This window comes from Pseudonocardia yunnanensis (genome assembly GCF_039534065.1).
Classification (GTDB): Bacteria; Actinomycetota; Actinomycetes; order Mycobacteriales; family Pseudonocardiaceae; genus Pseudonocardia; species Pseudonocardia yunnanensis.
The window spans coordinates 396541-453406 of sequence record NZ_BAAAUS010000024.1 but is presented as its reverse complement, the minus strand read 5'-3'; the positions used below and the strand labels follow the sequence as shown (position 1 = coordinate 453406).

The 56866-nt window shown below is 72.2% G+C and carries 53 protein-coding genes and 2 riboswitches (1 of these 55 cut by a window edge); of the genes, 32 read left to right on the top strand and 21 right to left on the bottom strand.

Going from position 1 to position 56866, the window contains the following annotated elements:
• A protein-coding gene (locus ABD743_RS23770) for a patatin-like phospholipase family protein (RefSeq protein ID WP_344724360.1) crosses the window boundary here: on the top strand, positions 1-610 show its 3' portion. It extends 389 nt beyond the left edge of the window; 610 of the gene's 999 nt are visible here — the last part of the coding sequence; its start codon lies beyond the left edge, outside the window; its stop codon occupies positions 608-610.
• Positions 611-613: 3 nt separating this feature from the next.
• Here ABD743_RS23770 and ABD743_RS23765 read toward each other — a convergent pair whose 3' ends face one another.
• Positions 614-1870 (bottom strand): FAD-dependent monooxygenase, encoded by a 1257-nt coding sequence (locus tag ABD743_RS23765; protein WP_344724358.1) that lies wholly within the window; start codon positions 1868-1870, stop codon positions 614-616.
• Between the two features lie 135 nt (positions 1871-2005).
• On the opposite strand from ABD743_RS23765, the gene ABD743_RS23760 reads away from it, so the two are divergent.
• The 11 genes from ABD743_RS23760 (at position 2006) to cobT (ending at position 17396) form a co-directional block, all read left to right on the top strand.
• Entirely contained in the window at positions 2006-2542 is a 537-nt protein-coding gene (locus ABD743_RS23760; RefSeq protein ID WP_344724357.1) for a TetR/AcrR family transcriptional regulator, read from the top strand.
• A gap of 115 nt (positions 2543-2657) precedes the next feature.
• Positions 2658-3482 (top strand): precorrin-4 C(11)-methyltransferase, encoded by an 825-nt coding sequence (gene cobM, locus ABD743_RS23755; RefSeq protein ID WP_344724356.1) that lies wholly within the window; start codon positions 2658-2660, stop codon positions 3480-3482.
• A 478-nt stretch (positions 3483-3960) separates the two neighbouring features.
• A complete protein-coding gene (gene cbiE / locus ABD743_RS23750; protein WP_344724355.1) occupies positions 3961-5181 on the top strand; it encodes a precorrin-6y C5,15-methyltransferase (decarboxylating) subunit CbiE in 1221 nt (406 codons plus the stop codon).
• Positions 5178-6932, top strand: a complete 1755-nt coding sequence (cobJ, locus tag ABD743_RS23745; protein WP_344724354.1) for a precorrin-3B C(17)-methyltransferase — start codon at positions 5178-5180, stop codon at positions 6930-6932. The genes cbiE and cobJ overlap by 4 nt, the downstream gene beginning before the upstream one ends.
• Positions 6933-6957: 25 nt before the next feature.
• Positions 6958-7091: riboswitch (cobalamin riboswitch) on the top strand.
• 35 nt (positions 7092-7126) lie between these two features.
• Entirely contained in the window at positions 7127-7729 is a 603-nt protein-coding gene (locus ABD743_RS23740) for a precorrin-8X methylmutase (protein WP_344724353.1), read from the top strand.
• On the top strand, positions 7726-8643 hold the full coding sequence (locus tag ABD743_RS23735) for a sirohydrochlorin chelatase (RefSeq protein ID WP_344724352.1): 918 nt from the start codon (positions 7726-7728) through the stop codon (positions 8641-8643). Before ABD743_RS23740 ends, ABD743_RS23735 begins: the two co-directional genes overlap by 4 nt.
• Before the next feature lie 91 nt (positions 8644-8734).
• Positions 8735-9952 carry a uroporphyrinogen-III C-methyltransferase gene (gene cobA, locus ABD743_RS23730; protein WP_344724351.1) on the top strand — a complete coding sequence of 406 codons (1218 nt, stop codon included), beginning with the start codon at positions 8735-8737 and terminating at the stop codon, positions 9950-9952.
• A 28-nt stretch (positions 9953-9980) separates the two neighbouring features.
• Positions 9981-10547, top strand: a complete 567-nt coding sequence (locus tag ABD743_RS23725) for a cyclodeaminase/cyclohydrolase family protein (RefSeq protein ID WP_344724350.1) — start codon at positions 9981-9983, stop codon at positions 10545-10547.
• Between the two features lie 51 nt (positions 10548-10598).
• A riboswitch (cobalamin riboswitch) is annotated at positions 10599-10771 on the top strand.
• A 31-nt stretch (positions 10772-10802) separates the two neighbouring features.
• Positions 10803-14918: a cobaltochelatase subunit CobN gene (locus ABD743_RS23720; protein ID WP_344724349.1), complete on the top strand. Its 4116-nt coding sequence runs from the start codon at positions 10803-10805 to the stop codon at positions 14916-14918.
• Positions 14918-15658, top strand: a complete 741-nt coding sequence (cobI, locus tag ABD743_RS23715; RefSeq protein ID WP_344724348.1) for a precorrin-2 C(20)-methyltransferase — start codon at positions 14918-14920, stop codon at positions 15656-15658. The genes ABD743_RS23720 and cobI overlap by 1 nt, the downstream gene beginning before the upstream one ends.
• A gap of 7 nt (positions 15659-15665) precedes the next feature.
• Positions 15666-17396, top strand: coding sequence for a nicotinate-nucleotide--dimethylbenzimidazole phosphoribosyltransferase (cobT, locus tag ABD743_RS23710; RefSeq protein ID WP_344724347.1), 1731 nt, complete (start codon positions 15666-15668; stop codon positions 17394-17396).
• A 13-nt stretch (positions 17397-17409) separates the two neighbouring features.
• Here the strand turns inward: cobT and ABD743_RS23705 are convergent, their stop codons facing one another.
• Positions 17410-17904 carry a DsbA family protein gene (locus tag ABD743_RS23705; protein WP_277398816.1) on the bottom strand — a complete coding sequence of 165 codons (495 nt, stop codon included), beginning with the start codon at positions 17902-17904 and terminating at the stop codon, positions 17410-17412.
• 32 nt (positions 17905-17936) lie between these two features.
• Here ABD743_RS23705 and nhaA point away from each other — a divergent pair, with 32 nt between their 5' ends.
• Positions 17937-19316: a Na+/H+ antiporter NhaA gene (nhaA, locus tag ABD743_RS23700; RefSeq protein WP_344724346.1), complete on the top strand. Its 1380-nt coding sequence runs from the start codon at positions 17937-17939 to the stop codon at positions 19314-19316.
• Between the two features lie 28 nt (positions 19317-19344).
• On the opposite strand, the gene ABD743_RS23695 is transcribed toward nhaA, so the two are convergent.
• The 6 genes from ABD743_RS23695 to ABD743_RS23670 all read right to left on the bottom strand — a co-directional run bounded on the left by ABD743_RS23695 (position 19345) and on the right by ABD743_RS23670 (position 24883).
• Positions 19345-20130: an ABC transporter ATP-binding protein gene (locus ABD743_RS23695; protein WP_344724345.1), complete on the bottom strand. Its 786-nt coding sequence runs from the start codon at positions 20128-20130 to the stop codon at positions 19345-19347.
• Complete coding sequence (locus ABD743_RS23690; RefSeq protein ID WP_344724344.1) at positions 20121-21161, bottom strand: FecCD family ABC transporter permease; 1041 nt, start codon at positions 21159-21161, stop codon at positions 20121-20123. Before ABD743_RS23690 ends, ABD743_RS23695 begins: the two co-directional genes overlap by 10 nt.
• Positions 21158-22255, bottom strand: a complete 1098-nt coding sequence (locus ABD743_RS23685) for an ABC transporter substrate-binding protein (RefSeq protein ID WP_344724343.1) — start codon at positions 22253-22255, stop codon at positions 21158-21160. The genes ABD743_RS23690 and ABD743_RS23685 overlap by 4 nt, the downstream gene beginning before the upstream one ends.
• Before the next feature lie 140 nt (positions 22256-22395).
• A complete protein-coding gene (locus ABD743_RS23680; protein ID WP_344724342.1) occupies positions 22396-23724 on the bottom strand; it encodes a DNA polymerase IV in 1329 nt (442 codons plus the stop codon).
• A 48-nt stretch (positions 23725-23772) separates the two neighbouring features.
• Positions 23773-24468: a 4'-phosphopantetheinyl transferase family protein gene (locus tag ABD743_RS23675; RefSeq protein ID WP_344724341.1), complete on the bottom strand. Its 696-nt coding sequence runs from the start codon at positions 24466-24468 to the stop codon at positions 23773-23775.
• A gap of 154 nt (positions 24469-24622) precedes the next feature.
• Complete coding sequence (locus ABD743_RS23670; protein ID WP_344724340.1) at positions 24623-24883, bottom strand: hypothetical protein; 261 nt, start codon at positions 24881-24883, stop codon at positions 24623-24625.
• Positions 24884-25140: 257 nt separating this feature from the next.
• Between ABD743_RS23670 and ABD743_RS23665 the strand changes: the two genes are divergently transcribed.
• The 6 genes from ABD743_RS23665 to ABD743_RS23640 all read left to right on the top strand — a co-directional run bounded on the left by ABD743_RS23665 (position 25141) and on the right by ABD743_RS23640 (position 31939).
• Positions 25141-26271 carry an NAD(P)/FAD-dependent oxidoreductase gene (locus ABD743_RS23665; protein ID WP_344724339.1) on the top strand — a complete coding sequence of 377 codons (1131 nt, stop codon included), beginning with the start codon at positions 25141-25143 and terminating at the stop codon, positions 26269-26271.
• Positions 26272-26310: 39 nt separating this feature from the next.
• Entirely contained in the window at positions 26311-27498 is a 1188-nt protein-coding gene (locus ABD743_RS23660) for a cytochrome P450 family protein (RefSeq protein ID WP_344724338.1), read from the top strand.
• Between the two features lie 100 nt (positions 27499-27598).
• On the top strand, positions 27599-28726 hold the full coding sequence (locus tag ABD743_RS23655) for a lyase family protein (RefSeq protein WP_344724337.1): 1128 nt from the start codon (positions 27599-27601) through the stop codon (positions 28724-28726).
• A 153-nt stretch (positions 28727-28879) separates the two neighbouring features.
• Positions 28880-30010 (top strand): LLM class flavin-dependent oxidoreductase, encoded by a 1131-nt coding sequence (locus ABD743_RS23650; protein WP_344724336.1) that lies wholly within the window; start codon positions 28880-28882, stop codon positions 30008-30010.
• Entirely contained in the window at positions 30007-31377 is a 1371-nt protein-coding gene (locus tag ABD743_RS23645; protein WP_344724335.1) for an NtaA/DmoA family FMN-dependent monooxygenase, read from the top strand. The genes ABD743_RS23650 and ABD743_RS23645 overlap by 4 nt, the downstream gene beginning before the upstream one ends.
• A gap of 382 nt (positions 31378-31759) precedes the next feature.
• Positions 31760-31939, top strand: coding sequence for a hypothetical protein (locus ABD743_RS23640; protein ID WP_344724334.1), 180 nt, complete (start codon positions 31760-31762; stop codon positions 31937-31939).
• Between the two features lie 89 nt (positions 31940-32028).
• Here the strand turns inward: ABD743_RS23640 and ABD743_RS23635 are convergent, their stop codons facing one another.
• On the bottom strand, positions 32029-32271 hold the full coding sequence (locus ABD743_RS23635) for a response regulator transcription factor (protein ID WP_379659206.1): 243 nt from the start codon (positions 32269-32271) through the stop codon (positions 32029-32031).
• On the opposite strand from ABD743_RS23635, the gene ABD743_RS23630 reads away from it, so the two are divergent.
• On the top strand, positions 32270-33325 hold the full coding sequence (locus tag ABD743_RS23630) for a winged helix DNA-binding domain-containing protein (RefSeq protein ID WP_344724333.1): 1056 nt from the start codon (positions 32270-32272) through the stop codon (positions 33323-33325). The genes ABD743_RS23635 and ABD743_RS23630 overlap by 2 nt on opposite strands.
• A 12-nt stretch (positions 33326-33337) precedes the next feature.
• Here the strand turns inward: ABD743_RS23630 and ABD743_RS23625 are convergent, their stop codons facing one another.
• Entirely contained in the window at positions 33338-33508 is a 171-nt protein-coding gene (locus ABD743_RS23625) for a hypothetical protein (protein ID WP_344724332.1), read from the bottom strand.
• 85 nt (positions 33509-33593) lie between these two features.
• Between ABD743_RS23625 and ABD743_RS23620 the strand changes: the two genes are divergently transcribed.
• Complete coding sequence (locus ABD743_RS23620) at positions 33594-34559, top strand: GlxA family transcriptional regulator (protein WP_344724331.1); 966 nt, start codon at positions 33594-33596, stop codon at positions 34557-34559.
• Positions 34560-34568: 9 nt separating this feature from the next.
• Here the strand turns inward: ABD743_RS23620 and ABD743_RS23615 are convergent, their stop codons facing one another.
• On the bottom strand, positions 34569-35666 hold the full coding sequence (locus ABD743_RS23615; protein WP_344724330.1) for a sensor domain-containing diguanylate cyclase: 1098 nt from the start codon (positions 35664-35666) through the stop codon (positions 34569-34571).
• A gap of 285 nt (positions 35667-35951) precedes the next feature.
• Between ABD743_RS23615 and ABD743_RS23610 the strand changes: the two genes are divergently transcribed.
• Positions 35952-37322, top strand: coding sequence for an FAD-dependent oxidoreductase (locus ABD743_RS23610; RefSeq protein WP_344724329.1), 1371 nt, complete (start codon positions 35952-35954; stop codon positions 37320-37322).
• 18 nt (positions 37323-37340) lie between these two features.
• The gene (locus ABD743_RS23605) at positions 37341-39137 is read left to right on the top strand and encodes an acyl-CoA dehydrogenase (protein WP_344724328.1); all 1797 of its coding nucleotides are present in this window, start codon (positions 37341-37343) and stop codon (positions 39135-39137) included.
• Positions 39138-39150: 13 nt separating this feature from the next.
• Here the strand turns inward: ABD743_RS23605 and ABD743_RS23600 are convergent, their stop codons facing one another.
• Complete coding sequence (locus ABD743_RS23600) at positions 39151-39426, bottom strand: hypothetical protein (RefSeq protein ID WP_241039482.1); 276 nt, start codon at positions 39424-39426, stop codon at positions 39151-39153.
• A gap of 286 nt (positions 39427-39712) precedes the next feature.
• On the opposite strand from ABD743_RS23600, the gene ABD743_RS23595 reads away from it, so the two are divergent.
• Positions 39713-40570, top strand: coding sequence for an NAD-dependent epimerase/dehydratase family protein (locus ABD743_RS23595; RefSeq protein WP_344724327.1), 858 nt, complete (start codon positions 39713-39715; stop codon positions 40568-40570).
• A gap of 7 nt (positions 40571-40577) precedes the next feature.
• On the opposite strand, the gene ABD743_RS23590 is transcribed toward ABD743_RS23595, so the two are convergent.
• Together ABD743_RS23590 and ABD743_RS23585 are read right to left on the bottom strand one after the other, a co-directional pair.
• The gene (locus ABD743_RS23590; RefSeq protein WP_344724326.1) at positions 40578-41819 is read right to left on the bottom strand and encodes an MFS transporter; all 1242 of its coding nucleotides are present in this window, start codon (positions 41817-41819) and stop codon (positions 40578-40580) included.
• 143 nt (positions 41820-41962) lie between these two features.
• The gene (locus ABD743_RS23585) at positions 41963-42133 is read right to left on the bottom strand and encodes a hypothetical protein (protein ID WP_344724325.1); all 171 of its coding nucleotides are present in this window, start codon (positions 42131-42133) and stop codon (positions 41963-41965) included.
• Between the two features lie 146 nt (positions 42134-42279).
• Between ABD743_RS23585 and ABD743_RS23580 the strand changes: the two genes are divergently transcribed.
• Together ABD743_RS23580 and ABD743_RS23575 are read left to right on the top strand one after the other, a co-directional pair.
• A complete protein-coding gene (locus ABD743_RS23580) occupies positions 42280-42516 on the top strand; it encodes a type II toxin-antitoxin system Phd/YefM family antitoxin (RefSeq protein ID WP_344724324.1) in 237 nt (78 codons plus the stop codon).
• Positions 42517-42539: 23 nt separating this feature from the next.
• Positions 42540-42935, top strand: coding sequence for a type II toxin-antitoxin system VapC family toxin (locus tag ABD743_RS23575; protein WP_344724323.1), 396 nt, complete (start codon positions 42540-42542; stop codon positions 42933-42935).
• 7 nt (positions 42936-42942) lie between these two features.
• On the opposite strand, the gene ABD743_RS23570 is transcribed toward ABD743_RS23575, so the two are convergent.
• Positions 42943-43968, bottom strand: coding sequence for an LLM class F420-dependent oxidoreductase (locus tag ABD743_RS23570; RefSeq protein ID WP_344724322.1), 1026 nt, complete (start codon positions 43966-43968; stop codon positions 42943-42945).
• A gap of 133 nt (positions 43969-44101) precedes the next feature.
• Between ABD743_RS23570 and ABD743_RS23565 the strand changes: the two genes are divergently transcribed.
• The gene (locus ABD743_RS23565; protein WP_344724321.1) at positions 44102-45343 is read left to right on the top strand and encodes a glycosyltransferase 87 family protein; all 1242 of its coding nucleotides are present in this window, start codon (positions 44102-44104) and stop codon (positions 45341-45343) included.
• Positions 45344-45623: 280 nt separating this feature from the next.
• Here the strand turns inward: ABD743_RS23565 and qcrB are convergent, their stop codons facing one another.
• The 4 genes from qcrB to ctaE are packed head-to-tail and all read right to left on the bottom strand — an operon-like array spanning position 45624 to position 49969.
• On the bottom strand, positions 45624-47348 hold the full coding sequence (gene qcrB / locus ABD743_RS23560; protein WP_344724320.1) for a cytochrome bc1 complex cytochrome b subunit: 1725 nt from the start codon (positions 47346-47348) through the stop codon (positions 45624-45626).
• Positions 47345-48499, bottom strand: a complete 1155-nt coding sequence (gene qcrA, locus ABD743_RS23555; protein WP_344724319.1) for a cytochrome bc1 complex Rieske iron-sulfur subunit — start codon at positions 48497-48499, stop codon at positions 47345-47347. The genes qcrB and qcrA overlap by 4 nt, the downstream gene beginning before the upstream one ends.
• Positions 48496-49338, bottom strand: a complete 843-nt coding sequence (gene qcrC / locus ABD743_RS23550; protein WP_344724318.1) for a cytochrome bc1 complex diheme cytochrome c subunit — start codon at positions 49336-49338, stop codon at positions 48496-48498. Before qcrC ends, qcrA begins: the two co-directional genes overlap by 4 nt.
• Positions 49339-49363: 25 nt before the next feature.
• Positions 49364-49969, bottom strand: a complete 606-nt coding sequence (gene ctaE / locus ABD743_RS23545) for an aa3-type cytochrome oxidase subunit III (RefSeq protein ID WP_344724317.1) — start codon at positions 49967-49969, stop codon at positions 49364-49366.
• A gap of 127 nt (positions 49970-50096) precedes the next feature.
• Here ctaE and ABD743_RS23540 point away from each other — a divergent pair, with 127 nt between their 5' ends.
• Complete coding sequence (locus ABD743_RS23540) at positions 50097-50525, top strand: response regulator (RefSeq protein ID WP_344724316.1); 429 nt, start codon at positions 50097-50099, stop codon at positions 50523-50525.
• Positions 50518-51567 (top strand): anthranilate phosphoribosyltransferase, encoded by a 1050-nt coding sequence (gene trpD, locus ABD743_RS23535; RefSeq protein ID WP_344724315.1) that lies wholly within the window; start codon positions 50518-50520, stop codon positions 51565-51567. Before ABD743_RS23540 ends, trpD begins: the two co-directional genes overlap by 8 nt.
• A gap of 11 nt (positions 51568-51578) precedes the next feature.
• Here trpD and ABD743_RS23530 read toward each other — a convergent pair whose 3' ends face one another.
• Positions 51579-51857 (bottom strand): Lrp/AsnC family transcriptional regulator, encoded by a 279-nt coding sequence (locus ABD743_RS23530; protein ID WP_344724314.1) that lies wholly within the window; start codon positions 51855-51857, stop codon positions 51579-51581.
• A 34-nt stretch (positions 51858-51891) separates the two neighbouring features.
• Positions 51892-53610 (bottom strand): DEDD exonuclease domain-containing protein, encoded by a 1719-nt coding sequence (locus ABD743_RS23525; RefSeq protein ID WP_344724313.1) that lies wholly within the window; start codon positions 53608-53610, stop codon positions 51892-51894.
• Positions 53611-53715: 105 nt separating this feature from the next.
• On the opposite strand from ABD743_RS23525, the gene ABD743_RS23520 reads away from it, so the two are divergent.
• The 3 genes from ABD743_RS23520 to ABD743_RS23510 all read left to right on the top strand — a co-directional run bounded on the left by ABD743_RS23520 (position 53716) and on the right by ABD743_RS23510 (position 56842).
• Positions 53716-55083 carry an NYN domain-containing protein gene (locus tag ABD743_RS23520; protein WP_344724312.1) on the top strand — a complete coding sequence of 456 codons (1368 nt, stop codon included), beginning with the start codon at positions 53716-53718 and terminating at the stop codon, positions 55081-55083.
• 127 nt (positions 55084-55210) lie between these two features.
• On the top strand, positions 55211-55489 hold the full coding sequence (locus tag ABD743_RS23515) for a hypothetical protein (protein ID WP_344724310.1): 279 nt from the start codon (positions 55211-55213) through the stop codon (positions 55487-55489).
• 465 nt (positions 55490-55954) lie between these two features.
• A complete protein-coding gene (locus ABD743_RS23510) occupies positions 55955-56842 on the top strand; it encodes an NlpC/P60 family protein (protein ID WP_344724309.1) in 888 nt (295 codons plus the stop codon).
• Positions 56843-56866: the final 24 nt, after the last annotated feature.

Below are 56866 nucleotides of genomic sequence, written 5' to 3'. Positions count from 1 at the left end.
CCGGGGACGTATGGGATCGCTCGTCCGGATGGTCGAGGTCCTGCAGGCCCGGATCGGCATCACCCCCGACGGCTGGGTGCCCGGAGCGCCGTTGTGGGTGGTCGCCGTCGACTACGACAGCGGCGAGCGGGTCGTCTTCGGCCGGCCCGGTGCGCCCGCGTCGTCGGTGGCCGAGGCGGTGCTGGCGTCCTGTTCGATCCCCGGCTGGTTCGCGCCCCAGATGATCGGCGGGCGCCGGTACGTCGACGGCGGGGTGGCCTCGTCGACGTCGCTGGGCCTGCTGTCCCGACCCGACGCGCCGCGGCTCGACGAGGTGTACGTGCTCGCGCCGCTGGCCAGCCACTCCTACGACCGGTCCCTCGACCCGATCGTCGGTATGGAGCGGGGCGTCCGGCGTCTGATCACCCACTGGCTCGACGCCGAGGTCGAGGCGCTGCGGGCCACCGGCACCCGCGTCACGGTGCTGATGCCGGGCGCGGACGACCTGCTGGCGATGGGCGGCAACCTGATGAACCCGCGGCGGCGCGAGCAGGTGCTGGACACCGCGCTGACCACGGCGGCCGCGACGCTGTCCCACGCGATCGACGACGGGAGGAGAGCGGCGGCCTGATGATCACTGCGAGATCCGGTTCTCGGCCCGGGGGAGGGCGGACCGCCGGATCTCGCGGCGATCATCGCGGGCATAGTCGTGCAGTTCCAGGCTGCGGGTCGCCCGTTCCGCCCCGCCGGTGACAAGCGACTTCGCCGGGCCCAGCCGGGGCAGCGCCGAGATGATCCGGTCGCGCAGCCAGATTCGAGCCCGGGTCCTGGGGATCAGGGCGGCCCCACCGGTCTTGGCGATCCTCTGCCCGCGTTCGACGAACCCGCGCAGCTCCCGCTCGTACGCCGGGAACGCCACGCTGTGGTCGCCCCCGGCGACGGCCAGCTCGCCTGCCAGCACGTACGCGCCGACGAGCGCGAGGCTCGTACCCTGCCCGGACAGCAGCGCCGGGGCGTACCCGGCGTCACCGACCACGGCGGCCCGGCCGGCGGTCCAGCGGGGCATCCGGATCTGGCTGACGGAGTCGAAGAAGAAGTCATCCGCCGTACGCATCGCCGCGACCAGCCGCGGGACCTCCCACCCGCCGCCGGCGAAGGCCTGCGCCACGAGCTCGCGTTGCTGGTCGAGATCGGTGTGGTCATAGCGCAGCTCCGGCGCGGCGAAGGCCAGCATCGCGGTCGGCCGGTCCTGCCCGCCCACCGCGTACCAGCCCGCGAGCCGACCCGGTGTGTTGTGCACCATCACCTCGTGGCTGAGGCCGAGGCCGTCGTCGACGGAGAAGCCGGCGAAGTAGAAGCCGAGGTCGTGGCGGAACTCGCGTTCCGGCCCGAAGACGAGGCGGCGGACATTCGAGTGCAGGCCGTCGGCGCCGACCACCAGGTCGACCGTGCGCGGCCGGCCGCGCCGGAACGTCACGTGCACGCCGTCGTCGCCCTGCTCGATCGTGCTGATGGAGTCGTCGAACACGTACTCGACGTCGTTCCGCGTGTGTTCGTAGAGCACGGACGTGAGCGCACCCCGCGGCACCTCGATGTCGTGACCTGCGGTGGTGCTCATCATGTCGTCCATGTTCATGCCGGCGGTGCGACGGCCGGAGGCATCGACGAAGGTGATGCGCTGCGTGTCGACGTGCGCCGCCCGTAACTGCGACAGCACACCCATCCGGTCGACGACGTCGACAGCGATGCCGCGGATGTCGATGGGGTAGCCGTTGCCCCGCACCGTCGCCGCGCGCTCGACGACCACCGGCCGGAAGCCGTGGCGATGCAGCCAGTACGCCAGGGCGGGGCCGGCGATGCTGGCGCCGGAGATCAGGACGGTGCGGGTCATGTCGGCCTCCCGATACGAGGAATCTACTTGCCGCACGGTAAGTCACGAACTAACCGTGCGGCAAGTAGATAACCGTCCGGCAGGCAAGAAGCTAAGCTTCCGGAGCCGTATCCGGATCCGCCGAGGAGACCTCCCGTGCCGCGACGCAGTGCCGACACCCGTGCTGAGATCCGGGCGGTTGCGCTCGAGCTGTTCGCACAACGGGGGTTCGAGCAGACGAGCCTGCGCGAGATCGCCGAGCGGCTCGACATCACCAAGGCGGCGCTCTACTACCACTTCCCGTCGAAGGACAAGCTGATCTCCGACCTCTTCAGCCCGTTGGTCGTGGACCTCGAGGCGTTCAGCATCGATGCCATGGCCTCCGGTCCGGAGGGGATGCGGGCCACGCTCGACGGCTATCTCGAGCTGTGCCACCGGCACAAGATGCTGTTCCAGGGCTTGCTGCGCGACTTCGGAGCGCTCGCCCGGCTGGACGTGCTCGACGCCCTCGTCCGCAAGCGGGTCGAGCTGGACCGGGCGCTGGTGGGCAGCGACCGCCCCGCCGACCGAGCCCGCGCCGTGATCGCCTTCGGCGGGCTGCAGGACTGCGTGGTCCTGATGGCCGAGGAGCCACTCGAGTCCTACCGGACGGCGGCGGTGGACGCCGCGCTGCGAGCCCTCCTGCCTGACTGATCACCGTGAGATCCGGGTTTCGGCCCTGGGGAGGGCCGAAAGCCGAATGTCGCGACGATCATGACGGCGGCCGCTGGTTGGACTTGGCCGAGTAGCGCGGCACAGACTGTCGGGCGTGGATCGCGGGAGAGTGTCGTTCGTCGGGGCCGGGCCGGGGGCCGCGGATCTGATCACGTTGCGTGGCGCGCGGCGGATCGCCGAGGCCGACGTGGTGATCTGGGCTGCGAGCCTCGTCATGCAGGAATGCATCACCGAGCACGCCCGTGCCGAGGCCGAGCTCGTCGACTCCTCGACGATCGCGCACGAGGACGTGCTGGCGCTCTACCGCCGGGCGGCCGCTGAGCGGCTCAAGGTCGCTCGCGTGCACTCCGGGGATCCATCGCTGTGGGGAGCCGTGCAGGAGCAGTACGACGCGGCGCAGGACTTCGGCCTCGACGTCGAGATCGTGCCCGGCGTCTCCGCATTCGGGGCCGCCGCCGCCGTCGCGGGCCGGGAGCTGACAATTCCCGAGGTGGCTCAGTCGGTGGTGCTCACGCGGCTCGAGGGCGGCAAGACGCCGATGCCCGAGCGGGAGAAGCTGCGCGAGTTCGCCCGCCACGGCACCACGATGGCGATCTTCCTGTCCGCGGCCAGAACGGCCCAGATGGTCGACGAGCTGCGCGCAGGCGGCTACCCGGACGACACCCCCGTCGTGGTCGCCTACCGCACCAGCTGGCCCGACGAGCTGACACTGCGCTGCCGGCTCGACGAGGTCGAGGCCGTGTGCAAGGAGCGCAAGCTGTGGCGGCAGACGTTGTTCCTGGTCGGCCCCGCGCTCGGGTCAGCGGGCACCCGCAGCCACCTCTACCACCCCGGGCACTTCCACACGTTCCGCAAGCCCGACGCGGCCGCCCGCCGGGAACTGCGGGCCGCCCGCGCCGCAGGACGCCCGGCCCCGTGAGAAAACGAGCGGCCCTTCCGCACGAACCTATGGGCCGAGAGTCCCGTTCGTGCGGGATGTGGCGGGCGGGCCCACCGGGTGCGGGGCCGGTGCGCCCGCCAGTAGCTGGACGAGCGGACCGTCCGGGCGGACCTAGTGGGCGAGAGTGCCGTTCGTGCGGGAGCGGGCGGGCGTTCCGTTCGTTCGGGAGATGCTGGGCCGGCCTGCTGGATGCGGGCCTCGGCGGGCCACCGCTTGCTGGACGAGCGGTCCGTCCGGGCGGACCTAGTGGTCGAGAGTGCCGTTGGTGCGGGAGGTGGCGGGCGGGCCCGCTGGGTGCGGGGCGTGTGGGCCCGCCGGTTGCTGGACGAGCGGACCGTCCGCGCGGACCTATTGGTCGAGAGTGTCGTTCGTTCCGGAGATCCGTGGCGCCCCCGGTCGGGGCGGGGTCCGTGGGCAATGGGCGAGCGGTCCGTTCGGGCGGATCTAGCGCGCGGGTGTGCCGTTCGTTCGGGTCGGGGGCGGCGTGACGCTCACCGTCATCGGAGTTGACGGGGGGCCGCTGCCCCCGGGTGCCGAGTCGGCGCTTGCTGCGGCGGAGGTCGTGGTCGGGGCTAGGCGGCATTTGCAGCGGCTGCCGGTGCCTGCTGCGGCTGAGCAGTTCGTGCTCGGGCCCGTCGAACCCGCGCTCGAGAAGCTTGCCGGGCGCCGGGCCGTGGTGCTGGCCAGCGGGGATCCCGGCTTCTTCGGGATCGTGCGCCTGCTGCGCGAGCACGGTCACGAGCCCGTCGTGCTGCCCGCGCTGTCGAGCGTGCAGCTGCTGGTCGCCCGGGCCGGCCGATCGTGGGACGACGTGGCGGTGGTCAGCGCGCACGGGCGTGACCTGGGTCCCGCGGTGAACGTCTGCCGTGCGCGGGCGGCCACGGCCGTGCTCACCGGGCCGGGTGCCGGGCCCGCCGAGATCGGTGCCGCGCTCGACGGGTGGCCGCGCACCCTCGTCGTGGCCGAGGACCTCGGCGGTCCGGACGAGCGGGTGACGACGGTGCCGGCCGCAGAGGCCGCTGCCCGTTCGTGGCACCCGCTGAGCGTGCTGCTGTGCTTGCGTCCCGATGACGAAGCGGCGGGCCGGGGTTGGTACGCCGGTGGCGAGCCGGTGCCGCCGGCCGGCGGGTGGGCGTTGCCGGACGAGGCGTTCGCGCACCGCGCGGGGATGGTGACGAAGGCCGAGGTGCGGGCCGTCGCGCTGCCCCGGCTCGCACCTCGTCCGGGCACGCTGGTCTGGGACGTCGGTGCGGGGTCGGGCTCGGTCGCGGTCGAGTGCGCCCGGCTCGGCGCGGCGGTACTCGCGGTCGAGCGACGGGACGACGACGTCGCCCGGGTGCGGGCCAACGCGAGCACCCACGGCGTCGAGGTCAGGGTGGTGCCGGGCGTGGCGCCTGCCGTGTTCGCCGGGCTCCCGCACCCGGACGCCGTGTTCGTGGGCGGCGGAGGGCCGGAGGTCGTCGCCGCGGCAGCGGCCGTCGGACCGCGACGGATCGTCGCCGCGCTCGCCGCGCTGGACAGGATCGCTCCGACCCGCGCCGCCCTCACAGCCGCCGGATACGCCGTCGGCGGAGTGCAGGTGGCGGCGAGCCGCCTGGCGGAGCTGCCCGACGGCTCGGTGCGGCTCGCGGCCACCAATCCGATCACGCTCGTCTGGGGAGAGGTTCAGGATCGATGACGATCGCGCTGTTCGCCGTCACCGAGGCAGGCCGCCGGGCCGCCGCCGAGGTGACAGGCCCGCTCGGCGCCACCGCGCACGAGCTCGGTGAGTTGCCGAAGCTGTGGCCCGGACTGGACGGGGCGGTGTTCTTCCTCGCCACCGGAGCGACCGTGCGGCTGATCGCCCCGTTGCTGGCCGACAAGCGCACCGACCCTGGCGTGGTCTGTGTGGACGAGGCGCGCCGGTTCGCCGTGGCGCTCACCGGCGGCCACGAGGGCGGGGCGAACGCATTGGCCACCCGGGTCGCGGCGCTGCTGGGCGCCCAGCCGGTGATCACCACGGCGTCCGACGCGGTGGGCAGCACCGGCCTCGACGAGCTGGTGCAGCTGCTCGGTGCGGCCGTCGACGGCGATCTCGCCGCCGCCGGCACGGCGCTTCTGGACGGGGCCGCGCGACTGGAGAACCCGCTCGGCTTCCCGTTACCCCCAGTCCCACCCACGACCGGCGAGGCCCGCCACACGATCGTGATCACCGACCGCGCGGGGCCCTCGGGGGCACCGACCACCCGGAGCGTTGCGGCGAGCGGTGCGACCGAGCAGGGAGCCCCGGAAACGGGCGGGGATGGCACTGCGGTCACCCGGCTCGTGCCTCCCACGCTCGTCGTGGGGATCGGGAGCGCCCGCGGCGTTCCGGCGGAGGCGGTGGCGGCGACGCTGCGCCGGTTGGAGGCCGAGTACGGCCTCGACCCCCGCGCGGTCCGCGCCTTCGCGAGCGTCGACCTGAAGGCCGCCGAGCCCGGCATCCTCGCCGCGATCGCCCCGGCCTCGCTGCGCACCTACCCGGCTGCCGCGCTGGCTTCGATCGAGGTGCCCAACCCCAGCGAGGTCGTGCGGAGGGAGGTGGGCACGGCCAGTGTCGCGGAGGCGGCAGCGCTGCATGCTGCGGCCGAGCTGGCCGCCGGAGCGCCCATCGAGCTGGTCGTCGAGAAGATCAAGGGCGACAACGTGACGGTCGCGGCGGCGCGGATCCGCCCGCGCGGGCGGCTCGCGATCGTCGGGCTCGGGCCCGGTGCCGCCGACCTGCGGGTACCGCGGGCCGAGGCGGAGCTTCGCCGCGCGTCGATCGTGGTGGGGCTCGACCAGTACGTCGACCAGGTGCGCCACCTTCTGCGACCGGGCACCGAGGTGCGGGCCAGCGGTCTCGGCGACGAGGAGCAGCGCGCCGCCGACGCCGTCGCCCTCGCCGCGAAGGGGCACGCCGTGGCCCTGATCGGCTCCGGCGACGCCGGCGTGTACGCGATGGCGAGCCCGGCGCTGCAGGGTGCGGGGGCCGACATCGAGGTGGTCGGGGTGCCCGGGGTGACCGCAGCGCTCGCCGCCGCGTCCCTGCTCGGCGCCCCGCTCGGCCACGACCACGTGCTGATCTCGCTCTCGGACCTGCACACGCCGTGGGAGGTCATCGAGCAGCGCGTGGCGGCCGCTGCGGCGGCGGACCTCGTCACCTGCTTCTACAACCCGCGCAGCCGTGACCGGCACTGGCAGCTCGGGGCGGCCCTCGAAGCGTTCCGGGCACACCGGCCGCCCACCACCCCCGTTGGCGCGGTGCGGCAGGCGGGCAGGCCGGGGCAGCGGGTGTGGACCGCCGCGCTGGCGGACTTCGACCCCGCCGAAGTGGACATGCTGACCACCGTGGTCGTGGGCTCGTCGGCGACGCGGATGGTCGCCGGACGGATGGTCACCCCCCGCGGATACCGCTGGACCACCCGATGATCGTGCACCTGGCCTGCGGTTCTCCGTGTTCGCGGCGAGCGCGGGTTATGCTCGCGATCGATCGGCAGCGAGGAACCCGGTGTGAAACCGGGGCGGTCCCGCCACTGTGACCCCGGTTCATCGGGGAAGCCAGACCCCCGCCGCCGATGGCCATCGACCCGTCCGGGCGCGGACACCCGGGGAGGAGAACAAGCGTGCGCAGCAGCGTGCACCCCATCGAGGTGGAGTCGTACGCGATCCTGCGTTCGCGCCTCGACACCACCGATCTGCCGCCGCTGACCCGTGCGGTCGTCGAGCGGGTCGTCCACACCAGCGCCGACCCGAGCTGGGCCGGTGACCTGGTCTGCGACGAGCAGGCGTTGCGCGCCGGTCGCGCCGCACTGCTCGCCGGAGCGCCGCTGGTGACGGACGTGCGCATGGTCGCGGTCGGTGTCACCTCCCGGCCCGCGACGGTGGCCCTCGACCTGCCCGGTGTGCGTGAACTCGCGGCCGCCGACGGGCTCACGCGCTCGGCGGCGGGGATCCGCGCCGCCGTTCGTGAGCATCCGGCGGGTGCCGTCTGGGCCATCGGCAACGCCCCCACCGCGCTGGTCGAACTGCTGAGGTGCGCCGCATCGGGCCTGGTCACCACACCGCTCGTGGTGGGGCTGCCTGTCGGGTTCGTCGGCGCGGTGGCGGCGAAAGCCGCCCTGCGCGCCGCCAGGTTGCCTGCGGTGTCCAACCGCTCCGAACGGGGTGGGGCGGCCGCGACGGCTGCCGCCGTCAACGCGTTGCTGTACAGCGAGGAGACCGCATGAACGTCCCGCCGGTGCTGCTGGTCGGCCACGGAACGGTGGACGCCACGGGCGTCGCCGAGTTCGTGGCGTTCACCGGACGGGTGCGGCGCCGGCTCGCCGCCGAAGGCATCGACGTCGACGGCGGGTTCATCGAGCTGTCGCAGCCAACCGTCCACGAGGCGTGGACGGCGTTGGCGGGCCGCAGCCACACCAGGATGGCGGCGGTGCCGATGGTGCTCGTGGCCGCCGGGCACGCCAAGGGCGACATCCCCGCGGCCCTGCAGCGCGAGGTGCTGCGCGATCCGGCCACCAGCTACGTGTTCGGCCGCCCGCTCGGCCCGCACCCGGTGCTGCAGGAGTTGCTGGACGAGCGGATCGCGGCCGCGCTGAACGGCGAGGACTGCACCGGCACGGCCGTGCTGCTGGTCGGCCGCGGCTCCACCGACCCGGACGCCAACGCCGAGGTCTGCAAGGTCGCGCGGTTGCTGCAGGAGGGCAGGCCGTACGACTTCGTCGAGCCTGCATTCGTCTCGCTCGCCCGGCCGGACGTCGCCACCGGGCTCGCGCGGTGCCGGGCGCTCGGGGCGCGCCGGGTCGTCGTGGCGCCCTACTTCCTGTTCGACGGCGTGCTGCCGCGCCGTGTCGTCGAACAGTCCCTGGCGTTCGGGGTGGAGCATCCGGACGTCGAGGTCCGCGTCGCGGACTACCTGGGCGACTGTGACGAGCTCGCCGGGCTGGTCGTCGAGCGCTACCGCGAGGCGCTGCACGGCGACATCAGGATGAACTGCGACACCTGCGCCTATCGGGTGCTGCTCCCCGGTTTCGAGGACAAGCTCGGCGCGGCGCAGACTCCCCACCACCATCCGGACGACCCGGCGCACGGTCATGGGCACGGCCACGGGCATGCGCGCGTCGACGCGGTCGTTGGGGAGTGAGTATGAGCGAGTGTGCGAGCGAATCAGTGTCACAGCGCCTTCGCACGGTGACGTCTCCCGATGGACCGCCCGAGCGCAGCGAGGGCGAGCGATGAGCGAGCAGCACTACCTCGTCGGTCTCGACCTGGCCGGGCGCCGGGTCGTCGTGGTCGGTGGGGGCACGGTGGCGCAGCGGCGGGTCGTCGGGCTCCTCGCGGCGGGTGCCGACGTGGAGATCGTGGCGCCCGAGGTCACGCCGGCCGTCGAGGGGATGGCCACGGCGCAGGAGCTGCGCTGGACCGCCCGCCGTTACCGCGACGGCGACCTCGACGAGGCCTGGTACGCCCTGGCCTGCGCCGACGATCCCGCCGTGAACGCGGCGGTCGCCGAGGAGGCGCAACGGCGGCGCATCTTCTGCGTGCGTGCCGACGACGCCCCGTCGGGCAGCGCCGTCACCCCGGCCGTCGGCCGGCACGACGGGCTCACTGTCGGAGTGCTGGCCGGGCGACGCCCGCGCCGCTCGGCCGCGGTGCGCACCGCGTTGGTGGAAGCGCTGCAGACGGGGCTCGTGGACGACTCCGTCGAGCCGGTCCGGCCCGGCGTGGCGCTGGTGGGCGGCGGCCCCGGCGACCCCGAGCTGATCACCGTGCGCGGCAGGCGGTTGCTCGCGCGGGCCGACGTCGTGATCACCGACCGGCTCGGTCCCCGTGAGCTGCTCGACTCCCTCGCTCCGCACGTCGAGGTGATCGACGCGGCGAAGATCCCCTACGGGCGTGCGATGAACCAGGCCCGGATCAACGACCTGCTGGTGGAGCACGTGCGGGCCGGGAAGTTCGTGGTGCGGCTCAAGGGCGGTGACCCCTACGTCTTCGGCCGGGGGTTCGAGGAGGTGCTCGCGTGCGCCGAGGCGGGTGTGCCGGTCACCGTCGTCCCGGGCGTGACCAGCGCGTTCGCCGCTCCGGCCGTCGCCGATGTGCCGGTGAGCCACCGCGGCGTGGCCCACGAGATCGTGGTGGTCTCCGGGCACGTGCGGCCCGGCGACCCGCGCAGCCTCGTCGACTGGGGGGCGCTGGCGCGGTTGCGGGGCACGCTCGTACTGCTGATGGCGGTGGAGCGGATCGCTCTGTTCGCCGAGACGCTGATCGAGGGAGGCCGCCCTGCCGACACACCCGTGGCGGTGGTGCAGGACGGCACGATGCGGATTCAACGCGCGGTCCGCGCCACGCTGGCGACGGTGGCCGATGCCGTGCAGGAGCAGGGGATCCGGCCGCCGGCGGTGGTCGTGATCGGCCCGGTCGCCGGCCTGGTCCCCGGCCCCGTCACCGACTGACCTACGCCCCCGATCGGAGGAGCCGAACGTGGCGGAAGCCAGGGGTTCACTGCTCGATCTGACCGTCCGCGACCTGCTCGACGTGATGGCCGCGCGCACGCCGGCGCCGGGCGGTGGCGGTGCTGCGGCGCTGGCCACGGCGATGGCGGCGGCACTCACTGGGATGGCCTCGAGGTTCGACAACGGGGCCGCGGCCACCAGGAGCGACGATCTGCGCCACCGCGCGGCGGCGCTCGCTGATGCCGACGCCTTGGCCTACGGGACCTTCCTCACGGCCGTCCGGCTCCCGCACGACGATCCCGGACGGCCCGCTGCCGTCGCCGAGGCCCGGCGGGGCGCGATCGGGGTGCCCGCGGAGATCGGAGAGCTGGCCGCGGAGGTCGCCGAGCTGGCCGCGGGCCTCGCCCGGCACGGCAACCCGCAGCTTCGCGGGGACGCCGTGGCCGCGGTCCGGATCGCCGCGGCGGCCGCAGGCACAGCCGCCGAGCTGGTCGCCGCCAACGTCCACGGCGAGGAGGGCGTGGCCGACCTGGAACGCGTCCGTCTGCTCGCCACCGCGGCAGGCGACCACGCGACCGAGCTCGATCCCGACTGACGGGGCGCGCCGGGCGGTGCCTGACCTCTCGTTGACCGCGGGTACGACGCTGTGATCTGGTGTGACGGACGGCAGTGGAGGAAGCCGGTGTGAATCCGGCGCGGTCCCGCCACTGTCACCGGGGAGCGGACGTCCAGCCGAACGACCACTGCCGAGAGGCGGGAAGGTCGGACGGACCGCGCTGATCCGGGAGCCAGGACACTCGCCGCCGTCGTACGTCCCCGAGCAGAGGGCGCGGACCCTCGAGGAGAAGCGATGGGCGCTCTGCGCAGCGCTGGTGGAGACACCGGCCCCGTCCTGCTGTTGTCCACCGCCGACACGGAACTGCTGGCCGCCCGCAGCTCCGGAGCGCTCTACCGCACGGCCAACCCGGCACGCGTCGAGCCTGCGGGGTTGCCCGCTCTGCTCGACGGAGTGTCGGTGGTGGTGCTGAGGCTGCTCGGCGGGCGGCGAGCCTGGCCCGAAGGCGTGGATGCGCTGGTGGCGTCGGGGCGACCGGTGGTGCTGCTCGGCGGCGAGTCCGCGCCGGACGCCGAGCTGATGGCGGCATCGACGGTGCCGGCGGGCGTGGCGTCCGAGGCGCTCGCCTACCTCGCCGCCGGTGGCCTGGACAACCTCCGTGAGCTGCACCGGTTTCTGTCCGACACGGTGCTCCTGACCGGCGAGGGGTTCGCCCCGCCGGCACCGGCTCCCGAGTTCGGGGTGCGCGGCGAGCGCGAGCAGCGCCCCGGCCGTCCGACCGTCGGTGTGGTGTTCTACCGCGCCCACGAGCTGTCGGGGAACACCGCGTTCGTCGACACGCTCTGCGACGCGATCGAGGCCCGGGGAGCCAACGCGCTGCCGGTGTTCTGTGGATCGCTGCGCGGCGCCGACCCGGCGCTTATGGAGCTGCTCGGCCACGCCGACGCCCTGGTCGCCACGGTCCTCGCGGCAGGCGGCACCCGGGCGAGCGACGCCGTGGCGGGCGGCGAGGAGGACTCGTGGGACGCCGGTGCGCTCGCGACGCTCGACGTGCCGGTGCTGCAGGGGCTCTGCCTGACCACGTCCCGGGCGACCTGGGCGGAGTCCGATGCGGCGCTGTCGCCGATGGACGCCGCGATGCAGGTGGCGATCCCGGAGTTCGACGGCCGGTTGATCACGGTGCCGTTCTCGTTCAAGGAGACGGCCCCAGGCGACGACGTGCCGGTGTACGTCGCCGACCCCGAGCGTGCCGCCCGCCTCGCCGGGATCGCCGTGCGGCACGCCCGGCTGCGCGCCACGCCCGTGGCCGAGCGGAAGCTCGCCGTCGTGCTGTCCAGCTACCCGACGAAGCACGCCCGGGTCGGCAACGCGGTCGGGCTGGACACGCCGGCGTCCGCTGTGGTGCTGCTGCGCGCCCTGCGCGATGCCGGGTACACCGTCGGCGACTTCCCCGAGGACTCCGACGCGCTCATCCACACCTTGATCGCCGCAGGCGGGCACGACGTCGAGTGGCTCACGGAGGAACAGCTGGCCGCCGCTCCGTCGCGGGTGCGCCTCGCCGACTACAGCCGCTGGTTCGACGCGCTGCCCGCCGAGCTGACCGACGGGATCCGCGAGCACTGGGGCGAGCCGCCGGGCTCGCTCTACGTCGACGGAACCGACGTCGTGCTGGCATCTCTGCAGTTCGGGAACGTGGTGCTGATGATCCAGCCGCCGCGTGGGTTCGGCGAGAACCCGGTGGCGATCTACCACGACCCGGACCTGCCGCCCTCGCACCACTACCTGGCCGCGTACCGGTGGCTCGACCACGAGTTCGGCGCCGACGCCGTGATCCACCTCGGCAAGCACGGCACGCTCGAATGGCTGCCCGGCAAGGGGCTGGGGCTGTCGGCGGAGTGCGCCCCCGACGCCGTGCTCGGCGAGCTGCCGCTGATCTACCCGTTCATCGTCAACGACCCCGGCGAGGGCACGCAGGCCAAGCGCCGCGGGCACGCCGTGGTCGTCGACCACCTGGTGCCGCCGATGGCGCGCGCCGACACCTACGGCGAGATGGCCAAGCTCGAGCAGCTCCTCGACGAGTACGCCACCGTCGCGGCGATGGACCCGGCGAAGCTCCCGGCCCTGCGCGCCCGCATCTGGGAGGTCGTCACCACCGCACAGCTGCACCACGACCTGCACGTCGACTCGGCGCCGGGGGAGCAGGAGTTCGACGACTTCGTCCTGCACATCGACGGCTACCTGTGCGAGGTCAAGGACGTCCAGATCCGCGACGGGCTGCACATCCTGGGTGCGGCACCGCGCGACGAGGCACAGATCAACCTCGTGCTCTCGATCCTGCGCGCCACGCAGGTCTGGGGCGGGAAACGCGCACTCCCCGGCCTCCGAGCAGCGCTGGCGGCATGGGCGGGCCTGGACGAGCAGACCCTCCTCGCCGCGCCCGGGGAGCCGATCGCAAAGCTGGACGAGCGGGCCGTTCGCGCGGACGTAGCGGGCGAGAGTGCCGCTCGCGCGATGGGGGCGGAGCAAGGGGAGCGAGGGCTGGGAGAGCCAGGCTCGGCGTCCGGGCTGGACGAGCGGGCCGTTCGCGCGGACGTAGCGGGCGAGAGTGCCGTTCGTACGGGGGAGAGCGCGGGGCTGGGTGGCCCGGGTGCTGTTCCCGAGTTGGACGAGCGGGCCGTTCGCGCGGACCTAGCGGGCGAGAGTGCCGTTCGTTCCGTGGGGGCGGGGTTCGGGGCGGACCCTGGGCTGGACGAGCGGGCCGTTCGCGCGGATCTGGCGGGTGAGAGTGCCGTTCGTTCCGTGGGGGCGGGCCCGCCTGTGCTCGCTCCCGGGCCGGACGAGCGGGCCATCGGTATCGACCTGACGGACGAGAGTGCCGTTCGTTCGGTGGGGGCTCCGCTGGCGCGGCTCATCGGGGTTGTCGGGGGGCCCGCCGTCACCGGGGCCGATCTCGTCGATGTGCTGGAGGGGGTTGCCCGCGCGCTCGTCACCGGGGTGCAGGCCCGGGGCTGGAGCGGACCTGCGGCGGTCTGCGCGGAGCTGCTCGGCGAGGAGATCCCCGACGTCGTGGCCGTGCTGGAGTTCGGGTGCACGGAGGTCGTGCCGCGACTGGAGCGCACCACCGACGAGGTCACCGGCGTGCTGCACGCCCTCGACGGCGGCTACGTCCCGGCGGGGCCGTCCGGCTCGCCGACGCGCGGCCTGGTGAACGTGCTCCCGACCGGGCGCAACTTCTACTCGGTGGACCCCAAGGCGATCCCGTCGCGCTCGGCGTGGGAGATCGGGAGCGCACTGGCCGACTCGCTGGTCGCCCGTCACCTCGCCGACACCGGTACGTACCCCCGCAGCGTCGGCCTGACGGTCTGGGGCACGTCGGCGATGCGTACCCAGGGCGACGACATCGCCGAGATCCTCGCGCTGATCGGCTGCCGCCCCGTCTGGGACGACGCCTCGCGGCGCGTCACCGGCGTCGAGGTCGTGCCGGCGCAGGAGCTGGGCCGCCCGCGCATCGACGTCACCGTGCGCATCTCCGGGTTCTTCCGCGACGCGTTCCCGCACGTCATCGCGCTGCTCGACGACGCCATCCGGATGGTCGCCGAGCTGGACGAGCCCGCCGAGCAGAACCACCTGCGAGCCCACGTCGAGGAGGACGTGGCGGTGCACGGCGACCGCCGCCGCGCCACGTCCCGGATCTTCGGCTCGAAGCCCGGCGCCTACGGTGCGGGGTTGCTTCCGCTCATCGACGCTCGCAACTGGCGCAGCGACGCCGACCTCGCCGAGGTCTACGCCGTGTGGGGCGGATACGCCTACGGCCGCGGCCTCGACGGGCGCGAGGCGCGGGCGGACATGGAGCAGTCGTTCCGCCGGATCGCGGTGGCGGCGAAGAACCAGGACACCCGCGAGCACGACATCGTCGACTCCGACGACTACTTCCAGTACCACGGCGGGATGGTCGCGATGGTGCGTGCGCTGACCGGCCGCTCGCCCGCCGCGTACGTGGGCGACTCCGCCGTGACCGACGCCGTGCGGACGCGGACGCTCGCCGAGGAGACCAAGCGGGTCTTCCGGGCGCGCGTGGTGAACCCGAAGTGGATCGCGGCGATGCAGCGCCACGGGTACAAGGGCGCGTTCGAGCTCGCCGCCACCGTCGACTACCTCTTCGGGTACGACGCCACGGCGGGCGTGGTGGACGACTGGATGTACGCCCAGCTCGCCGAGAGCTACGTCTTCGACGCCACCAACCGGGAGTTCATGCAGCGGTCGAACCCATGGGCGCTGCGCGGGATCACCGAGCGGCTGCTGGAGGCCGCCGACCGTGGGCTGTGGGCCAAGCCCGACGACGCCGTGCTCGACCGGCTGCGTCAGACCTACCTCGATCTCGAAGGCGACCTCGAAGGGGAGGGCGCGTGATGGCAGGCACGCTGGTGGGGGTGGGGGTCGGCCCGGGCGATCCCGAGCTCGTCACGGTCAAGGCGGCCAACCTGCTGGGTTCGGCCGACGTCGTGTTCGTGCCCGTCGCCGACTCCGGCGAGACCGGACGCGCCGAGCAGACCGCGCTCTTCTACGCCGAGGCGTGGCGGATCGAGCGCGTGGTGTTCGCGCTGCACGACCGTGAGCACACACAGCGCCGGGAAGAAGCGTGGGATGCGGCCGCCGCCCAGGTGGCGCGCTGGTTCGACGAGCATCCGGGCGGCACGGCCGTGTTCGCGACGATCGGCGACCCCTGTGTGTACTCGACGTTCACCTACCTCGCCGCGTCCGTGCGTGCGGTGGTCGGCGAGCTGTCGGTCGAGCTGATACCCGGCATCACCGCGATGCAGGACCTGGCCGCGCGCAGCGGGACGTCGCTGGTGGAGGGGCGCGAGTCGCTCGCCCTGTTCCCCATGACCGCCGGACCCGAGCGGTTCCGGGAGGCACTGGAGCGCGGGGACGCCGTGGCGGCCTACAAGTTCGGCCGGATGCTGCCCGCCACCCTCGCCGTCCTGCGTGAGACGGGCCGTCTCGACGACGCGGTGTACGGCGCCGGGCTGGGCCTCGCGGGGGAGGACATCCGCCCGGCCCGCGAGCTCGACCCGGACGAACACGGTCCTTACCTATCCACGCTGGTCGTCCCGCCGAAACGCTCGGGGCGCGGCCACGGACTGCGCTGACGCACCCGTGGACCCCGACGCGTTCTACGAGGTCGTGCACTCCCGGCGGGACGTTCGCTCGGGTTTCCTGCCCGACGCGCCCGTCGACGACGCCGTGCTCCGCCGCGTGCTCGCCGCCGCCCACGCCGCCCCGAGCGTCGGGTTCTCCCAGCCGTGGGACTTCCTCGTCATCCGGGACCGGGGCGTGCGGCAGCGGGTGCACGCGCACGTCACCGCCGCGCGTCTCGCCTACGCAGGCTCACTCCCGGGTGCGCGGGCCGTCGCGTTCCGGGACCTGAAGATCGAGGCGATCCTGGACGCCTCGCTCAACATCGCCGTGACCTGCGACCCGACCCGCGGTGGGGGCCACACGCTGGGCCGCCAGACCCAGCCGCGGATGGCGCCGTACTCGACGGTCCTCGCCGTGCAGAACCTGTGGCTCGCCGCGCGGGCCGAGGGCCTCGGGGTCGGCTGGGTCAGTTTCGGCGACGAGCGCGAGGTGGCAGCGCTGCTCGATCTGCCGCCGCGGCTGGAGCTCGTGGCCTACCTGTGCGTCGGGCCCGTTGCCGCCTTCGCGGCCGAGCCGGAGCTCGCCACGGCGGGCTGGGCGCATCGCCGGCCGTTGGGCTGGGCCGTGCATCACGACCGGTACGGACAGCGGGGGCTGCCCGGGGAGGAATCGATGGACCTGCTCGCCGAGACCGTTGGGGCGATCACCGCGCCGGACGCACAGGCGCGCGCCGCCGCAACTGAGCGCCTCGACCGCATGACGAAGCCCCGCGGCTCGCTGGGGCAGGTCGAGGACGTGGCCGTGACGCTCTCCGGGATCGCCGGGACCTGCCCGCCGCCGGTGCCCGAGCCCGCTGCTGTGGCCGTGTTCGCCGCCGACCACGGCGTGCACGCCCAGGGCGTCTCGCCGTGGCCGCAGGAGGTCACCGCACAGATGGTGGGGAACTTCCTGGCCGGTGGGGCCGTGGTCAACGCCTTCGCCCGGCGGTTGGGGGCGGAGGTGTGCATCGTCGACGTGGGGGTGGCCGGGTCGATCGAGGGCTCCGGCGCTGCTACGGGCCTCCTGCCGCGCCGCATCGCGCCTGGCACGGCCGACATGACCGCCGGACCGGCCCTCACCCGCGAGCAGGCCCAGGCGGCGGTGGAGGTGGGCATCGAGACCGCCCGGGACCTCGTCGCGGCAGGCAACCGGTGTCTCGTCACGGGTGACATGGGCATCGCCAACACCACCGCGGCCGCGGCCCTGATCTGCGCTTTCACCGGCACCACCCCGGATGCGGCGACGGGGCGGGGCACCGGCATCGACGACGCGATGCTCGCCCACAAGACCGCGGTGGTGGCCGCGGCCCTGGAGCGGCACGAGCCCGACCCGCGTGACCCGATCGGCGTACTCGCTGCGTTCGGCGGGCTCGAGCACGCGGCACTGGCGGGGTTGGTGCTCGGTGGCGCGGCATTACGGGTGCCGGTGCTCTTGGACGGAGTGAACGCCGGGGCAGCCGCGCTCGTGGCCGGCGCCTTCGCACCGACCGCGGTGGGTTACTGCGTGGCCGGGCACCGTTCGGCCGAGCCCGGACACGCCTTCGCCCTCGCGCACCTGGGCCTGGAGCCGTTGCTCGACCTCGGGATGCGGCTGGGCGAGGGCACCGGTGCCCTGCTGGCTCTGCCCGTTCTGCAGGCTGCCGTGCAGGCGCTGCTGGACGTCGCCACGTTCGACGCGGCCGGCGTGGCGGACAAGGACGAGACGGCCTGACCGTCCGTTCGCCCTACTCCAGCAGCGCCGCGATCAGGTCTCCGACGGAGACGGCACCGTGGTACTGCCGCCCGTTGACGAAGAGTGTGGGGGTGCCTCGTACGCCGCTGCGGACTCCCGAGTTGAAGTCGGCCTCCACGCGGTCCTCGACGAACTGTGTGGCGGGCCACACCACCTTCTCCGGCGGGATCCCGAGCTCCTCCGCGTAGCGGCGCAGGTCCTCCTGCCGCAGCGCGGGCTCGTCGCCCGAGAAGAGCTTGTCGTGCATCGGCCAGAACTGACCCTTGAGGGCCGCGGCCTCCGACGCGACAGCGGCCGAGAGCGCGTAGGGATGCAGCTCGGCCAGCGGGAAGTGGCGGAACGCGAAGACGAGACGGGTGCCCAGACGCTCGCGCACCTCCTCGATCACCGGGGCCGCCTTCCGGCAGTACGGGCATTCGAAATCGCCGTACTCGAGGAGCGACAGCTCCGCTCCGAGTACGCCCTGTAGGTGGTCGTAATTCCCTATCCGGGGGTCGAGAGTGATCGTGACCTCCAGTGATGTGCGTCGGGCGCCCGAAACCCGGATGGCAGTATCCCCCCGTGGCAGTGACGACCTTAACCGAGCGCGGCGAGCTGAGTCGCGCGGCGCGGTCCTTCATGCGGACCGAATCCGGATCGGCCGTGCTGCTTCTCAGCGCCGCGGTGCTGGCACTGATCTGGGCCAACATCGGCGGCTACGAGGAGTTCTGGCACACGCCGCTCTCGTTCTCGGTCGGTTCCCTCGACCTGACCCTCGACCTGCGCCATTGGGTCAACGACGGCCTCATGGTGCTGTTCTTCCTCAGCGTCGGGCTGGAGATATCGCGCGAGACCGTGCTGGGCGAGCTGCGGGGCGTGCGGGCGCTCGCCACGCCGGCGGTGGCTGCCATCGGCGGCCTGATCCTACCGGCTGCGATCTTCCTGCTGTTCAACGCGAGCGGACCGGCTGCAGGCGCGTGGGGCATCCCGATCTCGACCGACACGGCGATCGTCATCGGCATGCTCGCGCTTATCGGGCCGCGTTGCCCGGATCAGCTCCGGGTGTTCCTGCTCGCGCTCGCGATCGTCGACGACATCGGTGCCGTGCTCGCGATCGCCATCTTCTACACCCACCAGGTGAATTACACGGCGCTGCTCCTGGCCGTCGTTCTGTTCCTGGCGCTCTTGGGGCTGCGATTCGTCGATTTCTGGCGCACGCCGATCTACGTCGTGATCGCGGTGGTGATGTGGGTCGCGGTGCTGGAGTCCGGCGTGCACCCGAGCGTCGTCGGCGTCGCGCTCGGCCTGCTCGTCAACGCCTACGCCCCGCGGCCACGCGACATCGCCAGGGTGCAGGTGCTGGGCGGCAGCCTGCTTGTCGACCCCAGCCCGGAACGAGCCCTCGCCGCCCAGGCCGCCGCGGCGGAGGCCGTGTCGCCGAACGAGCGGCTGCAGCTGCGCATCCAGCCGTGGAGCAGCTACGTGATCGTCCCGATCTTCGTGCTGGCCAACGCCGGTGTGGTGCTCTCGGGCGAAGCAATCGCCGCTGCCGTGGCGTCGCCGCTCTTCTGGGGCATCGTGGTGGGCCTGACGGTCGGCAAGCTGGTCGGGGTCAGCCTGGGCACCTGGGTAGCGCTGCGCCTCGGGATCGGACGGGTGCCCGACACACTGCGGTGGGGCCAGCTGATCGGTGGCGCCGGGCTCGCGGGCATCGGGTTCACGGTCGCCCTGTTCATCACCGAACTGGCCCTGACCGACCCGGTGCTGGTGAACGACGCGAAGATCGGCATCCTCGCCGGTTCGATCCTGGCGGGAGTGATCGGCTGGCTGATCTTCCGGCTGGCCGGGGAACGAGGCGGCCAGTGCGCTCCGAGCGGGCTCCCGGTGCTGCCGCCACGCCCCTGGCGACCGCCTGCATGACGATCGCGCCCGACCACCGCGCCCGCGGTCACATCATCGGCACGCACGACCGCACGATGGTTCCGTCGGGTGCGGTGGCCCGGACGACCAGCACGTCCTCGCCGTAGGCGTCGCTGAGGCCGTCCTGGTCGAGGACATCGTCGGGTGCTCCGACCTGCAGCGTTCCGTCCGGCCGCAGCAGCGCCGCCGTGGAGGCCACGGCGAACGCGTGGTCGGGCGCGTGGGAGATCATCACGATCGCGAGACCCGCATCCGCGAGCATGCGGATGCGGCGCAGCACGCGAGCTTGGTTGCCCAGATCCAGGTTCGACGTCGGCTCGTCCATCACCAGCAGCGCGGGCTCCTGGGTGAGGGCCCGGGCGATGAGCACCATCTGCTGCTCACCCCCGCTGATGTGCCCGAACGACCGCCCGGCCAGGTGGGTGATTCCGAGGCGCTCCATGTTCTGCTCGGCGACGAGCACGTCCGCCCGCCCCGGTGAGGCCGCGACGCCCAGGTGCGGGGTGCGGCCCATCAGCACCACATCCGCCACGCGGAACGGGAACGGCGACGTGTGGGCCTGCGGGACGTAGGCGACGGTGCGGGCGAACTCCCGGCGTCCCCAGTCGGCCAGGTCTCGCCCGTACACCCGGACGCGCCCTCCGCGCAGCGGCAGGAACCCGAGCAGCGATTTGAACAGCGTGGTCTTGCCCACACCGTTGGGGCCCAGCACGCACAGCACCTCGCCGGCCGCCACGGTGAACGAGACACCCTTCACGATGTCGGCGCTGCCGTAGCCGCACCGCACGTCCTCGACGCTCAGGACTACGTCCACGACCGCCTGCCGCGGGCCAGCAGGAGCAGGAAGAACGGGGCGCCGACCAACGCCGTGAGGATGCCGAGGGGCACCTCGACACTCAACGCCGAGCGGGCGATGTCGTCGACGACGAGGAGGAAGATCGCGCCCAGCAACGCCGACGCAGGCAGGGCGCGCCGCGCGTCGGGGCCCACGAGCATCCGGGCGACGTGCGGGATCACCAGCCCCACCCACCCGACCATGCCGGCGGCCGAGACGGCGGCGGCGGTCATCAGCGTGGCGCCGACGATGACGAAGCCCTTGACGACGTGTGGCCGCACCCCCATCGAGGCAGCTTCCTCGTCGCCGAACGACAGGACGTTCAGCCGCCAGCGCAGCACCATCAGCGGCACCAACCCCACCAGGATCGGGATGATGATCGGCAGCACGTTCTGCCGGATCGACACGGTGTCCAGGCCGCCCAGCAGCCAGAAGGTGATCTGCGGCAGCTTGTTGTCCGGGTCGGCCACGTATTTCGTCAGTGAGATCAACGCGGAGCACAGGCTCGACACCACGATCCCGGAAAGCACGAGGGTCAGCGTGGACTCGCTGCCGCGCCCGACCACCGTGCCCACCGCGTACGTGACGAGCACGGCGACGAGGCCCAGCACGAACGCCGAGAGTTGCACCGCCGGGCCGGTCCACGACAGCAGGATCCCGATCGCGGCACCGAGCCCCGCTCCGCCCGAGGCCCCCAGCAGGTCGGGGGAGACCATCGGGTTGCGGAACAGCGTCTGGTAGGCCGCGCCCGCCGCGGCGAGTGCGCCCCCGACGAGCACCGCAGCCACGATCCTCGGCATCCGGATCAGCCAGACCGTGGTGTCGTCGGGCCCGTAGACCTGCGACGGCTGTCCGGTCACGTGGGCGTACAGCACGTGGAGGACGAGCTCGGGGGAGAGCGCCGTCACGCCCACCGCGAACGACAGCACGGCGGTGGCCAGCAGGAGGACGATCAGCCCGGCGACCACCGGGACCGCACGCGCGCGGCGCCCCGGCTTCGCCGGGATCACGCCGGATCCTGGCCCGCGATGATCCGATTCGCCTGGTCGTCGGTCAGCGTGAAGTGCAGGAACCGGGAGTAGAAGCTCTTCGTCTCCGCGGCCATGTCCAGGTCGGGGAACAGCTCGGGGTGCAGCGTCTTCGCGGCCCACTGGACCTGCAGGGCTTCCTCGATGCCGTAGCGGTCCCAGTGCCAGCCGCCCGTGGGGTTGATGTAGGCCTTGTGATCGCGCACCGCGGCCATCCGGCTCCAGAACGGATCGTCGGTGAGCTTCTGCAGGGTCTGCGCCCCGGTGTCGTTGCCGACGAATGCGCTGCTGGCCAGGATGATCACGTCCGGGTTCCACTGCGACACCTGCTCGGTGGACACCGGGCGCGCGTTGCCCTCCACCTGAGCGGCATTGCGTCCGCCCGCGGCCGTGATCCAGGCGTCGATGATGCTGCCGGTGCCGTCGACGACGAGCGGGTCGAGCGAGTAGATGTGCAGCACGCTGGGCCGCTGCGCCTCCGGGATCGAGGAGGTCGCCGAGGTCACGGCAGTGAGCTTGTCGTCGAGGTACGACGTGTAGGCCTGCGCCTGCGCCCGGGCGTCGGAGCCGAGGACGTCGGCGGTGGTGGCCACCATCTTCTTCAGGTCGTCGTAGGTCTGGAAACCGAGCTGGACGGTGGGGATACCCAACTCGCTGGTCGAGGCCCCGATCTGCGTGCTCTTGTCGCTGAACAGGACGTCCGGGCGGGCCTGGATCAGCTTCTCCGTGCTGACGGTGCTTGTGGTGAACACGGTTGCGGCGTTGTCGAGCGACGGCTGCACCGTGTAGAGCCACGGCGTGGACTGGTGGGTGAGCACGGTGGCGACGATCCGGTCGCCGGCCCCCAGCATCTGGACCACCTCGTTGTGGGCGGGCCAGGCATCCGCGATCCGGCTGACGGTTTCCGGCACCGCCACGGCCGTGCCGGTGGAGTCGGTGATCGTGCGCGTGCCCGCTACGGGAGCGGCCTCACCGGCGCCCGCGTGCTCGTCCGCGGGCTGGCCGCAGCTCGCCAGCAGGGCAGCGGCGAGCACCCCCACCACCGAGAAGACGATTTTGTGACGGGGCGTGCGCATGCTCGACATCCGTTCGGTCCGTACTCCGGGCGGCTCCCGGCCTCTCGGCGACGATACGGCTCATGATCCGCATGTGCGTAGCCACGCCTGGTTTCATCCCGCAGGCGCGGAGATAAATCAGTGCTCGCCGCTGACCCTCATCACTCCAGGCTGCCCAGCGGATCCGCCCGTACGAGGTCGCCGTCGTCGGCGGCGAAGGTGCGGGCGCGACCCGGGCCCGTGCTGCGGGTCTCGAACCGGACGGTGACGCGGCCGTGCCCCGCTCCCTGCACCCAGCCGTGACCGTGTTCCGGGTGGAGTGCGTCGTCGCCGGGACGCCACGGGCGCTCGGAGGGGACGGCTGCGGGCACGTCGTCGATACCGGACGCGAGATCGGTGATCGAGTCGGTGGGGTCGGCCTCGAACGGGCCCGGCTCGAACAGCGCCGGCGGGGGGTCGTCGATGAGACCGGCCAGCGACACCCCGATCAACCGCACGCCGCCCTCGGGCACCGCCGTGAGTGCCAGCCGCTGGGCGACGGCGGTGAGCGTCTGGAGGTCGGTGCTCCCACTGCCGCTGGTGGCCGACCGGCTGGACGTGGTGAAGTCGGCGCTGCGGACCTTGACCGTGACGGTGCGTGCCGCGCGCCCCGAGTCGAGGAGCCGCCGGTGGGCGGCCTGGGTCATCCTCGCCACGGCGTCGTGCACGGCCGTCATGGCGGTGAGGTCGCTGTCGAAGGTGGTCTCGGCGCTCACCTGCTTCGCCGCGCCCCGCGGTGCGACCGGCCGTTCGTCCACACCACGGGCGAGGCGGTGCAGTTCGGTGCCGATCGCGGTGCCCAGCAGGGCGGTGAGCTCGCGCAGGTCCATGGCGGCGAGCTCGCCGATGGTGTGCACGCCGAGCTTGCGCAGCCCCGCCTCGGCCACCGGTCCGACTCCCCACAGCGCGCGCACCGGAAGCGGCTCGAGCACCGCCTGTTCCTCCTGCGGCGCGACGACCCGTAGCCCGTCGGGCTTGGCGAGCTCGGACGCGATCTTGGCGAGCTGCTTGCCCGATCCGGCGCCGACTGAGGCGGGGAGCCCGGTGGCGGTTCGCACGGAGGCGCGCAACTCCGCGCCGAACCGCTCGACGTCGGCCACCGTGGCACCGGCGAGGGTGGGGGGCTCCAGGAATGCTTCGTCGAGCGAGACCGGTTCGAGCACGGGTGCGGCGTCGGCGAGCACGGCCATCACCCGCTCGCTCAAGGCGTGGTAGAGCGCGAACCGCGCCGGTAGCACCACCGCGTGCGGACAGAGCCTGCGGGCCTGGCCCATCGGCATCGCGGAGCGAGCGCCGAACACGCGCGCCTGGTAGCTGGCGCCGGCCACCACCGCGCGTGGCCCCAGGCCGCCGACCAGCACCGGTCGATCGCGCAGGGTGGGGCGGGTGAGCTGCTCGACGGAGGCGAAGAACGCGTCCATGTCGAGGTGCAGCACCCAGCGCACGCCCACGGCGCCATCATCCCCGAGCCCACCGACAGTCCCCCGGAGACCGCGCCGTCAGCTCACCCCGGCGCGCAGGAGGGCGTTGCCATCCACCTCGTCGATGCGGGGCGGCGCGGTGCCGAGCCCGGCCACAGCCGCCCGGTAGTCGCTGCCGGGGTGCAGGTCCCGCAGCCACACCGGCCCGGACGGGGCGCCGTCGCCGGTCCACTCCCGCACGCCGGACGGCCCGAGCGTGATCGCCTCCATCGGGCTGGACAGTCCGGCGCCGGTGGCCTTGAGCAGCGCCTCCTTGCGCGTCCACGTGACGAAAAAGGACGCCGTGTCGGCCACCGACTCCGCCGGTGAGCAGACGTGCTCGGCCATCGCGGCGAGGTCGGTGAGCTCCCGGACCTGCTCGACGTCGAGACCAACCGAGCCGCCCGGGTGCACGGCCACCCCCACGAGGTCTCCGGCGTGGGTCAGCGAGAACCCCGGCCCGTCGACGAGGACGGGCTTGCCGTGCTGCTGCCCGCACTGGCAGGTGCGGTCGAACCGGAGATCGCCCGCCGGCCTGCCGACGGCGTCGGCGAGCACGATCCGCGTGAGCGCGTGCGCAGCGACGTAGCGAGCGCGGTCGGCTGCCAACCGGAATCGATCGAGACGGGCGCGCTCGTGGGCGTCCAGAAGCGCGACCAGGCCGGGCGCGGCCTCCGGGGGGACGGGAGCCGCCCACCAGACGGTGGTGGCGGGGTTGTTGCGCGCGATGGCCACGCAGCCATGGTCACACGTTTCCTCGGCCGCCCAGGCTCATGAGCGCGACATGGACGCATGACGAGGGACGATCGCGCGCGCGATCAGCGAGATGTGTCCATGTCGCGGGTGTACCGCCGGCCTCGTGGACGCGAGGCCGGCGGTACCGGGGGGATCAACCCGTGCGGCGTACAGGGTTGATCCGGCGGCCCTGCGCAGCTCGGGCTCGACTCGGGGCGCCGGGTAGCACGGCGCCGCTGCGGGTCTTCTTGCCCGAGCGCCCGCGACGGGCCGCCCTGTTGGACGGCGCGGGTTCCTCCGCATCGGCGGGCGGAACCGGCCGTCCGAGAACGGTGTCGCGCAGGACGGTGTCGGTGGGAAGGGTGTCGTCGAGGGCGGTGTCGCCCGCGGCGGTGGACAGCAATGGATCACGCATGAGTGCCTCCTGCAGGGTGATGACGAGGCCGGCGGCCGCAACGGCGGCGGAGCCGGGAAGAACCCGGGGCCGGCCGGATGACGGGGACGGGGCGGCGCGGATGACAGGTCCGGGCCGCGGTGCCGCACGAGGCGGTCGTCTCTACAGGCGCATGGGAGGAACCGTACGAGGTCCCGTACACGGGGCGCCACAGGTTTTCCGGCTAGTGCCGCGGGCGGGTAAGACGACCTCGTTTCCTCGGCACTAGCGTCAGATCCATGACCGACTCCGCGGACGTCGTCGTGATCGGTGGGGGAATCGCCGGCGCGTCGATCGCCTACGAGCTCTCCGCCACCCGTTCGGTGGTGCTGTTCGAGGCCGAGACCGCACTGGCCCGGCACTCGACGGCCCGCTCGGCGGCCACGTACATTCCGGGCCACGGCACCCGTGCGGTCCGGGCGCTCATCGTCGCGAGCGGGCCCCGCTTCGCCCGGCTCGCCGAGGAGTTGGACGCACCACCGTTGCTCACGCCGCGCGTGGTGCTGCACATCGCCGTGGACGACGTGGGCGAGGCGGCGCTCGCCGCGCTGCTCCGCGAGCAGGCGCAGGAGCCGGGGGCGCCGGTGGCGCTCGACCCCGCGGAGGCGGAGCGCAGGTGCCCGCTCCTTCTGCCGGGCATCGTGCGGGCGGCCGCGGTGGTGGAGGGCGCGGCGGACGTGGACACCGAGGCGCTGCACCAGGCCTACGTCCGTGGTCTGCGCAGGCGCGGCGGCACGGTCCGGGCCGGTGCGCCGGTCACGGCGCTGGAGCCGCGGGGCGACGGCTGGCGGGTGCACGCAGGGGCCGACGCGATCGACACGGCCGACGTCGTGGACGCCGCGGGCGCGTGGGCCGACGTCGTGGCCGGGCTCGCCGGCGTCCCGCCCATCGGGCTCGTCCCGTTCCGGCGCACGATTGCGCTGGTCCCGATACCGGAAGCGGCCCGGTCGCGGGTGCCCGCCGGCCCGCTTCCGATGGTGCGGGAGGCCGACGAGCGGTTCTACTTCAAACCCGAGGGCGACGGGCTGCTGGTGAGCCCTGCCGACGAGACGCCCGTCGAGCCCCACGACGCCCGGCCCGACGAGCTCGACGTGGCGACGGGGCTGGAGCGCGTCGAGGCCGTGACCGGGCTCGGGCTGCGGTCGGTGCGCACCAGTTGGGCGGGGCTGCGGTCGTTCGTGGCGGACCGCCGCCCGGTCGTCGGAGCGCGCCCCGACCACCCCGGATTCCACTTCTTCGCAGGTCAGGGCGGGTCGGGCATCGAAAGTTCGCCGGCGCTCGCGGCGTTCGGCGCAGCGGTGGTGACGGGGGAGCCGGTGCCTGCCGACATCGCGGTCGTTCCCGACACGTTGAGCCCGACGCGGCTGTAAGCTCCTGCTTACATCAGTCGGAATGCGCGAAGGAGACCGGTGACCTCCACCGTCGAGCTGTTCGAGGGCGCCTTCTGGCGCGATCCCTACCCGGCCTACGCGGCCCTGCGCTCCGACGAGCCGGTGTGCAAGGTGGAGCGCCAGGACGGCACGGTCTGGCTGCTCACTCGCTACGCCGACGTTCGTGCGGCGCTCGCCGACCCCCGGCTGAGCAAGGACTGGCGCTTCACGCTGCCGCCCGAAGCGCGGGCGGACGCCCCCACGCCGAACGTGCCCATGATGCTGTTGATGGACCCGCCGGAGCACACGCGCCTGCGGAAGCTGGTGTCGCGTTCGTTCACCCTTCGGCGCATGGAGGAACTGCGCCCGCGGGTCGAGCAGATCGCAGGCGAGCTCCTCGACGCGCTGCCGTCCTCCGGCCGGGTCGACATCATGGCCGAGTACGCGTTCCTCCTGCCCGTCTTCGTGATCTGCGAGCTGCTCGGTGTGCCCGCCGATGATCGCGACGACTTCGCGGCCTGGTCCAACACGATGGTCGACGAGTCGACGCGCGACGAGTCGATGGCCGCGTCCGCCAAGCTCTTCGAGTACCTGAGCAAGCTGATCGAGCAGAAGCGCCAGAAGCCCGACGACGCCCTCATCAGCGGGCTGATCGAGGTGGCGGAGGACGGCGACCGGCTCTCGCAGCCCGAACTCGTCGGCATGGCGATGATGTTGCTCATCGCCGGGCACGAGACCACGGTCAACCTCATCGGCAACGGCCTGCTCGCGTTGCTCACCCACCCCGAGCAGCTCGCACTGCTGCGCGAGCGCCCGGAGCTGCTGCCGTCGGCGATCGAGGAGTTCCTCCGCTGGGACGCGCCGGTGCACAGCACCCCGGCCCGTTTCGCCGCCGAGGACGTCGAGTACTCGGGCGTCACGATCCCGGCAGGCTCGATCGTCCAGCTCTCGCTGGCTGCGGCCAACCGCGACCAGGAGCGCTTCGCCGACTCCGAGGAACTGCGCGTCGACCGCGACGTCTCCGGCCATGTCGCCTTCGGACACGGCCTGCACCACTGCCTCGGCGCGCAGCTCGCGCGCATCGAAGGTCAGGAGGCGATCGGGATGCTGCTCGCCCGGCGCCCGGAGCTGGCGCTGGCGATCGATCCCCAGGAGCTGCTCCACCGGCGCAGCACACTCATCCGCGGTCTGACCACCCTCCCGGTGGAGCTCGGTCCCTCCGCCTGACCGGTTCTCCCGCACCACTCGCCCGATTCGTCCGTGCGAGTCGCCCCGGCGATCGGGGCCGTGCCTCGCGGCCGCTCGGGGGCACGTAAGTTTCCGGCTCATGTCCAGTGCTCTGTTCGACCCGGTGTTCGGGGCAGACCGGGTGGCCGCCCGGCTCGACGACGCCTCCTGGGTGGCCGCGCTGGTCGCCGTCGAGGTGGCGCTGTCGCGCGCCGCGGCCGAGCACGGGGTGGTCCCGGCGAAGGACGCGGAGCGCATCGCGACGGTGGCGGCGGACCTCAAGATCGACCCCGCCGACCTGGGGCGAGCGGCGGTGGAGGGCGGGAATCCGGTGATCCCGCTGGTCCGGCTGCTGAGGTCGGCCGCGGGGGAGGCCGGTCGCTCGGTCCACCCCGGCGCCACCAGCCAGGACATCATGGACACGGCCGCGGTGCTCCTCGTGGGCTGGGCCGGCGAGATCGTGCTCGACGACCTGCGTGGCGCGGCCGACGCCGCCGCGGCGCTGGCCGACGCGCACCGGACGACCCCGATGATCGCCCGCACCCTCGGCCAGCAGGCATTGCCGACGACGTTCGGCCTGGTCGCGGGCGGCTGGTGCGCCGGGCTGGACCGGGCCAGGACGGGCCTGGCGCGCGTCCTCGCCGGACTGCCCGTCCAACTGGGCGGGGCGGCGGGCACCCTGGCGGCGCTGCATCCACACGGGCCCGCCGTGGCCGCGTCGCTCGCCGCGGGCCTGCGGCTCTCCGACGCTCCGCAGTGGCACACCGAGCGCACCCGGATCGGCGAGCTCGCCGGCGCGCTGGCCGTCGCCGCCGGGGCGTGCGCGAAGCCGGCCACGGACGTCGTCCTGCTTGCCGGGACGGAGCTCGGGGAGGTGTCGGAGGCCGCGCCGGGCGACTCGTCGTCGATGCCGCACAAGCGCAACCCGATCGCCGCGATCACGGCGCGGGGCGCGGCGCGACGCGCTCCCGGGCTCGCCGCGGTGCTGCTCGCCGCCGCCGACCACGAGCACCAGCGTGCGGCCGGAGCCTGGCACGCCGAGTGGGAGACGCTGGGTGATCTGCTCCGCGCCACCGGCGGCGCAGCAGCCCGGCTGCGGACGTCGCTGGAGGGCCTGGCCGTCCACCCCGACCGGATGGCCGCCAACCTCGCGCTCACCACCGGCACGGACCCCTCGCCCGGGCACGCCGCCGATCTGGTGGACCGGCTGCTCGCGGAGCGGCCGTGACGGCGACGTCGCGGTGACCGTCAGCGATCGAGGCGGACATCTCCGCTGGTGAGCGGACCCCTCGCTGACGCCTGCGCCGATCGGTGGGAATGTGCCGGTGACGGCCCCGGGTTTGCACTGGAGACCGGTCGACGTGAGCCACCGGAGGGACACATGGCACAGGGCGCGTATCTGGCGGTGGAAGTGTCCGGGGCGGGCCGGCACCCGGCTGCGTGGCGACGGCCCGATGCACGGCCCGGGGACCTGCTAACCGCCGCCTATCACGTCGAGCTGGTGAGGCTCACCGTCGGCGCCGACTTCGTGGCCGTGCCCGACTCACTCGTCCCGCCGTCCGCCGACCCGGACCTGGTCCCCCTGCGACTGGACGCGGTGGCGATCGCCGCGCGAGTGGCGCCGGTCGTTCCCGGGGTCGGACTGGTCCCGGCGGTGACCGTCACGCACACCGAGCCGTTCCACATCTCCAAGGCGATCGCCACGCTCGACCTCGTGTCCTCCGGCCGCGCCGGCTGGGAGCCCGTCGTGTCGCGCACTCCGGCGGAGGCGGAGCTGTTCGGCCGTAAGCCGGCCGTACCGGCGGCCGAGCTGTGGCGCGAGGCCGCCGACGTCGCCGAGGTCGTGGTGCGGTTGTGGGACTCCTGGGAGGACGACGCGGTCATCCGCGACGTCGCCACGGGCCGCTACATCGACCGCGACAAGCTGCACTACATCGACTTCACCGGCGAGTTCTTCGCCGTCAAGGGTCCGTCGATCACCCCTCGCAGCCCGCAGGCGCACCCGCTGGTCGTGCTGCGCGGCGACGAACCCGAGGCACTCCAGGTCGCCGCCGCCCGGGCCGACGTGGTGCGGGTCGCCGCTGCCGACCTCGCCGCGGCGCACACCGCGCGCGACCGGGTGCGTGCGGCGGTGGCCGCGGCCGGCCGTAACCCGGACGACGTCGCCGTGCTGCTCGACGTGGAGGTGCTGCTGGACTCGGATGCGGCACGCGCCCGCCGCGCGCTCGACGAGCTCGACGCCCACCGCGAGCACGCCGCCTCCTCGCTGCGGGTCGTCGACACCGCGGACGCCCTGGTCGACGTGATCGCGGAGGCCGTCTCCGGCGGTGCTGCCGACGGCGTCACCGCCGTACCTCTGGCGCTGCCCAGCGGCGTACAGGCCATCGCCGCCGACGTGGTGCCCCGCCTCGCCGAGCGCGGCCTGCGACCGCCGGTGCCGCCCGGGGCGACGTTGCGCGAGCGCTTCGGCCTGCCCCGGCCCGCCAACCGGTACGCGGAGGTGAACGCATGAGCGCGAAGAAGCAGATCCATCTGGCCGCACACTTCCCCGGCGTCAACAACACCACGGTGTGGAGCGACCCGGAGTCCGGGAGCCAGACCGACTTCGCCTCGTTCGTGCACTTCGCGCAGACGGCCGAGCGGGGTCTGTTCGATTTCCTGTTCCTCGCCGAGGGGCTAAGGCTGCGCGAGCACCGCGGCCGCGTCCACGACCTCGACGTGGTCGGGCGGCCCGACACGCTCACCGTGCTGAACGCGATCGCCGCCGTCACCACCCACCTGGGCCTGGGCGGCACGCTCAACACCACGTTCAACGAGCCCTACGAGCTCGCGAAGCAACTGGCATCGCTCGACCACCTGTCCGGCGGCCGGGCCGCCTGGAACCTCGTCACCAGCTCGGACGCGTTCACCGGCGAGAACTTCCGCCGCGGCGGGTTCCTGGCGCCCGAGCAGCGCTATGAGCGGGCGCAGGAGATCCTCGACGCGGTCCGTGAGCTGTGGCTCTCCTGGGCGGAGGACGCGGTGGTGGCCGACCGGGAGCGCGGCGTGTTCGTCCGCGACGGCGCGGCGCCCGTCGTCGAGCACCGGGGAGAGCAGTTCTCGTTCTCGGGACGGTTCTCGCTCCCGCCGACCCCGCAAGGACATCCGGTGCTGATCCAGTCCGGAGACTCCGACGCAGGCCGTGAGTTCGGGGCCCGGACCGCCGACGCGATCTTCTCCCGGCACGGCACGCTGGAGGCCGGTCAGGCGTTCTATCGCGACCTGAAGGGCAGGCTCCCCCGCTACGGGCGCTCCGAACGGGACGTCACGATCCTGCCGGCCACGACGTTCGCGCTCGGCGACACCGCAGAGGAAGCCGAGGAGCTGGCCGCGCAGGTCCGGCGGGCCCAGGTGAGTCCGCAGACCGCGATCGCGTTCCTCGAGCAGGTGTGGGGCCGCGACCTGTCGGCCTACGACCCGGACGGCCCGCTGCCCGACGTCGACCCCGATCCGGAAGGCGTCTCGATCACCCGCGGCCGGGTGCGGCACGAGAAGGACAGCCTGGCCGTGGCCCGGCAGTGGCGGGAGCTCTCCGAGGAGAAGGGCGGCCTCTCGATCCGGGAGCTGATCATCGAGACCACCGCGCGGCAGTCGTTCGTCGGCACGCCACGGCAGGTGGCCGAGCAGATGGACGTCTACGTGCAGGAGAACGCCTCCGACGGCTTCATCCTCATCCCGCACCTGGTGCCCGGCGGGCTCGACGAGTTCGTCGAGAAGGTGGTGCCGGAGCTGCAGGACCACGGCAGCTACCGCACCGAGTACACCGGGCCGACCCTGCGCGACCACCTCGGGCTCGCCCGCCCCACCGCCGGCGGGCCCACGGCGCGGGCCGCAGGGTGACCTACGGCTAGGCGGTGCAGCCTCACCGCCGCGCTTCGTGGCGTCGTGATCGAGTCGTCTTGGCATTCCGATTCCACGACGGATCAGGCTTCCTCCGTGCTGGACCGTCGCATTGCCGGGCACGACGGGTGGTCGGTAACGCGCAGTTGTTGATAGTCGAACTACGGACGTGACTTCGCCCGACCGCTGGCACGCCGCGCCAGCCCCACACCCCGCGGCACCTTCCCCCCAGGGCGGGTACTGGTCCCCAGCTCAGACGGACCAGTACGGCTCCCCAACCGGCCACGGCTACCCGCACCCCGGTCCGGTCGCGGGTTACCCCCAGCAGCAGGCCTTCCCCTCAGGTGGGGCGTACGGGCCCTCGTACCCTCCGCCGATCACCGTGTCGCCGAACATCTACGTCGTGGCGTCGCCGTCGATGTCGATGTCGGTGTCCGAAACCGTCGTTGTCGAGCGCCGGCGCACCGCGCACGGCTTCCATCTCGTGATGACCCTTCTAACGGGCGGCGCATGGGGGCTGTTCGTATGGCTTCCTCTCGTCTTGATTCGACGCCGCCGCTGACGAGCCGCCTCGTCGAGTTCAGCGCTGCTGCCGGCGACCTCGGAGATTCCGTGTCATCCGGATCGAATACCTGCGGAAGCAGCGGCCGCCTATAGCCAGCCCCGGTCGCGGGCCACGCGGGCGGCCTCGATCCGGTTGCGCACCCCGAGCTTCGTGATCGCCGTCGAGAGGTAGTTGCGTACTGTCCCCTCGGCCAGGTGGAGCCTTGCCGCGATCTCGGAGTTGGGCAGGCCCTCGGCGGCGAGACGGAGCACGTCGCGCTCGTGCTGACAAAAGTCACGTTGGTGGGGGATCACCGGAATGTCGGTGGTTCGCGGCACACTCCGCGGCATGGCCGAGCGAGTGCTGTCCACCGAGGAGATCAATCGCGCGGTCCTCGCCCGTCAGCTCCTGCTGGAGCGTTCGTCGCTGGCGCCGGAACGCGCTGTCGAGCAGGTCTCGGGATTGCAGACGCAGTACGCGCCGTCGGGCTACGTGGGGCTGTGGTCGAGGCTCGCAGGCTTCCGCCGGGAGACGCTCACCGACGTCTTGATGGACGGCAGCATCGTGCAGGGGTGGGTGATGCGCTGCACGATCCACATGGTCTCGGCGCGCGACTACCGGCCCCTCACCGAGGCGGTGCGCGCTCCGCGGCGGGAGTGGTGGCTCCGGGCCTACCGCGCGGCCGGCACCGACATGTCGAAGGTCGCGGATGCCGTGCGCCGCTATCTGGCGGAGGGCCCGCTCAAACAGGCCGAGATCCAGCGGCTCCTCGTCGCCGACGGTTTCCCGCGCGAGGTGTGGTCCGGAGCCCAGCTCTGGATCGACCTGGTCCGGGTGCCGCCCGCAGGCACCTGGGCCACACCGCGGGCTCACGTCTACGGGCTGGCCGAGCACACGGTTCCTGTGCTCGAGCCGGCTCCGTCGGAGGAGGAGGGCCAGGAGTTGCTCGTGCGGCGCTACCTGGGCGGGTTCGGCCCGGCGTCCGCCACGGATGTCTCGTCGTTCTGCGGGTGGACGATCACCGCTGCGCGGCGGGTGTTGCAGCGACTGGAGCTGCGCCGGTTCCGTGACGAGTCGGGGGGCGAGCTGTTCGACCTGCCCGGCGCCCCGCTGCCGCCCGCAGGCACTCCGGCGCCCGTGCGGTTCCTGGGGCAGTGGGACGCGGTTCTCCTCGTCCATGCGCGGCGTGCACAGATCCTTCCGGAGGAGCACCGACCGGTGGTCTTCGCCAAGACGTCGCCCCAGTCGGTGCCCACGTTCCTCGTCGACGGCCGGGTGGCGGGCACCTGGCGCCATGTCGACGGCGCCATCCGCTGCGAGCCGTTCCGCGAGCTGCCCCCCGCCGTCGTGCGTGAGCTGCAGGAGGAGGCCGAGCGCCTCACGCAGTTCTACGCGTCGGGCTGAGGGTAGGGCGGATCAGGGAACGCGGATGTCCGAGCGGTAGCCGCACATCCCGCGCAGCTCCGCGAGCTCCCGCTCACGGTCGCGATCGGCAGGCGCGGGGGCGTCGTGCCGAGCGGACGGACGGACGATCGAGATCGTGACGGCGATGGCGACGAGGAGAAGAACGATGAGTGCGGTAGCCATGGCAGAAATTATCCGCTGATCTACTTCCTGCCAACAGTGGCAGAGGTGCCTAGCAGAGCAAAGATCCTGCCACTATGCTCCCCGCATGCTGTCCACCGTCGCCGCGCTGGTGCTCCCGGAGGTCTCGCCGTTCGAGTTCGGCACGATCTGTGAGGTCTTCGGCATCGACCGCACGGCCGAGGGAGTGCCGCCCTTCGAGCTGCGGGTGTGCGGTCCGGTGGCCGGGGAGCCGGTGTCGAGCACCGTGGGAATGGGCGTCGTCCCGCACCACGGGCTCGACGGACTGCGCGGCGCCGACCTCGTCGCGATCGCGGCCACCCGCCTGCGGACCTTCCCCGAGCCCGTCCTCGATGCGCTGCGCGACGCCGCCGCCGACGGAGCCACGCTGCTCAGCGTCTGCTCGGGAGCGTTCGTGCTCGGTGCGGCCGGGCTGCTCGACGGGCGCCACTGCACCACCCACTGGATGAACGTCGACGAGCTGCGCGAGCTCCACCCACAGGCCCTCATCGACCCGGACGTGCTGTTCGTCGACGACGGCAACATCATCACCAGCGCCGGCACGGCAGCGGGTATCGATGCCTGCCTGCACCTGGTGCGCCGGGAACTCGGCAGCGGGATCGTCAACGTGATCGCCCGCCGCATGGTCGTGCCACCGCAACGGGACGGCGGGCAGCGGCAGTACGTGGAGCAGCCGGTGCCGCGGTGCTCGTCCGACGGCCTCGCGCCCGTGCTCGACTGGGTGCTCGAGCACCTGGAGATCGAGCACACGGTCACCGACCTGGCTCGCCGGGCCCGCATGTCCGACCGCAGCTTCGCCCGCCGCTTCGTCGCCGAGACCGGCACCACGCCGCACCGCTGGCTCACCCTCCAGCGCGTACAGCGGGCGCAGCGACTTCTCGAGGACACCGACCTCGGCATCGACGAGGTGGCCGAGAGCAGCGGTTTCGGGAGCGGAGCGCTGCTGCGCCACCACTTCCGGAAGGTCGTCGGCGTCGCACCGGCCGACTACCGGCGCACCTTCACGGTGCGTGCGGCGGTCGCCGGAAGCTGAGGGAAGCGGTTAGTCGGCCAGCAGGCTCACAGGCTCGGAGGCGCGGCCGCCGAGTTCGACCTGGTGTATGAGCTGTGGGATCGGCAGTGGCCGGCTACGGGTGACGGTGGCGGCGGCCACGCCCGGCAGGGCGATGAACGGATACGCGTCCTCCAGTCGCGCCACGCGTTCACAGACCTCCTCGCAGAACCACATGACCCTCTCCGGGGACCAGGAGGGGAGCACGACGAGGAAGTCCTCGCGGCCGATCCGCACCACCCGGTCGACGTTCGTCAGCAGGTCCTGCACGCACCCGCTCACCCCGTGCAGGGCGGCGAGCTCCGCGCGCAGGCCGTAGTCCGCCCGCACCTCGGCGATGCCGAACACCCGCAACAGGGCCAGGCCGATCGGCAGCGTGCCCGCGCCGAGGCCGGCCGTCCAGCGCTTGAGGAATTTCTCGGTGTACAGGCCGGTGCGGGGGTCACGCTCGCCGCTGTCCTCCGCGACGGATTCGAGCGCCACCTGTGCCTCGGTGCGGGACCGGACGGCGGCCTGCATCCGGTCGGCGAGGAACCGGGCCGGAACGCCCCACCAGCCCTGGTGGTCGGGTTCGGGCACACGCTGCACGGCCTGCAGAACGTCGTCCATCTCGGCGATCACCCCGGCGGGCAGCCGCAGCTGTGAACGCAGCCGCAGTACCTCCCGGAGGGCGTCCTCGCGGCGGAAGGACCACCGACCGCGGAAGCACCTGCCCTCCTCGATCGTCCGGGCAACGGGGTCTACCAGCTCCAGGTCGGTGGCGACGAGGGTGGCGCCGCCGTGGGGCCCGAGCACGGTGACGCTCCACTCGCGGGCCAGTGGCCCCGCCGCCGGCGCCAGCGCGAGATGGAGCCCGCGGGGCAGCTGAGGCGGGATCTCCTCGGCCATCCCGACGACCGTGATGGCACCGGCCGACGCGATCTTCCGGTAAACGGGCAGCTCTCGCTGGAAGTAGGAGTGCTTCTGGAACATCGCGATGACGATCAGCGGCTCACCGGGGACGGCTGCGAGGGCGAACTGCTCGATCGCGTGAGACAGCTCCACGAGTACGGGCTTGCCGAGAGGTTCGCCGGCCCTACTGCGGTCCACGAGCCCGGAGGGTAGCCCGGATATATGTCGCCCTCGTTGCGCCGAACGGATGAAGGGTGACGGTTGGGACGTTTGTCGTGCACGTCACAGTCGAATGTCGCGTCGGGTCTCTTGCGCCCCTGCAACACCGTCCGACGACCGGGAGAGATCGCCGGTCAGGTGGTCGACGCCAGGGCCGCGGGACCGTCGAGATGACGGGCCCCGATGCGGTACCGAGGTCGGTGATGTGGCGCGCTGAACCAAGTCCGGATCGCCCCGGAGTGGCAGGATCGACCTAGGACCATCATGGGAGATGAGCTCATGCAGCAGGGACAGGCGCGGGTCGCGGTGATCGGAGCCGGGCCGTCCGGCCTGTACGCCGCGGCCGCTCTCCTCGCGTCCGGCGAGCCGGTGAGCGTCGAGGTGCTGGATCGACTACCCGCGCCGTACGGGCTGGTGCGTTACGGCGTCGCGCCCGACCACGTGAAGATGAAGTCGGTCATCCGGGTATTGCAGAAGCCGTTCGACCCGGCTCACGTCGAGTTCCTGGGCGGGGTGCGGGTGGGCGACGGCGGCATACCGCTGGACGTGGTGCGCGAGCATTTCCACGCGGTCGTCCACGCCACGGGCAGCTCGGTGGATCGGCACCTCGGGGTGCCGGGCGAGGACCTTGCGGGCTCGCTCGGCTCGGGCGCGTTCGTGAGCTGGTACTGCGGCCACCCCGACCGTGTGGAGCTGCAGCCGGTGCTCGACCGCCCCGGCGTCGCCGTCGTCGGCGCGGGCAACGTGGCTCTCGACGTGGCGCGCGTGCTGGCCAAGACGGCCGACGAGATGGCCGAGACCGACGTTCCCGAGCCGGTGCTGAGCGCACTGCGTGACAGCGCCGTGCGTGACGTCCACGTCCTGATCCGCCGGGGCCCGCAGCACGTCCGCTTCACGCCCGCCGAGCTGCGCCAGATCGGCGAGCTCCACAACGCCGACGTGGTCGTCCACGACGACGGGCTGCTCGCCGAAGGCGTCGAGGAGCCGGAGGACAGGCGCCAGCGGCAGAACCTGGACATGCTCCGGGAGTGGGCCGCTCGCGGGACCACCGGCAAGCCGCGGCGGATCCATCTGCGGTTCCTGCGCAGCCCGGTGCGCCTGGTCGGTGTGGACGGCAGGGTGAGCGCCGTCGTCGTGGAGCGCAACAAGATCGACGCCGACGGCCGGGTGGTCGCCACCGGCGAGGAGGAGACCTTCGACGCCGGGCTCGTCGTGCGCGCCATCGGCTACGACGGGGAGCCGATCGAAGGGCTCCCGTTCGATGCCCGCACCGGCACCGTGCCGAACGACGGCGGCCGCGTCATGCGCGACGGCGAGCAGGTGCCCGGTGCGTACGTCACGGGGTGGATCAAGCGCGGCCCGACGGGCGTGATCGGCACGAACAAGTCCGACGCTTCCGAGACGGTCGAGGCGATCCTGGCCGACCTGCCCGGGCTGCCCATGCCCGCGCACCCCGAGCCGGAGGCGTTCCGGGCGGCATTGGCGTCCTACGGGATCCGCCCTGTCGACTGGACGGGCTGGTTGCGCCTGGACGCGGAGGAGGTCCGCCGCGGTGGTCTGCGCGGCGCGGAGCGCGTCAAGGTGGCCGACCTCGCAGACATGCTCGAGGCCGCGCACGGGGCGCGCACTTCCTGATCGGAGTTAGCCTCCGGTGTGCGCTCATTGCTGCTGTCGCGTCGGGACCTGGACTTCCTGCTCTACGACTGGCTCGACGTCGAGTCGCTGACCGCCCGGCCGCGCTTCGCCGACCACTCCCGCACGACGTTCGACGCCGTGCTGGACCTCTCCGAGCAGGTGGCGGCGAAGCACTTCGCCCCGCACAACCGGGCGGCCGACCTCGACGAGCCCCGGTTCGACGGCGAGCGTGTCCACATGATCCCGGAGGTGGGCGAGGCGCTGCGGGTGTACGGCGAGGCGGGCTTCGTCGGGGCCGGGATGGACGAGTCGGTCGGTGGCATGCAGCTGCCACAGACCGTCGCCCAGGCCTGCTCGCTGTGGTTCCTGGCCGCGAACATCGGCACGGCGGCCTACCCGTTCCTCACCGTTGCCGGGGCGAACCTGCTGATGGCTCATGGAAGCCCGGAGCAGGTGAAGACGTTCGTCCCGCCGATGGTCGAGGGCCGCTGGTTCGCGACGATGTGCCTGTCGGAGCCGCAGGCGGGGTCCTCGCTCGCGGACATCACCACGCGTGCCGAGCCTCGCGACGACGGCACCTACCGGCTGTCCGGCAACAAGATGTGGATCTCCGCGGGTGACCACGAGATGGGCGAGAACATCGTCCACCTGGTGCTGGCCAAGATCGCAGGTGGCCCGCAGGGGGTGAAGGGCATCTCGCTGTTCGTCGTCCCACGGTTCCTGGTCGGTGCGGACGGCTCGCGCGGTGGGCGCAACGACGTGGCGCTGGCCGGGGTGAACCACAAGATGGGCTACCGCGGCACCGTGAACACCCTGTTGAACTTCGGCGAGGGCCGGCACACGCCCGGCGGGGAGCCCGGGGCCGTGGGGTACCTGGTGGGCGAGCCGCACCACGGCCTCACCTACATGTTCCACATGATGAACGAGGCGCGTGTCGGCGTCGGCGGGGGAGCGACCGCCCTCGGGTACAGCGGCTACCTGCACGCCCTGGACTACGCGCGCACCCGCACGCAGGGCAGGCCGCTCGGCGCGAAGGATCCCGGCGCACCTCAGATCCCGATCATCGAGCACCCCGACGTCGCCCGGATGTTGCTCGCGCAGAAGTCGTACGCCGAGGGGGCGCTGGCGCTGGTCCTGTACTGCGCCCGGCTCCTCGACGAGGAGCGCACGGCAGCGACGCCGGAGGAGCGGTCCAGGGCGCACCTGCTGCTCGACGTGCTCACGCCGATCGCGAAGAGCTGGCCATCGCAGTGGTGCCTGCACGGCAACGACCTGGCGATCCAGGTGCACGGCGGGTACGGCTACACGCGGGAGTACGCCGTCGAGCAGCTCTACCGCGACAACCGGCTCAACGCGATCCATGAGGGCACCCACGGCATCCACGGCCTGGACCTGCTGGGTCGCAAGGTCGTGATGGACGGCGGCGCCGGGCTCACCCTCCTGCTGGAGACGATCACCGAGACGGCGGGCAAGGCCAGGGCGGCGGGGGGCGAGCCTACGTCCTACTCCGACGCCCTCGCCACCGCCGCGGCCCGGGTCGGGGAGGTCACGACCACGCTGTGGAACGCTGGGGACCCCGCCGTGACCCTGGCCAACTCCTCGATCTACCTCGAGGCTGTCGGTCACGTGGTGGTGGCCTGGATGTGGCTGGAGCAGCTGCTGGCCACCGGTTCACGTGAGGACGACTTCGCCGAGGGCAAGCGGGCGGCGGCACGGTACTTCTTCCGCTACGAGCTGCCGCGGACCGGCCCGCAGTTCGCGCTGCTGGCCGACCTGGACCGCACCACCCTCGACGTGCGCCCCGAGTTCTTCTAGTGCTGCGGGTGGGTCAGCAGGGTGCCACCGACACGACCGCCGGGACGTCTCCCATCTGCTTCTCGAAGGTGGCCGACTCGTCGCTGGTGACCGAGACGGTGCAGGTGACCGAGCTGTAAGGGACGCCGTCGCGGACCTCGACCGTGAAGTCACGGACGGGGAAGCCGCACGCGCGAAGCGCAGCGCCGATGCGCAGGACACCGTCCATGCCGCCGGTGGTGACGATCTCGAGACGGCGCTGCAGGCGGGGTGCCCAGGCCGTGCGGGGGGAATGGCCGATAACGGTCATTTTGTAGCTCCAGGGGTTCCGTTTGGGGTACGGGGACCCGAGCCAGGCCTCGGAAAGGAAAAGGGGAGAGACGGCGCGCCGGCGGCCTGGCTCAGCCGACGCGCAGACGTACGGCCGTGTCGAGGATGACGGCGGTACGCATGGGGACGACTCTAGCGCGGTGTTCCGGTGATCTCCACGCGCCCTGCTCGATGGGCCTCGATGAGGTGGTAACAGTTGCGGTAGCCGCCGGGAGTGTTCATCGCTCCTCCTCCCGGCGTTCGCCCCCCGACCTGGAGGAAGCCTTATGACGACCGTCGCCGTCACCGGAAGCAGCGGCAAGCTGGGCCGGCACGTGGTGCGTGACCTGCAGGACCACGGCTATCGCGTGGTCGCCCTCGACCGCGTGCCCGATCCCGATTCGCCCGCAGCGGCCGCAGTGCGGGTGGACCTCACCGACCACGGACAGGTCCTCGAGGCGTTGACCGGCGTCGACAGCCGGCACGACGGTGTGGACGCGGTGGTGCACCTCGCGGCGATCCCGGCACCGGGGCTCGCCACCAACGCCACCACCTTCGCCAACAACATCACCGCCACCTACAACGTGTTCGCCGCCGCGCGCACCGCGGGGATCCGCAACATCGTCTGGGCGTCCAGCGAGACCGTGCTCGGGCTGCCGTTCGACACACCGCCGCCCTACATCCCGGTGGACGAGGAGTACCCGGTGCGGCCGGAGAGCACCTACTCGTTGGTCAAGAGCCTCGAGGAGGAGATGGCCCGGCATTTCACCCGATGGGTGCCGGACCTGAAGATGATCGGACTGCGGTTCTCCAACGTGATGGACCCTGGCGACTACGCCAGGTTCCCCGGATTCGATGCCGATCCCGCGCTCCGGCGGTGGAACCTGTGGGGCTACATCGACGGTCGTGACGGGGCGCAGGCGGTGCGGCTGGCGCTGGAGCACCAGGCCACCGGCGTGGACGTCTTCGTGATCGCCAACGCCGACACGGTCATGTCGCGCCGCAGCGCCGACCTCGCCGGCGAGGTCTACCCCGGCGTCTCCGTCACCCGGGAGCTGGGCGAGCACGAGACGATGCTGTCCATCGACAAGGCCCGCAGGGTGCTCGGGTTCGAGCCGAGGCACAGCTGGCGCGACGAGGCCTGACGGCCGCTCAGGTCACCACGAGCGGAGCCTGGTGCTGCTCGTCGAGCCGGGCCGCGCTGAACAGTCGCCACGCCGTGACCGTCAGCGCGGCCATGCCCGCGAACGCGATCCAGAAGGGCGCTGTGACCCCCAAGCCGCGGGCGGCGAGCCCACCGGCCAGCGCGCCGAGGGCCGATCCCCCGACGGCGAAGAGGAAGTACACGCTGTTGACGCGCCCGCGTAGCGCGTCGGGAACCACACGCTGGCGCCAGGACAGGGTGATCACATTCCAGAGGCTCGCGTGCGCGCCGAACACGGCCATCGTCGCGACCGCCACCCAGGGGGCGCGGGCCAGAGCGAGCGACAAGTGCGTGGAGGTCTCGATCACGAGCCCCACCCGCAACAGGAGCGAGGCGCCGAACCGCTCCAGCAGCCGGGCGGCGACCAGCGAACCGGCGAGCCCGCCGACGGCGCTCGCCGCGAGCAACAACCCGAAGCCGATCTCGTCGAGCCCCAGCCGCTCGCGGGCGTAGAGCACGAGGATCGAGAAGGCGCCGGTGAGCGTGACGTTCATCAGGCACAGGCAGAGGGCGAGCAGCCGCAGCACCGGGTGACCGAGGAGAGCCCGCAGGCCGGTGGCGATGTCGCGCAGCATCGGCCGGGCCGGACTCGCGGGCTTCTCGCGCGCCGGCATGCTCCGCCGCAGCGTGGCGATGAGCAGGGCCGCGACCAGGAAGGTGGCCGCGTTGAGGCCGAACGGCACCGCGGCGGCCACCACGAACAGCGCGGCGCCGAGCGGTGGAGCCACTAGCCGGTTACCGACGAGCTGCGCGGCCATCAGGCGGGCGTTGGCGCGTGGCAGCTGCTCGGGCGCCACCACGGCGGGCAGCAGGGCCGTGCTCGCGCTGTCGGCCAACGTCTCCATCGAGCCGATCACGAAGAGCGCGGCGTACACGAGCGCCACGGTGACCACGCCGGTCCCGACGGCCGCCGCGAGCGCGCCGATGACGACGGCGCGCACGACGTTGACCAGGACCACCAGCCTGCGGCGGTCCAGCCGGTCCACGACGACCCCGGCAGGCAGCGCGAAGAGCAGCCACGGGAGCTGCTGGACGAAGATCGCGCCGGCCACCAGCGCCGGATCATCGGTCAGCGACGCCAGCAACAGCGGGCCGGCCGCGAGGACCACCCCGTCGCCGATGTTCGAGACCGCGTTCGCCGTCCACAGCCGCGTGAACCCACCGCCGAGCGGCGCCCCCCGTGCCCCCACCGCCGCAGCTTGTCCGCAGAGCGGGCACGGGGCAACAGGGTTACCCAGCTCGGAGAGCGCACCGGACGAGCGGCACCCTCATCCGATAGCTCCGGACAAGAGTGCCGCTCGTACGGTCAGCGTGCTGTCTTCGCGGGCGCGGCTCAGCGGCGAGCGCGCCAGCTCGTGCGCGCGCCCACCCCCGCGAGGTGCAGTGCGACACAGAGCAGGCCGGCCGTCAGCAGCACCTGGCCGGTGACGATGTCGAGCGAGATGCCGGCGAGCTCGAAGATGAGGGCGAGACCGAACAAGACTGCGGCGATGATCGCGAGCATGGCGCGTCCTTCCGCGGGAGGTGAGAGATCGGATGGTCCCGGTTTCATTCCCCATTCGCAGCGTCGAGGCACAAATCTGGCCCGATCGTGATCTGGTCGTTGCGGGCGGAACGCCCTCCATGTATCACCGGTGATACAGTCTTGTGGTGGACGAGGTGACCATCCGGGAGCTGCGCAACCACGGGGGCGATGTCCTGCACCGCGTGGAGCGGGGAGAGACTGTCGTCGTCACCCGGGACGGGGTTCCGGTGGGCGAACTGCGCCCGCTGCCGCGACCTCGGCTCAGTGCGACGTCCCTGCTCGCCCGCTGGCGTGGCGTGCCGGTCGTCGACAGGGTCGCGTTTCGTGCGGACGTCGATGCGGTACTGGATCCGACACTGTGACAACGGGTGACGGACGCGGCTTGTTGGACACCACCACAGTGATTGCACTCCCGCTCCTGCGCAGCGAGCGAGGCCTGCCTGAAGAGCCGCTGATCTCGACGATCACGCTGGCCGAGCTCTCCGTCGGCCCCTTGGTGGCCACAACTGACGATGAGCGGGCCGCCCGCCAGTCCGTCCTCCAGCAGGCTGAGTCCGACTTCGAACCGCTCGCGTTCGATGCGCGGGCCGCCCGTGCCTTCGGCCGGGTCGCCTCCTCCCTCCGGTCGGCCGGTCGGAAGCCCCAGGCACGGGCATACGACGCACTGATCGCGGCGGTGGCGATCGCCAATGATCTCCCTCTCCACACCTGCAACCCAGTCGACTTCGTCGGGATCACGGGCCTGGACGTCGTGGCTGTTCCTGTGCCGGAATCACGCTAGCGATCAGTCAGCTCGCCGCGCGCAGCTTCTCGATCGCCGGGACGAACAGGTCGTCGGCGTGCTGGTACGGCGCGTAGAAGGTGAACCGATCGACGATGTCGCCGAACCGCTTCAGGAGCGCGGGTCCGAGCTGGTCCGGTTCGGCGACCACGGCGAAGGCGTTCAGCACGTCGTCGTCGATGAGCTCGCCCATCTGCCGCCAGCGGGCGTCGTCGGTGCCGCGCGAGAGCCGGTTGAGCTCGACGCCCAGCTCGCCCCACCCGTGCAGGTCGAGCACCTTCCGGTAGGAGGGGGTGCTGCCGTAGAACGCGATCTGCTCCTTCACCCCTCGCGTGGCCGCCGCGATCTCCTCCTCGTTCCGCCCGCTCACGACGAGGCCGGAGAAGCTGATCGAGAAGTCGGCGAGCGTGCGTCCGGACGCGGTGAGGCCCTCCTGCAGGATCGGGACGGTGACCTCGCGCATGTAGCGCTCGGTCGTGAAGCCGTGGGGCAGCACGCCGTCGCAGACCTCGCCCGCGGCGCGCGTCATGTGCTCGCCGACCGCCGCGATGTAGACCTTGGGCGGCCCCCAGGGGCTCGGGGCGGGGGAGAAGAACGGGGTCATGAGCGTGTGGGAGTAGAAGTCGCCGCGGAAGTTCAGGCGCTCCCCGTCGTTCCAGGCAGCCCAGATGGCCCGCATGGCCTGCACGAACTCCCGCATCCGCGGCGCCGGGTGGCTCCACGTCATCGCGAAGCGGCGCTCGATGTGGGGCCGAACCTGGCTGCCCAGCCCGAGGAGGAAGCGGCCTTGCGAGTGCACCTGGAGGTCGTGCGCGACGTAGGCGGTGCTCATCGGGTTGCGGGCGAAGGCCACGGCGATCGCCGTGCCCACCGCGATCCGGGACGTGTGCTCGGCGACCGGCACCAGCGGGAGGAACGGGTCGTGTGGGCCCTCGAAGCTCCACAGGCCGTCGTACCCGCCGTCCTCGCGCTTCCGCGCCTCCTCGGCGAGCTCCGCCAGGCCCGTGCCCTGCAACATCGCGTCGACCTTCATCCGCTCTCCGTCTCCTCGGGTGGCTCGCGGCGCCACGTGCGGTACAGCGAGCATGACTCACCCGGCGGTGTGCCCGCCGCAGTACCTCGGCACGCTCTCGTTAGCCTCGGTGAGGACGAGCACCGGGGGGCCGATGGGGACAACGCTGACGCCCGACCCGGCTGTGCGCGGGCGGCGGCGGCTGCGGTGGGGCGTGGCCGGGGTCGGGGTGGCGCTCGTCGGGCAGGTCGTCGTGCTCGCGCTGTGGCCGGCAGCGCATCTGCTCATGATCGACCTGCAGGTGTACCGGGCCGGCGGGGAGCACGTGCTGCACGGCGAGCCGCTCTATGCCGGCGGCGTGCTTCTGGACCTGCCGTTCGTCTATCCGCCGTTCGCGGCTGCGGTGCTCGCTCCACTGGCGCTGCTGCCGCTCGGCGTGCTCAAGGTCGTCTGGACGGCCGCGGGGCTGGGCTTGCTGGGCTTCGTCGTGCACCGGTGCGCGCGCAGCGTCGGCGTGCCCGCCGGTTCGGCGTTCCGGGCGACGCTGCTGCTCACCGCGCTCGCGACCTGCCTGGACCCGGTGCGCACCACCCTCTACCTCGGTCAGATCAACATCGTTCTCCTCGCTGTGGTGGTGGCCGACCTGCTCGGACGCCGTGACAGCCGGTGGCGCGGGGTGGGTGTCGGCGTCGCCGCGGCGGTCAAGCTGACGCCGCTGGTCTTCGTCGCCTACCTGCTGTTCACCGGCCGGAGGCGGGCCGCGGCCACCGCTTCCGGTGCGTTCGCCGCGGCCGCCGGGATCGGCTTCCTCGTCGCGCCCGCCAACTCCGCCGCCTACTGGTTCGACGGCACGTTCGCCGATGCCGATCGGATCTCGGGCGTCGCGAGCGCCGCAAACCATTCGTTGAACGGCCTGCTCGCGCGGCTCGGCAGCCACGCGATACTGCCCTGGCTCGTCGGTGCCCTGGTGCTCGGTGCCTTGACGGTGTGGGTGGCGGTGCGGGCCCACCGGGCCGGCGAGGAGGTGCTCGCGCTGACGCTGTGCGGCCTCGCCTCGGCAGCGCTGGCGCCGTTCGCCTGGTCGCACCACTGGGTGTGGGTCGTGCCGCTGCTGGTGCTGCTCGCCCACCGTGCGATGGCGGGCCACCCGGCCGCCGTAGCGCTGCTGATCGGTGTGCTCGCCTGCACGTTCGCCGTGGTCACGGCCCTTCCCGGGCCCGGTGTCGGGCCGATCCCGAGCACCGGTCTGATCTCACTGCAGCCTGACACCTACCTGCTGCTGTTCCTCGCCGTGTTGGCGGGGAGCGGAAGGTGGCTCCGTATGACGCCCCGGTTCAGCATCGGGAAGTCGGCGGCCGGGGAGATCAGCAGCTCGGGCGGGGCTGCGGCGCGGTAGATCCCCCAGACCAGAGGTGCGGGCCTGCGGATCGCCCACCGCCGGGACCGTGCAGGTAGAACACCGTGGGGGAGGCAGGGTCGCCGTCCAGCGCCGCGAGGAACAGGGCGAGCTGCTCGGACCGGCCGACGAAGGCGCGGTCGCATGCCGCCCGGAGGCGGCGGCCCGTTCTCTCTTGCAGCCGACCGTGCCGAGCCTCGGAACGAGGGGAGGGCCCCGCCGATGTTCCGGCGGGGCCCTCCCCTGGGTGGTGCAGTGCGCTCGGTGGCGCCCAGCTGTCTCAGTCGGACGCGTGCCGCCCCGAGTCGGGCGAGCCCGTGAGGGCCTTGCGCTCCTCGCTGCGTGCCTGGCTCGCACCGTGGCCGTTGCTGCTGCCGCCGTTGCGCTCTGCGGCCTCGGCCGCCTCGGCGGCGGCTCCGTCTGCCCGCGCCTGCTCCAGCGCCAGTGTCTCCTCGACCGGGTCGGGAGTGAGCAACGAGCCCGGACGGGGTGAGCCACCCATGCCCAGCTGGTTCATCCGCTTCGGCACCGGCGCCCCCTGGTACTCCAGCGGGATGGGGTGGCCGTGGCTGTCCACACCGGCGAGCGGCTGGTGCACCTCGATGAACTCACCGTGCGGGAGCCGCTTGATGATGCCGGTCTCGATGCCGTGTTCGAGCACCGCCCGGTCGGAGCGCTGCAGACCGATGCAGATCCGGTACGTCACGTAGTAGACGATCGGCGGAACGACCAGGACGCCGATCCGGCCTGCCCACGTGGTGGCGTTGAGCGAGATGTCGAAGAAGTACGCGATCAGGTCGTTGCTGCCGCAGAGAACCAGCAGCGTGTAGAACGCGATCGCCATGGCGCCGAGCGAGGTGCGCACGGGCACGTCCCGGGGCCGCTGCAGCAAGTTGTGCAGCGCGTTGTCCTTCGTGAAGTGACGCTCGATCGCCGGGTAGGCGCCGGCAAGCACGTAGAGCACCGGAAGGAACGCGGGACTGGCCCAGAACGCCGGCGGGATCGTGTAGTCGCCGATGGCGATGTTCCACGGCGGGAAGATCCGCAGCATCCCCTCCGTGAAGAGCACGTACCAGTCCGGCTGGGAACCGGCGGAGATGTGCGAGGGGTTGTACGGGCCGAAGTTCCAGATCGGGTTGATCTGGAACACCCCGCCCATGATCCCGAGGACACCGACGGTGACGGCGAAGAACGCGCCGCCCTTCGCCGCGAACGCCGGGAGGATCCGGACTCCCACCACGTTCTTTTCGGTGCGGCCGGGGCCGGGGAACTGGGTGTGCTTCTGGTACCAGACCAGGCCGACGTGCACCGCGATCAGCGCGAGCAGGATGCCCGGGATCAGCAGCACGTGGACGATGTAGAGCCGCGGGATGATCTCGATACCCGGGAACTCACCACCGAACAGCGCGAACTGCGTCCAGGTGCCGATCACCGGCACCGCCAGGATGAACCCGGACGCGATCCGCAGCCCCGTGCCCGAGAGCAGGTCGTCGGGGAGCGAGTAGCCGCTGAAGCCCTCCATGAAGCCGAGGAACAGCAGCAGGACGCCGATGATCCAGTTCGTCTCACGCGGCTTGCGGAACGCGCCGGTGAAGAACGTGCGGCACATGTGGGCGACCATCGCGGCCATGAACAGCAGGGCCGCCCAGTGGTGCACCTGCCGGACGAACAGGCCGCCGCGCACCTGGAACGAGATGTCGAGCGCGCTCTCGTACGCGCGGCTCATGTGCACGCCGCGCAGGTTGTCGAACACGCCGTTGTAGGTGACCTCGGTCATCGACGGGTCGAAGAACAGCGCGAGATAGGTGCCCGAGAGCAGCAGGACGATGAAGCTGTAGAGGGCGACCTCACCGAGCATGAACGACCAGTGGGTCGGGAAGACCTTGTTGAACTGCTTGCGCATTCCCGCTGCCGGGTGAAAGCGCTGGTCCAACTCGTCGAGGGCCTCGGCGCCCTTCGCTTGCAGCCCACCAGCCGAGCTGGTGGGCGTGGTGATCGCGCTCATGATCTCAGCTCCCAGAACGCCGGACCGACTGGCTCGTTGAAGTCACCCGTGGCGACGAGGTAACCCTCGTCGTTCACGGTAATCGGAAGTTGGGGCAGCGCGCGTGTCGCGGGACCGAAAATCGGCGTCGCATGATCCGTCGCGAGGAACTGCGACTGGTGGCACGGGCAGAGGATCCGCTGTGTCTGCGCCTCGTAGAGCGATGCCGGGCAGCCCAGGTGCGTGCAGATCTTCGAGTAGGCGTAGTAGTCGCCGTAGTGGTAGTTCTCCGTGCCCGGGCCCTGGGTGACCTGGGTGCCGGGACGGAACCGGATCAGCATCGTGGGGGTGTCGGGAGCCCGCAGAGCTGCCTGCAGCGCCTCGGGGTGGCCCCGCTCCTCCTCCCGGAACGGGAAGACGGTCTCCATCGAGCCGGCAGCCTGGTCCTCCGCGCGAACCAGCGAGATCTCGTCCGGGTTACCGGTGTCCCGGCGCAGGTAGACCGTCTCGCCGTGCACCGACTTCCACCCGGTCACCCACAGCGGGGAGTTGGGGCCTTCCTTCCACGGGTTGCGGACCAGCGGGCCGATCGCCGCGACGGTGAGCCCGAGGCCGAAGAGGCCGGCCGCGGCACCCGCAGCGCGGATGATCAGCTTGCGCCTCGCGATGCCCGTGTCCTGGCCTGCCTTGGTGAGCTGGGCCAGCACGGTCAGGCGCGCCACGTCGTCGGAGGCACCGTCGTGGCGCTGCTGCACCGACACCTCGTCGGGGAAGAACTTCTTCACGTACGCGATGACCGCGATGCCCAGCGCCAGCACCGCGATGCCGAAGGTGGCCCCGACGACCGGCGTGTAGAGCGTGTAGAGCGAGTAGCCGGGGTCGCCGGGCGCCTTGTACTGGTAGGGCCACCAGATGAAGGCCGCGAAGAACGCGGCCCCGGCGACCGCGGAGATCGCGAACCACATGGCGACGGAGCGTTCGGCCCGCTTCTCGGCGCGCGTGCCCGGGATCGGGAACTTCGGCTGGTTGTGGACGATCTCGACGTCGTCGAGCTCGGCAGCCAGGCGGGCGCGCTGCTCGAGGCTCATCTCCTCCACCTCGGTGGTGGTGGGGGTGCGTCGCTGCGGGTGCTCCGTGCCCGGCGTCGGCGGATCCTGCCGCGAGGTGGTCATGACTTGGCTCCCAGCCACAGTGCGAATCCGATCATCGCGGCCAGGCCGACGATGAACGCGATCAAACCTTCAGAAACCGGCCCGATGCCGCCCAGCGGGTCGCCGCCGGGGTTGTTGTGGCCGTCGGTGACCGACTTGATGTAGCCGATGATGTCCTTCTTCTCCTCGGGCGAGAGCTGCCGGTCGGAGAACTTCGGCATGTTCTGCGGCCCACTGAGCATCGCCGTGTAGATGTCCGTCTCGGTGGCCGGGTCGAGCGTCGGGGCGTACTTGCCCGAGGTCAGCGCGCCGCCGCGGCCGGTGAAGTTGTGGCACGAGGCGCAGTTGAGCCGGAACAGCTCGCCGCCGCGCGCGGTGTCGGGGCCACGCAGGGCGGCGCCCGAATCCGCCGGCCGCGTGGGGCCGCCGCCGTGGGACTCCACGAAGGCACCCAGTGCGTTCAGGTTCTCGGCGCCCTCGGGTGTGCTCGGGTCGAACTCCTGCAGCGGGGGCTTGCGCTCGGCCTGCGCCTCCTGGCGGGCCAGCGGCATGCGGCCGGTCGACACCTGGAAGTAGGCGGCCGCGTCGCCGACGCCGATCAGGCTGGGGCCGCGGTCCTGCACGCCCTGCAGGTTGGCTCCGTGGCAGGTGATGCAGTGGGAGTTGTAGAGCTCCTGCCCCTGTGCGACCAGCGCGGCGTCGTTCGGCTGCGCGATCGCTACCTGGGGCTGCGGCGAGAAAGTGGTGTAGAGGCCGCCGACGACCAGCAGGCCGATGCCCAGCGCGAGCACGCCTGCGATGCGGCGGCGGAAGCGGCTGCGCGGGCCTCGGAGGCGCTTCGAGGAAGGTGTGGTGGTCACGTCTGCGTCGTCCAGCCCTCGTCGGTCAGCGGATGAAGTAGATGACGGCGAACAGGCCGATCCACACCACGTCGACGAAGTGCCAGTAGTACGACACGACGATCGCTGCGGTGGCCTGTTGCGGAGTGAACTTGCTGAGCTTGGTGCGGATGATCAGGAAGATGAAGGCGATGAGCCCGCCGGTGACGTGCAGCCCGTGGAAGCCGGTGGTCAGGTAGAAGACCGTGCCGTAGGCGTCCGAGGAGATCGTGGTGCCCTCGTGTACGAGGTTCCAGTACTCGTAGGCCTGACCGCCGAGGAAGATCGCCCCCATGATCAGCGTCAGCAGGTACCAGCGGCGCAGCCCGAACACGTCGCCCCGCTCCGCGGCGAACACCCCGAACTGGCATGTGAACGACGACGACACCAGGACGATCGTCACCACGAGGGCGTACGGCACGTCCAGGTGCGTGGGGGGAGGCGGCCACGACAGCCCGGGCGGGTTCTGGGCCCGGGCGGTGAAGTAGATCGCGAACAGCCCGGCGAAGAACATCAGCTCGCTGGACAACCAGACGATGGTGCCAACGCTGACCAGGTTGGGGCGGTTCAGCGAGTGGATGCGCGCGCTGATGCTGGGAGCCGCTGTCGTCACCCGGGCATTATTACCCCGGACCAACTTCTACAGCTTGTCGGGATACCCGCGGCGTCAGTCACGGTTTGGTGGCTGAACGGGCGGCACCTGCCAGATGTTCCGGAGCGCGGCACTACAGTTTCCCAGCGTGAGCAGCCCTGTCGCGCGCCCGACCCTGACCGTGCTGGTGTTCAGCCACCGCCCTGAGGTACGCGAATCCGTCATCATGGCCATCGGTCGGCGCCCCGCGCCCGACCTCGGCCGGGTGCGGTTCGTCGAGGCCGAAGGCATCGCCCAGGTGCTTGCCGCGGCCGATGCGGGCGACATCGACCTCGCCATCCTCGACGGCGAGGCGCAGCCCACCGGGGGCATGGGCCTCTCGCGCCAGCTGAAGAACGAGATCGACGACTGCCCGCCGATCATCGTCACGCTGCGCAGGCACGACGACCGGTGGCTCGCCACCTGGTCGCAGGCCGACGCCGTGCTGGTTCACCCGCTCGACCCGCTCACCGCCGCCGAGACGGTGGCCGACGTCCTGCGCCGGTCCACCGCACTAGACACTGCGATCCGTGGCTGACGACACCCCTCTCACCTGGTCCGGCATCCTCGGCAGGCTGCTCCGCGGCGAGCACCTCGGGGCGGGTGACACGTCGTGGGTGATGGACCGGGTTCTCTCGGGCGAGGCCACACCCGCGCAGCTCGCCGGGTTCCTCGTGGCGCTGCGGGCCAAGGGCGAGACCGCTGCGGAGATCTCCGGGCTGGCCGAGACGATGCTGCGGCACGCCCGGCGCGTCGTGGTTCCGGGACCTGCCGTCGACGTGGTCGGCACCGGGGGCGACCAGGCGCACACGGTGAACATCTCCTCGATGGCGGCCGTCGTCGTCGCCGCGGCCGGCGTGCCGGTCGTCAAGCACGGCAACCGTGCTGCGTCGTCCGCGAGCGGGGCTGCCGACGTGCTCGAGGCGCTCGGCGTGGCCGTCGACCTGCCTCCGGACGGGGTCGCCGCCTGCGTGGCCGAGGTCGGCATCGGGTTCTGCTTCGCGCCCGTCTTCCACCCGAGCTTCCGGCACACCGCCGGTCCGCGCCGAGAGCTGGGCGTACCCACCGCGATGAACGTGCTCGGCCCGCTGACGAACCCGGCCCAGCCGCTCGCCGCACTCGTCGGTTGTGCGGACCCCCGGCTCGCCCCGGTGCTCGCCGAGGTGTTCGCCGGGCGCGGGGCGTGCGCGCTCGTGGTGCGCGGCGACGACGGGCTCGACGAGCTGACCACCACGACCACCAGCACGGTGTGGGTCGCCACCGGTGGAGAGGTGCGCACCGAGACCCTCGACGCGCAGGCCTTCGGCATCGCCCCCGCCACCAGGGAGGACCTACGTGGCGGCTCCGCGGAGGTCAACGCCGGCGTGTTCCGTGCGCTCGTCGCGGGCGAGCCCGGTCCGGTGCGCTCCGCGGTGCTGCTGAACGCGGCAGCGGCGGTCGTCGCCTTCGACGGGCCGCCCGCCCGGCTGGCCGAGGCGTTCCCCGCGGCGCTGGAGCGCGTGGCGGAGGCGATCGATTCGGGAGCCGCCGAGCGCCTGCTGCAGCGCTGGGCCGAGTTCTCGACGTCGTTGCGAGCCTGACCCTGCGTTCGCTAGTCGAGGCCCACCGAGAAGGTGGCCTCGGTGTCGGCGCGTGAGTACGAGCGGAAGGCGATGTGGGTGTCGGTGCGCCGCACGCCCTCGATCTTGCTGAGCCGACCGGCGATCACGTCGGCGAGCTGGTCGTGCTCGGGGACCTTGACCACCGCGATGAGGTCGACGTCGCCCGCGCACGAGTAGACCTCGCTCACGCCGTCGAGATCGGCGATGGCCTGTGCGGTCTCCGGGATCCGGTCGGCAGCGGTGTGCACCATGACGATCGCGGTGATCACGAAGGCTCCTCGAGTAGGTCGGCTGATCGGGACCTTAGTCCACCCGGACCTCCACGGGCCGCGCCCGCTCGGCCCACTCGCTCCAGCGTGCCGCGCCGTGAGCGGGCTCGGCCCAGGGCGGTTCGGCGTGGACCAGCCGGGTGCCGCCCGTGGTGAGCCAGCGGTGCAGCAGGCGCACCTCCTCGGCGGGCGCACCCCGCAACGGCCCGGGCTCCGCGAGCACGATCTGGGCTCCGAGCCGCAGCGCGTCGATCACGGGCATGGGGGCGACGCCCCGGCGGGCCACGCCTGCGGCGGCCAGCCTGCCGAACCGCAGCACCGCGATCTCCCAGCCCCCACGGCCGTCGGGTCGCGCGCCGACCACCTCGGGCAGCGCGGCGAGTGTGGCCAGGCGCTGTGCGCGTTCGAGCCCCACGATCAGGCCGGCCAGCCGATCCCGCACACGGGCGGCCGCCTCGAACCGCTCCCGCCCGGCGAGCTCGTCGACCTGAGTGGCCATCGTGCGGAGCGCCGTGTCGTCCCGGCCGTCGATGAGCTCGTGCAGCGCCTGAACGGCGGGGGCGTACTCCTCGGGCGTCTGCAGCCCCGCGCACGGCGCAGCGCACCTGCCGAGCTCGTGCAGGGCACAGGGCGACGCCGACGCCCCACGCGCCGGTATGCGCTGCGTGCACGGCCGCAGGGGCACCACGTCGAGCACGGAGTCGAGCGCGGCGGCGGCCGCCTGCCGGGAGCCGAACGGGCCCACGGCCCCGTCGCGGGGCGTGGTGACCACCGAGAGCCGCGGAAACGCCTCGGCGGTAGGTGTGACCCACCACCCGCGATGGGGACGGCGGGAGCGGCGGTTGTAGCGCGGCTGATGGGCCGCGATCAGCCGCAGCTCCCGCACCGCCGCCTCCAGGGCGTGCGCGCAGACGACGGTGTCGACCCGCTCGGCGAGCGCCACCATGTCGCGCACGCGGCGGCGGCGCTCACCCGAGGTGAAGTAGCTGCGCACCCGCCGTTGCAGGTCGCCGCTGGTGCCGACGTAGAGCACCTCGTCGCGGGGACCGCGGAACAGGTACACCCCGGGTGCTGCCGGCACCCCGGCCGCCAGCACCCGCTTCTTCCGCTGCGCCTGCGTGGGCCGGTGCGGCGCCGACTCCCGCGCGAGCCCGAGGAGCTCCTCCAGGCTCTGCACGCCCAGGTTGCCCACCCGTTCGAGCAGCCGGTGCAGCACCTCGACGGTGGCGCGGGCGTCGGCAAGGGCGCGGTGGGTGGGTTTCGTGGTGGTGCCGAACAGCTGGGCCAGCGCGCCGAGCCGTACGCTCGGCGCCTCGTCGGACGAGAGAACGGCACGGGCCAGGCGCGCGGTGCAGAGCACAGGTGGGCGTGGCCACACGAGGCCGTGTCGCTCGCATGCGGCACGCAGGAATCCGGCGTCGAAGGGCGCGTTGTGGGCCACGAGCACGGAACCCCGGAGGAACTCGAGCACCGTGGGCAGCACGGCGGGCAGCCGGGGAGCCCCGGAGATCATCGCGGTGGTGATACCGGTGAGCGCCACGATGGCCGGCGGGACGCCGGTGCCGGGATCGACGAGCGTGGCGAGCTCCCCGACGTGCTCGCCGCCGCGCACCTTCACCGCACCGATCTCGGTGATCGCGTCGGTGTTCGCCGAGCCGCCGGTGGTCTCCAGGTCGAGAACGACGAACGTGACCTCGCGTAGTGGGGTGCCGAGTTCGTCGAAGGACAGCTGCGGGGAGACGGAACCGGGCACGGCGGCGGACGCTAGCGGCACTGACCGACAGAACCTGCGGATCACTGCGAGTGTTCGCGCAGCCACCGCTGGGTGGTACCAGCGGAACGCGGATAACCTGGAACGATGTCCGGGTCAGACGATGCCGCCCGGCCGCCCGAGCTCGGCGCGGCCGGTCTTTCGGCGTCAGCCGGTGACCCGATCGTGCCCGAGCCGGTGAACTGGGAACGGCTCCCGGACGCCGTGCGAGCCCGCCTTGCCGAAACGGCCGCCGCAGCCGTGGGCTCGATGCCCGTAGCGGACGTCCCCGTGTCGCTGCGCAGGCTGGCCCGGTTCACCCCGGCCAAGCGCGCGAAGCTCGGCGCCCCAGCCCTCACCGCCGAACTGGCGGTCTCGCTCGCCTTCCGCACCGCGGTCATCGCGTGGTGGGAGGAGCACCGGCCCGGCGAGCTCACCGCCGCCGCGGACGATCCCCTCACCGCGGCCGCCGCCGCCGTGCTGACCGACGACCCGGCGGCCACCGACGTGGTGGCTGCCGCCGCCCGCCGGGGCGAGGTCGTCGAGCTGCGCGCCGAGCGGGACGCGGCGCTGTCCCGCGTGGACAAGCTCACCATCGAGCTGGATCGGCTGCGCGCCGAGCTCACCGAGGCCCGGGCGCAGGCGCGGGAGGCGGGGGAGCAGCGCGACGCGGAGTACCAGCAGCTGCGGCGCCGGGTATCGGACCAGGGCGCGCGGCTGCGCGCGGCGGTCGACGCCCGTGCAGAGGCCGAGCAGGTCGTCGCGGAGCTGCGCCGCTCGGCGGAGAGCGAGCTCGCCGCGGCACAGGCGGAGCGCGACCGTGAGCGTGGCCGGGCCGAGGCGGAGCGCAGGCGCGCCGACCGCGCCGCGGCCGAGGTGGCGGCGGCGAGGCAAGCCGCGCGCGAGGCCCGCAAGGCCGACGAGGTGCGCCTCGAACTGCTCATCGACACCCTCGGCGGGGCGCTGACGGGGCTGCGCCGCGAGCTCGCCCTGGGCGGTGGTGGCCCGCGGCCCGCCGACCTGGTCGCCGGGGCCCAGGCCGCGCACCGGGGGGCGGCGATCGACGGGCTCGCCGGCCTCGACGCGCTGCTCGCCGTGCCGTCGGTGCACCTGATCGTCGACGGCTACAACGTCAGCAAGACGGGCTACCCCGAACTGCCACTGGCCGACCAGCGCACGCGGCTGGTCGGGCAGCTGGCCGCGCTCGCCGCGCGTACCGGCGTGGAGATCACCGTCGTGTTCGACGGTGCGGGCGTCGTCTCCGCGCCCCATCGGGGGTCCCGCGGCGTGCGGGTCCTGTTCAGCGACGTCGGTGTACTGGCCGACGACGTGATCCGCGACCTGGTGGCGGCCGAGCCGGAGGGCAGGCCCGTCCTCGTGGCCACGTCGGACCGGGCGGTCGTCGTCTCCGTGCGTCGCGGCGGGGCCTACTCCGTGCCGTCGGCGATCCTTCTGGGTCGGTTGGCCCGCGGCTGACGCCCTTCTCGTTCTTCGCCGATCGTCTTCTCCATCACCCTGGAGTGCTATTCCTCGCCCGAAACTGTCGGGGGCTGCTCCTAACGTCCGCCGGCATCGGAAACGTCCGACCGGCGAGGGAGCAGAAATGATCATCGACTGTGACAGCTGCGCGGTTCGCGGCGATGCCTGTGGCGACTGCGTGATCGGCGTGCTGCTCGGTGCGCCTGCCCCACGAGCGGCCGGATCCGCGGCGGAGAACCTGCCGTCCGGCGCGCCCAAACTGCAACTCGACGCACCAGAAAGGCGAGCGCTCGATGTGCTCGCGGATCAAGGTCTCGTGCCGAGATTGCGGTTGGTGGCCGTTCCTGCGCGCCGAACGCTCCCTGGCCCGGATGGGCGACAGGTCGATCGTGACGCTGGGTGACATTACGCTGTTGTGGAACCTGTTTGGTTGCTCTTTGCACTCGGCCGGTGGTCACTCGAACGCGTGACACGCCGTGACCCTCTGTTTGGACGCCTTTGGTGATCTCCGTAATCTCCGCGAGACCTTGTGGCGGTTCAGCCATTCGCAGGGAATGGCGACGCAAGGTCACCGCGTACTCGTCCGATCGGTTGTTCGGGGCCCCTGATCGGGGAGCACGCGGGTGGCGAGAGGAGATCCATCCGCGTGGTGTCGCCTCGGCGTACCCCATCCGGTCGCGGTCGGAAGTCCCGGTGGTTCACACATCGACCCGCCCTCCGCAGGCGTTCTGCGCCGTCGGCCGGAGCCCTCGTCCTTGCTTCGCTTCTCGCCCTCGTCCTCAGCGCCGGGCCGGCGAGCGCCCAGCCCCCACCCCCATCCCCACCGCCCCCCACCAACGCCGCTGACGCCGCGAAGCAGCTCGATCAGGTGCAGCGGGAGGCCGAGGCCCTCACCGAGGAGTGGCACGCGGCCCAGGACACCGTCGACGCCCGGCAGGCCGAGCTGGGGACGCTGCGTGAAGCCGTAGCGCCCGCGCAGGCGGCCGTGGACGCCGCCAAGGGCAACGAAGAGCAGTACCGCCAGCAGCTCGACGCGGTGGCCATGGGCACGTTCGAGAGCGGCAGCCTCGACCAGTTCAACGCGTTTCTCGCAAGCAAGTCACCGCAGGACTTCCTGGATCAGATGTCGGCGCTGGAGACGATCTCGGCCGACTACAAGGCCGCTCTCGAGCAGCTGCAGGCCGTCGTCGACCAGACGTCCAAGGCCCAGGCCGAGGCCGATGCCGCCGTCCAGCGCGCGCAGGCCGCCGCCGACGAAGCGACCAAGGCGGAGAAGGACGTCGAGGACCGCAAGCGAGACGCCGAGATGCGGATCGACGAGGCCGAGAAGCTCCTCGAACGGCTGTCGCCGCAGCAACGGCGCAACCGCGCCGGCCCGGGGGAGAGCGCGCCGGGACCGATCACCGGCACCGGCGTCGGCGTCGAGGCGCTCCGAGCGGCGGCCACCCAGCTCGGCAAGCCCTACCAGTGGGGTGCGGGCGGCCCGGGCAGCTACGACTGCTCCGGCCTCACCAGCTGGGCGTTCAAGCAGGCGGGTGTCACGCTCCCTCGCTCGAGCAGCCAGCAGGCGCGGGTCGGCAAGGCGGTGTCGTGGGGCGACATGCGCCCAGGCGACCTCGTCTTCTACTACTCGCCCGTGAGCCATGTCGGCATCTACGCGGGCGGCGGAAAGATGATCAACGCACCGCAGACCGGCGACGTCGTGAAGTACCAGACGGTGTCGAGCGGTGCCTTCAGCGGCGCCCGGCGCCTCTAGCAGACCTCGTCCGCTCCCCGGGAA

What these genes read in the sequence shown, in the direction of transcription:
- ABD743_RS23765 (WP_344724358.1), bottom strand. Translation starts at nt 1,870, where the DNA reads ATGACCCGCACCGTCCTGATCTCCGGCGCCAGCATCGCCGGCCCCGCC.
- cobJ (WP_344724354.1), top strand. Translation starts at nt 5,178, where the DNA reads ATGACGATCGCGCTGTTCGCCGTCACCGAGGCAGGCCGCCGGGCCGCC.
- ABD743_RS23735 (WP_344724352.1), top strand. Translation starts at nt 7,726, where the DNA reads ATGAACGTCCCGCCGGTGCTGCTGGTCGGCCACGGAACGGTGGACGCC.
- cobA (WP_344724351.1), top strand. Translation starts at nt 8,735, where the DNA reads ATGAGCGAGCAGCACTACCTCGTCGGTCTCGACCTGGCCGGGCGCCGG.
- ABD743_RS23720 (WP_344724349.1), top strand. Translation starts at nt 10,803, where the DNA reads ATGGGCGCTCTGCGCAGCGCTGGTGGAGACACCGGCCCCGTCCTGCTG.
- cobI (WP_344724348.1), top strand. Translation starts at nt 14,918, where the DNA reads ATGGCAGGCACGCTGGTGGGGGTGGGGGTCGGCCCGGGCGATCCCGAG.
- nhaA (WP_344724346.1), top strand. Translation starts at nt 17,937, where the DNA reads ATGTGCGTCGGGCGCCCGAAACCCGGATGGCAGTATCCCCCCGTGGCA.
- ABD743_RS23685 (WP_344724343.1), bottom strand. Translation starts at nt 22,255, where the DNA reads ATGCGCACGCCCCGTCACAAAATCGTCTTCTCGGTGGTGGGGGTGCTC.
- ABD743_RS23670 (WP_344724340.1), bottom strand. Translation starts at nt 24,883, where the DNA reads ATGCGTGATCCATTGCTGTCCACCGCCGCGGGCGACACCGCCCTCGAC.
- ABD743_RS23665 (WP_344724339.1), top strand. Translation starts at nt 25,141, where the DNA reads ATGACCGACTCCGCGGACGTCGTCGTGATCGGTGGGGGAATCGCCGGC.
- ABD743_RS23655 (WP_344724337.1), top strand. Translation starts at nt 27,599, where the DNA reads ATGTCCAGTGCTCTGTTCGACCCGGTGTTCGGGGCAGACCGGGTGGCC.
- ABD743_RS23650 (WP_344724336.1), top strand. Translation starts at nt 28,880, where the DNA reads ATGGCACAGGGCGCGTATCTGGCGGTGGAAGTGTCCGGGGCGGGCCGG.
- ABD743_RS23645 (WP_344724335.1), top strand. Translation starts at nt 30,007, where the DNA reads ATGAGCGCGAAGAAGCAGATCCATCTGGCCGCACACTTCCCCGGCGTC.
- ABD743_RS23630 (WP_344724333.1), top strand. Translation starts at nt 32,270, where the DNA reads ATGGCCGAGCGAGTGCTGTCCACCGAGGAGATCAATCGCGCGGTCCTC.
- ABD743_RS23635 (WP_379659206.1), bottom strand. Translation starts at nt 32,271, where the DNA reads ATGCCGCGGAGTGTGCCGCGAACCACCGACATTCCGGTGATCCCCCAC.
- ABD743_RS23625 (WP_344724332.1), bottom strand. Translation starts at nt 33,508, where the DNA reads ATGGCTACCGCACTCATCGTTCTTCTCCTCGTCGCCATCGCCGTCACG.
- ABD743_RS23620 (WP_344724331.1), top strand. Translation starts at nt 33,594, where the DNA reads ATGCTGTCCACCGTCGCCGCGCTGGTGCTCCCGGAGGTCTCGCCGTTC.
- ABD743_RS23610 (WP_344724329.1), top strand. Translation starts at nt 35,952, where the DNA reads ATGGGAGATGAGCTCATGCAGCAGGGACAGGCGCGGGTCGCGGTGATC.
- ABD743_RS23600 (WP_241039482.1), bottom strand. Translation starts at nt 39,426, where the DNA reads ATGACCGTTATCGGCCATTCCCCCCGCACGGCCTGGGCACCCCGCCTG.
- ABD743_RS23595 (WP_344724327.1), top strand. Translation starts at nt 39,713, where the DNA reads ATGACGACCGTCGCCGTCACCGGAAGCAGCGGCAAGCTGGGCCGGCAC.
- ABD743_RS23585 (WP_344724325.1), bottom strand. Translation starts at nt 42,133, where the DNA reads ATGCTCGCGATCATCGCCGCAGTCTTGTTCGGTCTCGCCCTCATCTTC.
- ABD743_RS23570 (WP_344724322.1), bottom strand. Translation starts at nt 43,968, where the DNA reads ATGAAGGTCGACGCGATGTTGCAGGGCACGGGCCTGGCGGAGCTCGCC.
- ABD743_RS23565 (WP_344724321.1), top strand. Translation starts at nt 44,102, where the DNA reads ATGGGGACAACGCTGACGCCCGACCCGGCTGTGCGCGGGCGGCGGCGG.
- qcrB (WP_344724320.1), bottom strand. Translation starts at nt 47,348, where the DNA reads ATGAGCGCGATCACCACGCCCACCAGCTCGGCTGGTGGGCTGCAAGCG.
- qcrA (WP_344724319.1), bottom strand. Translation starts at nt 48,499, where the DNA reads ATGACCACCTCGCGGCAGGATCCGCCGACGCCGGGCACGGAGCACCCG.
- ABD743_RS23520 (WP_344724312.1), top strand. Translation starts at nt 53,716, where the DNA reads ATGTCCGGGTCAGACGATGCCGCCCGGCCGCCCGAGCTCGGCGCGGCC.
- ABD743_RS23515 (WP_344724310.1), top strand. Translation starts at nt 55,211, where the DNA reads ATGATCATCGACTGTGACAGCTGCGCGGTTCGCGGCGATGCCTGTGGC.